Origin of the sequence: Amycolatopsis sp. CA-161197, assembly GCF_050942255.1 — a bacterium.
Taxonomy (GTDB): Bacteria; Actinomycetota; Actinomycetes; order Mycobacteriales; family Pseudonocardiaceae; genus Amycolatopsis.
In genome coordinates this window covers 1,745,954-1,803,624 of the sequence record NZ_CP192059.1, presented here as the reverse complement: position 1 = coordinate 1,803,624, position 57,671 = coordinate 1,745,954, and the positions used below count along the sequence as shown (strand labels likewise).

Sequence of the window (57,671 nt, the reverse complement as noted above, 5' to 3'; positions counted from 1 at the left end):
CGGCCTGCTCCGCGATCCACGCGAGCAGCGCGGGGAAGCCGGAGCGAGTGTTGAGGTCCTGGTCCCCTGCCTTCGCCGCGGCCATGCGCACGGTGGCCGACACAGGCAGCACGGGCGAGTCGATGCCGGCGCCGGCCAGCAGCGCGCGGTCGCGTTCGGCGACGGCGCGCCAGCTCGGGCTGGCGTCGATCTTCGTCAGGGCGAGCACGACGTGGGGGCACCACGTGCGGACGTGGTGGGCGAGCGCGACTTCCGCTTCGCCGAGCGGAGTGGTGGCATCGGAGACGAGCACAACAGCGTCGGCATCGGCCAGCACGTCGAGGGCGGCGGCGGTGCGCGGCGAACGCGGGTCGCCGATCGCGGGGGTGTCGACGAGCACGAGGCCCCCCGAAAGCAGTTCCCGCGGCACGCCGACCTCCACGCGGCGCAGCGAGCCAGGGGGGCGCGCGCCGACTTCACCGGTGAGGCGTTCGACCGGCACGGGCACACGCTCGTCGGCGCGGCCGACGAGCGTGGCGGTGGGCTGGGCGGAGTAGCCGATCTCCACCGGCACGGCGGGAGTCGCGGCGTCGCCAACGCTGCAGACGGGTGCGTTGAGCACGGCGTTGACCAGGTAGCCCTTGCCCTGCTTGGGAAAACCCAGCACGGCGATGCGGGTGACGCCCGGCGGACGGTCGCGGCGCCGGCGCAGGCGCTGCACCAGGTCTTCGCGGCCGTGGGACCGGCAGGCGTCCAAGGTCTCGTCGAGCACTTCGAGCCAAGCGGGAGCGGTCACGTCGAAGGAGTGTCCCCCGTGCACGAGGAGTGAGCGAACCGGGTGGTGGCTCCGCGGTCGCACCCAGACCGCGGAGCCACTCCGTCAAAGCCGGTGAATCACAGGTGCAGGTCGAGCCCGGCGCCGCCGTGGCTGGTCTCCGCACCGGCCTGGAGGTCGAGGCCCAGCGTGTGCTGGCCCAGGTCCGTGACGGTCGAGACGGTGTCGTGCACCGCGCCGAGGCCGGCGTCGGTGCCCGTGTGCGCGTCGGTGCCCGCGTGCGCGTCGGTGCCCGTGTGCGCGTCGGCGCGCTCGCCGCCCAGGTCCGGAACGACCGAGTGCGTGAGCCCCTGAACCTCGTTGGTCACGCCGCCCACGGCGTGGTCCAGGCCGCCGAGGCCGTTGGTGAGGTTGCCCACCTGGTCGGTGACGGAGCCCGCGAGGTCGCTGACGTGACCCTCGACGCCGGTGGCGGACTGGGCGAGGTTGCTCGTGAGGCCACCCACGGGGGCCATGGCGCCACCGGCGACCGGCAGGTCGCTCGCGTGCAGCGGCGCGGAGCCGTCGACCGCACCGGTGACCTGGCCGGCGACGTCCTGGACCTGCGCGACGGCGCCGCTGACAGCGCCGGCGTCGAGGCCGCCCGAGAGGTCGTTGACCAGACCGAAGGCGCTGGTCGGGTCCTGCGCGAGGGCGGTGACGCCCGCGGCGGTGTTCTGCAGGTCGGTCACGCCGGACAGCGCGCCGACGGCGGGCAGCTCGCCCACGACGGGGAGGTCGCCCACGGCGGGCAGCTCGCCGACGGCCGGCAGCGCCGGCAGACCCGGGACGGCGGGCAGCGCCGGGACCGAGAGGCCGTCGACGCCGGGCAGGCCCAGCGACGCGGTCAGCGCCTGCAGCTGCTCGATGGCGCCCTGGGGGCCGTCGGCGAGGACGCCGGTGAGGTCGCCCGCCTGCGGGAGGTTGCCGAGCGAGCCCAGGTCGTCGACCGGGATGTAGTCGAGCACCAGCGGCATGACCTCGTGCACGTCGGCGGCGCTGATGTCGCCGAGACCGGCGGCCTGCAGCGCGGCTTGCGGGTCCTGCGCGAAGGCGGCCAGCGACATCGGGTCGCTGAGCAGGTTGAGCGTGAAGTCGTGCAGGGTCTGCACCGGGTCCATGTGGGGATCTCCAGAGGTGTTGATTACGGGGGATTGGCCCGGCCGTCCCCGGCCAGGTTGCCGATGAAGGTAGAGACGGGACTCCCGGCCCACATCGGGGTTCACTCCCAGTTGTCGCGCGTTGCGCCGTTAGGGGGTCGGCGGCTCCCCGTTAGGGAGCGGGGGTGACCCGTCGACCCGTCAGTGGGGTTAAAACCGACATTCGCCCGGCGATCGTGACCCGAACGCGTGAGGATGTTCGGGGGCTCCGGGGTTCGGTCGGGAACCGCTCCGGAACGCCCCCTCGAAACCGGCTCCACCCCTGTTCACGTCGGCGTTCACTAACAGTCGCAGCTCACTCAGCCGTTAGGGGGTCGATATGAGATCGTTAGGGAGTTACGGGCTCATCCGTTCGGGGGCTCGGTTGGGTAAATCCCACCCGCCCTTGCCCGGATGACCCGAACGGGTGAGGATGGCGTACCCCTAGGGGGCGGATTGCTCTCCTTGGCCCGCCCCGGTGCGACGAAGGGAGGAAGCGGCGTTGCCCTATGTGCTCGGCATCGATGTCGCCCACACCCAGACCCACGCCGCCACCCGCCGCAAGCTTGCCGACGGCTGGGGCGCCCCCGAACCGCTGTGGCTCGGCGAGAGCTCGCCGGCCGCGGCCACGGCGTTATTCCTGGACGATGAGGGTTACCTGCTCACCGGCGACGCCGCGGCGCGCGCCGGAACGAGCGTTCCGTCTCGGTTGCTGACCGGGTTCCACCGCCGCATCGGCGACGACGTTCCCGTGTTCGCCGGGGGCGAGCGGTTCTCGCCGGAGTCACTCACCGCAGTCCTCGTCGAGGGCATCGCGGAGCACGCGGGTGCTCAACTGGGAGGAGCACCGCGCCACCTCGTCGTCACCCACCCCGGTGATTGGGGCGACTACCGGCGTGACCTTCTGCGACGAGCGCTGGGGCAATCCGGCTTCGCCGCCGTGACCTTGGTGCCGAGTTCGATCGGCGCCCTTCATGCCCACCTGCCCGATCCCGGCGCCGGCGACCGGACGGCCGTGGTGTGTGACTTCGGACCCGACGGCGTCACGGTCACGCTGGCCACGGCGTCCGGCGCGGGCGGCTGGGTCGCGCGCACGAGCACCGAGGGCGTGGCGCCCGCGGCGGCCGTGAGCACGGCTTTCGCGCTCGCCCACGGGATTTCGGTGCTGCCCGAGCAGCTGGCGGGCATCGTGTTCTCCGGCGAACCCGGCCCGGGCGTGCTTCCGGGCCGGTTGCCGTGCCCCGTGTTCGTCTCGCCCCAGCCCCCGCTCACGGCCGCGTTCGGAGCCAGTAGCCTCGCCGCTCAACGGATGAGCCCGCCCGCCCGGCGGGAGCAGCCCGTCGCCGAGACGACCCTGATCCCCAAGGTCGACTCGGTACCCGAGCTCACCGAGCGGCCCTCCCCGCCGCCGGTGGACATCACGCCCTTCGAGCTCCCCGAGCCCGAAGGCGCCGCGAAACTGCTCCGCCGGTGGCGTCCCCTCGCCGCCGCGGCAGCGGTGCTCGCGATCGGTTCCTCGGTCCTGATCGCCGCTCTCTCCTCCCACGAAGCCACGGCGGACAAGGGAACCGCCCCGGCCCACCCCGCGTCCCTCACGTCATGCGCCCGCCCGGGCGCGGCCCCCACCGGTGAAGGTCACTGTTGAACGCACTGCTGGCGAAAACCGGCACCGACGCCGTCCACCCCGTTGCCCGGCTGCTCCTCGCGGAGCTGGCGGCTGCCTCCGAGACGCCCGCGCGGCTCGTGGTCGTCGCGCCCGGCGGCTACGGCAAGACCACGTTGCTCGGCGCACTCGAGTCCGGCTGCCGCGAGGCCGGCGTCGACGCGACGCTGGTCGACGACGCCGACCAGCTCGGCGAAGACGACCTGGCGAGACTGACGTCGCTGGCGGGACCGGTCGTGCTGGCGCACCGGCCGAACCCGCGTTCGGAAGCGTTGCGCGTGTTGGCCGAGCCCTTTGCCCGGCAGGTGGCCTTGCCGCCGCTGGACGCCGACGAGGTCGGCGCGCTCGCGCGGCAGCTCACGGGCCGGCTCGTCGACGGGACGGCCGCGGCTGCGTTGCACTCCCGGACCGGCGGCGTGCCGCGGCTGGTGGAGCGGGCGGTGACCGAGCAGCTCGGCGAGTTCCGGGCCGAGCTGGCGGAGCTCGACGACGACGTGCTGAGGTACTTGATCGCGGCGGAGGCCGGGGCCGGGCGCAATCTCGACCTGCTGTGCGCCTTGCTGGAGCTGGCGCCGGACCGGTTGCCGGAGGTCGTCGACGGTGCCCGGGCGACGGGGCTGCTCGACGCGAACGACGAGTTGCTGCCGGTCGCCGCGGAGGCCGTGCGGACGTACGGGCCACCGGCACGCCGGCTGACGGTGTTGCAGCAGCTCGTGGAGATCCAGCTGCGCGGCGGGTTGCCCGTGCTGGAGCTGGCGAAGTCGTTGCTGGACACGGGAAGTTCGGGCGCGAGCGCGGCGGCCGCGTTCGCCGCGGCGGCCGGCGAGGCCCTGCCTGGAGACGCGAAGCTGGCGGCGCGGCTGTTCGCAGCCGCCGCCGACGCCGGCGCGCGCGACACGGCCGTGACCACGGGGTGGGCGCGAGCGGCGGCGTTGTCGGGTGACCTCGACACGGCGCTGCGCCTGGGTGACGGGATGTTGAGCGGCGACGATCCCGAGGCGCGGGCCGCGGGGGCGGAGATCGCCGCGACGGTACTGGCGCACCGGGGTGAGCTGGCGCGGAGTGCGGAGCTCTACCGGTGGGCCGCGGCGGCGGACGCTTGCGCGCCCGGTGACGGTGACGGGCCGGATCTGACGGCGTCGACCTGGGGTGCGCCCCGGACCACGCCCGGACACAACGCGCCCGTGCCTGGTGAGGCTTGGGCGCCTTCGTGGACCAACGCCCGCGGGCCCGAGGTGTACCGGTGGGCCGGGCGCGGGGCCGCGAACGCGTTCGCCGCGATCGCGCTCGCCGGCTCCGGACAGCTGGCCGCGGCGCGCAACCTCGTGGACGCGCCCGTGCCCGGGGTGGCGCCGACGTTGTTCGCGGGGGCCGTGGCGCGGACGGCCGACGGCATCGTCGACTCGGTGAGCGGGCAGGGCGCGGACACGCTCTCGGCGCTCGTCGGCGCGGCCGCGATGCTCGAGCCGGCCGCGACGGGCGCGCCGCTGCCGGACAGCCCGGCCGCGCTGGCCGCGCTCGTCGGACTGCACTCGGGTGAGCTGGGGCTCGCCGAGTCGGTGCTGGACCGCGCGCTGGCCAGCGGCGTCGGCGGCGACCTCCTCACCGCGCGGCACCGGCTGTTGCTCGGCTGGGTCGCGATGACCAGCGGGCACCTCACCGCCGCCGCCGAACACCGCGACGCCGTGGCGGGCACCCGCCTCGAAGCCCGCGACGAGCTCTTCTTCGCGACGCTCGAACTCGGCCTCGCCCGGCGCGCGAGCGACCTGGTGGGGCTGCAGCAGTCGTGGGACCGCGCGTACCAGGCGTCGATGCGGCAGCAGACCGACCTGTTCACCCTGCTGCCGCTGGGCGAGCTGGCCATCGCCGCCGCCCGCACCGGCGCGCACGCGAAGCTCACGCGCCAACTGCGCCACGCCCACGCCATGCTCGGCGAACTCGGCAACCCTCCACTGTGGACGGTTTCCCTGTGCTGGCACGAGCTGCACGCCGCCATCACCGTCGAAGACCTCGACACCGCTTCCCACCAGCTGGCCGCCCTGACGAGCTTCGCCGGCCACGGCCGTTACCCCGCCGCGCTGGCCCGCGCCGCCACCTGCTGGCTCGCCGTTCTCGGCGGCGCCTTCGACCACGACGAGGTCTCCGCGGCCGCCGCCGAGCTCCACGAGCTCGACCTCTGCTGGGATGCCGCGCGGCTCGCCGGCCAGGCCGCCATCCGCACGTCCGACCGCAAAGCCATGGTCCAGCTCCTCGAAGGCGCCCGCCAGTTCCAGGCCGGCACCGGCCGCCGCGAATCCGCCACCCCGGAACCCGGCGCCGCCCCCGGCCTCAGCACCCTGAGCGAACGCGAGCTCGAAGTCGCTCGCCTCGTCGTCGACGGCCTGACGTACAAACAGGCCGGCAGCAAGCTGTTCATCTCGGGCAAAACCGTGGAACACCACATGGCACGCATCCGGGCCAAGCTGGGTGCCGCGGACCGCCGCGAGCTGCTGGCGACGCTGCGGGAGCTGCTCGCCAAACCCGACTTCTCCTGACGCCGGGGCAGGTGCGCGTCAGTCGCGGCTGGGGCCGAAGCGTTCCGTCTTGATCGCGTGCGGCGAGTGGCCCAGCGCCAGCAGCGCGTCGGCCACCGTCTCCACGAAGGAGGTCGGCCCGCAGACGTACGAGGTGGGCCCGAAGTCCGCCGGCCAGCCGGCCGTGTTGAGCGTCGCCACGCTGAGGCGGCGGGGAATGCCGGCGGCGCCCTCGGGGAGTTCGCGGGTGTAGACGTACGTGACGTCCAGGCCGGCGTACGGCTTGCGCAGCTCTTCGGCGTAGAAGAGGTCCGCGGGGGTCCGCACGGAGTACACCAGGCGGAACAACGCGCGGCTCCCGGCAGCGCGGCGGGCGCGGATCATCGCCATCAGCGGCACGACTCCGGAGCCGCCCGCCACCAGGAGGACGGGGGCGGGTTCGGTGGGACGCCAGACGAACCAGCCGCCGATCGGGCCGCGGATCTCGACGGGGTCGCCGACGGCGTAGGGGCCCGTGAGGTGCTCCGAGACCTCGCCGCCGGGGACTCGCTGGATCGTCAGCTCGAGGCGGTCACCGTCGGACGGCGCGGCGAGGGAGTAGCTGCGCTGGGCGGTGTAGCCGTCGGGGGCGGTGAGGCGGACGTCGACGTGCTGGCCCGCGAGGTGGCCGGGCCAGCCGGGGACGTCGAACACGAGGGTGCGGGCCGTCGCCGTCTCCTGGCGGATCTCCGCGAGGTACGCGACGCGCCAAGCTAGTCGCCCTGATACCGCTGTTCGCGCCATGGGTCTCCGTAGTCGTGGTAACCGGACGACTCCCAGAAGCCCGGCTCGTCCTTCGTCGCAAGTTCCAGGCCGCGCACCCACTTCGCCGACTTCCAGAAGTACAGGTGCGGCACCAGCAGCCGCGCCGGGCCGCCGTGTTCGGGGGTGAGCGGCTTGCCGTTGTACTCGTACGCGATCCACGCCTGCCCGTCGAGCAAGTCGGCCAGCGGCAGGTTGGTGGTGTAGCCGCCGTAGGAGTGCGCGAGCACGTAGTCGGCCTCGGTGTCGAGGTCGCCGATCAGCGTCTCCACGGGCACACCACGCCAGCGCGTGTCGAGTTTGGACCACTGCGTGACGCAGTGGATGTCCACGGTGAACTTCTCGCTCGGCAGAGAGATCAGCTCGCGGAACGACCACGAGCGCTTCTCGCCCTTCTCCGTGGTGACCGCGAACTCCCACTTGTCCAGGTGCACGCGCTGTGTCGGCCCCGCCGACAGCACGGGGAAGTCCTCCGTGAGGTACTGGCCGGGCGGCAGCCTCGGGTTGCCCCCACGGGCGCGACCGGTGAACCCCGGTGTGATGACACCCATCGCGGACTCCTTTCGCCGGCCATCGAACGCCCAGCGCAGCCTACCCGCGAACGTGCAGTCCGAGCGACGTCACCAGCACTGCCGCTTGTTCAGGCGACACGATGGCGCCGCCGAGCTCGGCGTGCACCGGGTCGAGCGCCGACAGGTCACTCCCCCGCAGCTCGGCGCCGCCGAACTTCACGTCCAGCAGCTCCGCGCCCGACAGGTCGACGTCGGCGAACGTCGACCCCGTGCAGTCCGCGCGCGTGAGGTCGGCCTCGCGCATCCGCACGCCCTGGAACGTCGCGCCGCGCAGGTCCGCGCCCGCCAGCCCCGCGAACGACCAGTCGCCCCCGAGCACCTTCATCGGCCGCAGCGCGCACTCGGTGAACCGGCTGCCGACGAGCTTGCACCCGCTGAACTCCGCGTCGAACAGGTTGCAGCGCGTGAAGCTGCAACCGGTGAACGCCGTGTCCACGTGCTTCGACGCGTTGAAGCGCACGTTGCCGAACACGCAGTCGACGAACGAGACACCGCGCGTGACGGCCTCGGTGAGGTCGACGTCGTGGAAGTCGCACCGCTCGAACCGGCGCCCGGTCAGCTCCTCGGCGTACCAGTCCTCGCGGCGGAAGGTCAGCTCGGTTTCGGCAGGCTCAAGGGTGTCGGGCACGCGGCCAGGCTAGCCGCCGCGCGCCGGTGATCGGCCAACCGGCGCAATTCGGCCGGCGACGCGTTTCACCGTCACCCGGAAGTGGGAATTAACCAGCATGTCCAGATGGCGAACTTCCACCAGAACCAACACGGCAGCACGGGTGATCACCGGAATCGGCGCGTTGTTCGCGTTCATCGAGGTGCTCTACCTGGTGATGCTGCTCGCCGGCGCGAACGCGGCGAACGGCTTCTTCATCTTCATCCGATCATTGGCCGACCCGCTCGCACTGTTCTTCCCCGGCCTTTTCCCGGTGAGCAACCCCGACCTCGCGGTCATCCTCAACTACGGCCTCGCCGCGGTGTTCTGGCTGGTCGTGAGCGGGATCATCGCGCGGCTCGTCGCCCGCTGACCCGTTTTCCGCCCGGTCAAACGTGTTTTCCGCCAATTCCGGCGAAAGCGCGGTGAACACCACAACTGGAAGCGCCCGGTTATCGCGCGCCCTACGATGTCCGGGTGACCGAAGGCAGATGGTTCGAGGGCTGGCCCGAAATCGCGGGCCTCGCCGCCGCGGCGGGTCGTTCCCTGTTGCCGAACGTGCCCGCCACGCCGGCGGCCCTCGCGCGCACGGTCACCGAACAGCTCGTCGGCCGCCGTCTCACGGCGAAGGCCAACGGCGGCGAAGCCCGCTTCACCCTCACCGGACTCGACTACCCCGCCGATTCCCTGCGCCTGGCCACCGGCCGCCTCGGCGACGTGCGCCTGTCCGCCGCGGACGTCGAGTGGCCGACGTCCGCGACGGGCACCATCCCGATGCGCCGCGTTGTCCTGCTGGCCAAGGACGTCCGCCTGCGCAGCCTGCCGACCCCCGCCGTGGTTCCCGGTGAGGTCGAGCTGGACCTCACCGTGCCCGGCAGTGTCGTGCGGGAACGCGTGGCGCAGGCCCGGCCGGACCTCGTCGCGACCCCGCATGACGGCGGGTTCCAGGTGCGCTGGGCCAAGCACCCCGGCTGGGGCCGGCTCACGCTCACGCCCGCCGTCGCCGCGGACGCCGTGGTGCTGACTCCGACGACCCTCCACATCGGACAGCGGGAGTTCCGCGCCCCGAAACGGATCCGGCCCGTCGTGCTGCCGCTGCCCGAGCTGCCGAAGGGGCTGCGGCTCACCGCCGTGCGGCCGGCCGAAGACGAGCTCGTGCTCCGCACCGTCGCCGACGAGTGGCCCGAGCGCCTCTCCCGCGTCCCGCTGCCCGACCTGCTGGCCTGGCTCACGACGGCCGCGCTCACACTTACCTTGCCCCGGTTCCGCTAAACCTCAGGACCACGCCACCGGCAAGGAATGCACGCCGTACACGAGCATGTCCGTGCGCAGCGGCACTTCGTCGGCGGGAATCGCGAGGCGCAGCTCCGGCAGACGCGCGACCAGCTCCGCCAAGCCCACCCGGAGTTCCGAACGCGCCAGCTGCTGCCCGAGGCACTGGTGCACGCCGTGCCCGAACGCCAGGTGCGGTGTGCGCGGACGCTTGAGGTTGAGTCGCGCCGGCTCCGGCCAGTGCTCGGCCGCGCGGTTGGCCTGCGGCACCGAGATCAGCACGGTGTCGCCGGCGGGGATCGTGACACCGCCGACTTCGAGGTCCTCGGTCGCAACGCGGTTCGGTCCGATGTGGATGATCGACAGGTAACGCAGCAGCTCGTCGACGCCGTTGTCCAGTACGGACGGGTCTTCGCGCACGAGAGCCAGCTGGTCCGGGTGTTCGAGCAACGCGAAAGTGCCCAGCGCCAGCATGTTCGCCGTGGTCTCGTGACCGGCGCCGAGCAGCACGGTCGCGATGTCGACGAGTTCCTGCTCGGTCAGCGCCGGGTCGGCGTCGCCGTGGATCAGGCCGGACACAAGGTCGTCGGCCGGGTGCTCACGCTTGTGCGCCACCAGCTCGCGCATGAACGCGTAGATCGACTCCGAGGCCTTCGCCCGCTCCTCGTCGCTCTTGGTCAGGTTGAGCGCGATCCCGGTGTGCTCCTGGAACTCCGCGCGGTCCGCGTAGTCCACACCGAGCAGCTCGCAGATCACCAGCGAGGGCAACGGCAAGGCGAACGCGGGCACGACGTCGCCCTCGTTCCCGGCCGCGCGCATCGCGTCGAGGTGCTCGATCGAGATCTCGCGGATCCGTTCCTCCAGCAACTGCATGCGCCGCACGGTGAACTGGCCGGTGAGCAGCCGGCGCAGCCGCGTGTGCTCGGGCGGGTCCATGAACAGGAACCGGCCGTCCTCGCGCTGGGCCACGTCCACGGGACAGCGCGCCTCGCCGACCTCTTCGGGGCGCAGGTCCATCGCGCTGCGGTTGCGCACGTTGTCGGAGCTGAACCGGGTGTCGGCCAGCACCGCGCGGGCCTGCTCGTAGCCGGTGACCACCCAGGCGTGCGCGCCGTTGAGCAGCTCGACCCGCGACACCGGCGCCTTTTCCGCGAGCACGGCGGGCGGGTCGAACGGGCACTTGCCGCGCCGCAGCATCTCCGGCGGGACAGGGCGGCGCATCGTGGGCGGTTTCGTGGCGGACATCAACGATCCTTCCGGGTGGTGGGGACACGCGGGGCGGTCAGCAAACCGGTGAGCGCGTCGGTCAGGGCCTCACCGACCAGCGCCCAGTCGGCGGGCACGCCGGTGGTCGCGGCGAGCCGCTCCTGCTCCGCGCACGTGTGGATCACCGCGACGCGCGCGGTTTGACTCCGTAGAGCCGATTCGGCCGCCGGCAACGGCGTCACGTGTGCCCACACCGCGGCCGTGCCCTCGACGAACTCGACGGCCAGCACCGGCTCGACGCCCTCGACGTCGAGCAGCGCCGGATCGGTCACGACCTGCGCCAGGAACCGGGCGCACCAGCTGGGGTTGCCGAGGCTCGCGAGGTGCTCGGTGTAGGGCAGCACGAGGCTGGCGACGTGGTCACGTGGCCGCTTCGACCGCCGGACGGCCGCCACGCGTTCCTGGGCCCGCGCGGCGATGGGCTCGACGTGCGAACGCGTGATGGCCCGGATCAGGTCCTCGCGCGTGCCGACGTGATACGCCAGCGCGGAGTTGTTGGCCTGGCCGGCGGCTTCCACGATCTGGCGGTTGGACACCTGCGCGAGCCCGCGTTCGGCGAAGAGCCGTTCTGCCGTGCGCAGGAGCAGCTCGCGCGTCGCCTCGGCCTGTTCCCGGCGCGAACTCGTCTCCACTGCACGCTCCTCCGTAAGACGATCTTCTTACGAAGCTAGTGCTAAGACACGTGTCTGACAACCACCCGGTCGGAAATTCCCCGGACCGGTGCTAGGAGTCTTCGCCGAGGTAGCGCGTGTGGTCCTCCTGGCGGTTCACGTCGGCCGAGTAGTACTCGCCGGCGAGCTTCTCGGCCTTGCCCCGCAGGAGGTCCAGCTGCTTCGCGAGCTCGTCCTCCGCGCTCGTGCCGTCCGCGTCCCGCCGGGAGGCGAACCAGCGCGGCAGGTTCAGGTACGTCTCCACCGACAGCGGCAGGTCCGTGCGCGCGAGCAGCAGCACGCGGTACTGCAGGTCCGGCGTCGAGGCGAGGCGCAGCGGGTCCTTCAGCAGGTCGGACAGCACCTCGGCGACGTGGCGGACACCGTCCACAGCGGACGGTGGCAGGCGCCCGGCGTGGCCGGACACCGTCTGCACCAGCGCCTCCAGCGACGAGCGCACCTGCGCCGCCTCCACGGTCGGGTCGACGACGAGCCGCACCTTCTCCGGCGGCGCGAGCAGCGCGCCGGCTGTGTAGAGCACGGCCATGACCACGAACATCAGCCACAGCGGGCCGATCACCCCGACCGCGTACAGCACGAGGCCGATCAGGCCGCCGACGCAGCCGGCGATGTTCTTGGTGGAGCCGAACCAACGCCTCATTGGTACCCGCGAATCTCCTGGAAGACACTGGACAGCTGGGTGTTGCGGGCGTCGAAGACCTTGCCGCCGGTCATCGTGGCGACCTGCGTGAGCTCGTCGCCGCTGCCCTCGCCGAAGAGCACCGTGAACACCGGGATCTGCTTCATCGCCGCGGGCAGCGACGCGAAGGCAGACTTGAAGCCGTCGAGGTTCGAGCCGCTCTCGTTCTCGCCGTCGGTCATCAGCACGATCGAGTTGAACCGGTCCGGGTCCTGGGCCACGAGCGGTTCCATCACCTGGTACGCGCGGTCGAGGCTGTCGTAGATCGCGGTGCCGCCGTCGGCCTGCAGACCTTCGGCGAAAGCCTTGATCTTCGCCAGCTCACCCCGCGGGTTCTGCTCGGGCACGGTGAACGTGACCGGGTTGCCCGGCGCGGTGTTGAACGGCAGCATCGTTACCTCCTCGCGGCTGCGGAACTGCCGGTAGCGGCCGACGAGTGAGTTGTCCGCGCCGGTGAGGCCGGCCAGGGCCGTACGCAGGGCCTGGATGCGGTCACCCTGCATCGAGCCCGACGTGTCGAGCACGTAGAGCGTGCGCGACGGGCGGCGGATCTTGCTGAAGTAGGCCGAAAGCAGCGCGTCGACGGCCTGCTGCGTCGCCGGGAACGGCAGCTCGACCAGGTCGTGGGGCACGAACTGCGCGCCGAGCTGCACCCCCGGCACCACCGGGCGCCGCTGCGTGACCTGCATGATCCGCCGCTGCACGTCGGGCGTGCGCAGGTAGTCGGTGAGCCGCTGGTGCGCGTCGCGCGCGTCGTTGCTCGCGCTGGTCAGCAACGTGAGCGGGTAATCGGCGGTGACGACACCGTCGCTGGGGTAGATCAGCTTCATCGGCTGCGGCAGCTTGCCGGAGGAGTTCATCGACAGCAGCACTGACTCGTAGTTGACCAGCCCGTCGACCTTCGCCCCCGGGTCCTGGCCGGTCGCGCGTCGCTGGAACGCGTCGGAGAGCCAGCCCGACGAGCCGGCGGACATCACCTGCGCGCTGAAGAACTGCGTGAGCTGCGGCGTGACGGCGGTGATCTGCTGCGCGTCGATCGCCGTGCCGGAGTGGGCCAGCGCGGACGCGACGCCCACCAGCGCGGAGAAACCGGAGTTCGACGCCGACGGGTCGGTCATCCCGTAGGTGAACTCCTTCTTGCCCGCGGCCGCGGCGATGTCACCCCACGTCGGTGCCTTCTTGTCCCACCCGAGCCGCTGCGCGACCGGCTGCGCCAGACCCAGCACGACCGGCGAGCTCATGATCTTCACCTGGTTGCCCAGGCGCTTGGCCGCTTCGGGAATGCCCGCGGGGTAACGGTTCGACGAGAACCACACGGCGTCGTACTTGCCGTCGAGGCTGCCGTTGGCGAGCGACTCGGCGCCCTCCAGCGTGCCGGTGAACGTGAACTTCACCTTCACGCCCGTGGCCTTGGCGGCCTCGTCGAGCACCGGCTGCATGTCGGCGAGCTCGCTGCCCGCGAGGATGCGCAACGTGCCGGCTTCGGGCGGCCCGGCGTCGTCACCGGAGCTCGGATCCGCCGACGAACATCCCGTGACCAGCAGTGCGGCGGCGAGCGCCAGTACCGCGAGTTTTTTCACAGCTCCCCCTCGTGCGAACGGCGCAGCCGGTCTTCGGCGCGCCGCAGCTCGCCGGACAAAGATTCCACTGTGGACGCCATGTGCAGCACGGCCTCGGCCTTGAACCCGTCGATCGCGTCGAGGGCCGAGTAGATCCGGTCGAACGAGTCGCGCAGCGTGTCGACGGCGACGGCCGGGTCGCTCGACGCCTTGCGGATCTCCGCACTCTGCGACTCCAGCAGCGCCGCGTTGGCGCGCAGCAACCCGTCGGTGGTCGACTGCAGGGCCGCGACCTCGTCGAGCACGTCGCGCTGGTTGGCCAGCGCCGCGCTCACCAGCAGGGCCACGCGCAGCGCGGAGACGGTGGTCGACACCGCCCGTTCGACGCCGCGGATCAGCTCGTCGTTGGTGCGTCGCACCAGGTCCAGCGCGAGGTAGCCCTGCGCGCTCACGGCCAGCTGCGTCAGCACGTCCTGGTGGCGCTGGCGGATCGGGTACAGGATGTCGGCGCGCAACGCGTTGGCGTGCGAGGGATCCGTGAGGTCGAAGACGCCGGCCTGCCGGTCGATCGCCCCGTCCACGGCCTCCGCGAACGCCGCCGCTTCGGCGAGCCGGCCGAGCGTGGCCCAGAGCCGTTCGCGCTCGCCTTTGAGCGCCGCGTTGTCTCGGCGGAGCACGTCCTGGCGGGTGCGCAGCTCGCGGACCAGCGCGTTCACGGGCTCGTTGCCCGCGCGGTAGCGGTCGAGGGCGCGCTTGGCACTCGCGGCGGCCGGGAAGATGCCGAGCAGCTTGCGGCCGGTGATCGGCAGCTTGGCCGGGTCGAGCTCGGCGACCGTGCGGCGCAGCTCGACCAGGCTCGTGGTCACCTGCTGCTGCGGCGAACCGGCGAAGCCGCGCGCGGATTCCAGCGCCTTCGTCGAGCGGTCGAGCATGGTGCCCGCGACCGTGGCCGCCGCGCGCATGTCCGCTTCGCCGACGGCGAGGATCTCGTCGAGCAGCGTGGTGAACTCGGGTGACTTGACGTCGAGTGCTTCCAGGCGCGTGGCGAACTCGCCGGCACGACGGGCGATGTCGGCTCGCGTGTCGTCACCGAGCGCGATCAGCCCGGCGGCGCGCTCCACGGGGACCGCCGCCACCGGCTCCGGCGGGGTGAGGGTGAACTCGTCCATCAGTACTGCTTCTGGATCGCGTCGAGCAGCCGTTCCAGCGTCTCGAACGACGGCGGTTCCACCGTGTCCACGAGATCGGCCGGCACCGGAGCCTTGGCCGCGGCCACGACGTCGCGGAACTGCTGCGGGTTCGTGGTGCGGAACCCGAACGTCGCGGCGAGCTTGCCCAGCTCCGGGTCGGTGGAGAGCAGCTGGCCGACCTTGTCCCCGTTGGGAGAGAAGGGAACCAGCGTGTGCTTCGAGTACACCGTGGGTGCGGTGTAGAGCATCCGCATGTCGGGCTGGATCGAGCCGTCGTGGCGCACCAGGCGATCGACGTACTGCGACTCGTAGATCAGCGCGAGCGGCGTCTTGCCCATGCCGGCCGAGAGGTAGTCCTCGAACGGTCCCTCGGTGCTGTTCTGCGTGTAGCCCTGGTCGAGGAACAGCTTCGACACCTGCGGCAGCACCTTGGCTTCCTGGTCGGGCGTCGAGACGACGTTGTTGCCGTTGGCCACGAACGACACGATCGACAGGTACATCGCCGCGGAGTTCGACTCCCGCGGGTCGGTGGTCGTGACGAGGATGTTCTTGCGCACGGGGTACGCGGTGTTGCCCGGCAGCTGGTCCCAGCGCGTGCCGGCCTGCGTGAGCTGCAGGTACTTCGCGATGTCGAGCACCTGGTAGTCGCCCGCGCCCTTGTGCACGGCACCCGCGGCGGTGAGCAGCTGCACGATGGGTTCGAACGTCGCGATCGCCATCGGCGACTGGAACGGCGTGTACACCGTGGTCACCTTGCGGTCGCGCTGGATCTTCTGCGCCGCCGGCGACGACGAGGGGAACGCGAACTCGTACTTGGCGAGGTCGACCGTGGTCGCGATCTGGCGCGAACCGGCGGTGTCGACCTCCACCTTCAGGCCGTGCTTGGCGAACGCGTCGACCACGCGCTGGTCGGTGAAGAAGGCCTGCTTCTCCGAGCCGATCACCCCGCGCACGACGGTGAGGTCGCCCCCGCCCGACGCTTCGTCGCTCCCGGACCGCCCCCACAGGATCACGGCCACGACGGCGAGCACCAGAACCACAGCCAGCCCGATGGACAACCGGCGTTTCACGAACCCACCTTCCGCACGTCCCGCGACGCGTCACCTCGGATCCTTCAGTCCCCGCAACTCGTTTGACGCGCGGCACGAGGAGTTCGAAGTGAACGATCAGTGAACGAACGGGGTCGATCGGGATCCGGTGCGGACCGGGCTTTTCCTTGTAGCGGAAGGGAAATCACCAACCGCCCGCGTGCCGTCGCCGGTTGATCACGGCGGCGGCACGCGGGCGGATTGGAGGTGGACGGTTCAGAGCGAGGCTTGTTCCTCCACCGGCAGGCAGATCTCGAACCGCGTGTCGCCCGGCACGGACGTCACCTTGATGTCGCCCGAGTGCCGCTCCACCACGATGCGCCACGAGATGTCGAGGCCGAGGCCCGTGCCCTCGCCGACGCCCTTGGTGGTGAAGAACGGCTCGAAGATGCGCTGGCGCACCTCTTCCGGGATGCCGGGGCCGGTGTCGCCGATCTCGACGCGCACCTGCTTGCTCTCCTGCCACGTGCGCAGCGTCAGCGTGCCCTCGCCGCCCATGGCCTGGATGGCGTTGTCGATGATGTTGGTCCACACCTGGTTCAGCTCGGCCGCATAGGCCGGGATGTGGTCGATGCCGCGGTCGTACTCCTTCACGACGTGGATCCCGTCGAGCTTGCCCGACAGCATCACCAGCGTGGAGTCGAGTCCTTCGTGGACGTCGATCCACTGGTGCGGCGCGCGGTCCATCTGCGAGTACTGCTTGGCCGCGCCGACGAGCACCGAGATGCGCGTGGTCGAGTCCTCGATCTCGCCCATGAGGATCTCGGTCTCGAGCGCGTACGCGAGCCAGCGCAGCGCGCCGTCGAGCAGGCCCTCGCCGACGGATTCCAGGACGCCGTCGAGGTTCTCGGTCTTGAGCCCGGCCGCGACGAAGATCGCGGCGAGGTCCCAGCCCTGGTCGATGCCGTGGTCGTCGAACCAGTCGCTGATCTCGTCTTCGCGGTCGGCCTGCTGCATCGCCGAGAGCCGCGGCGCGTCGGCGACCGTCTTGACCAGCTCTTCCTGCACGTCGAGCAGTTGCTCCAGCAGGTCGGGGTCGATGTCCTTCTTCGCCAGCAGCGCGAGCTTGTGGCGCATCCCGGCCACGCGCTCGCGCAGCGACGCCGTGGCCCGCACCGCGGCCGCGGCCGGGTTGTTGAGCTCGTGGGTGAGCCCGGCCGACAGCTCGCCGAGCGCGAGCAGCCGGCGCCGCGACGAGATCACGGTGTCGGAGTTGCGCCAGCCGAGGTACATGCCTTCCAGCAGGTGCGCCGCCATCGGGAACCACTTGCGGAACTCCACCGCGAACTCCGCCGAGGGCAGCGCGAGCAGCGTCAGGTCCCCGATCGCCTGCACGGTGGCGCTGTAGGTGTGCTCGGTGTCCTGGTGCACGAAGAACTGCGTGGCGCCGAAGTAGGAGCCGCGCTGGTCGGAGCGCTTCACCTCGACGTCGGCGCCGCTCACCAGCCGCGACATCCGCAGCGCGCCCGAGAGCAGGATGTAGAAGCAGGTCGCCGGATCGCCCTCGCGGTGCACCGCGGTGTCACCCTCGTAGCGCTCCAGCACGGCGTGCTGCTCGATCCAGTCGAGCTGCTCGTCGGAGAGGTGCTCGAACAGGAAGAGGCCGCGGAGTTCTTCGCGCGGCAGTGCGGGCTCCTTCACTGTTCCTCCAGGTAGCGGTGGACCAGGGTGACGGCCATGGCGCCCTCGCCGACGGCGGAGGCCACGCGTTTCACCGACTGCGACCGGACGTCGCCGGCCACGAACACGCCGGGCACCGACGACTCCAGGTGGTACGGGTCGCGGTCGAGCGGCCAGCCGGCCGGCCGGCGGCCCTCGGCCACCAGGTCGGGCCCCGTCTGGACGAACCCGTGGTGGTCGCGCTGGATGACCCCGCCCAGCCAGTCGGTGCGCGGTGCCGCGCCGATGAAGATGAACAGGTGCCCGGTCTCGACGGTCTCCGTCGCGTCGCCGTGGCACAGGGTCACGGCTTCGAGGTGGTCGGCGCCGTGGGCCTGGACGACGGTGGTGCCCGTGCGGACGGTGATGTTGTCGATGCCCGCGATCTGCTCGATGAGGTAGTGCGACATCGACTTCTCCAGCGAGTCGCCGCGCACCAGCAGCGACACCTCGCTCGCGTGCTGCGCGAAGAACACCGCCGCCTGGCCGGCGGAGTTCGCGCCGCCGACGATGTAGACGTGCTGGCCCTTGCACTCGGGCGCTTCCGTGGCAGCGGAGCCGTAGTAGACACCGCTGCCGGTGAGCTCGCGGATGCCGTCGGCCTCGTGCGCGCGGTAGGTGACGCCGCTGGCGAGGATCACGGTGTGGGCGGCGATCTCGGAGCCGTCGCCGAAGGTGACCACGCGGCTCGACCCGCGCACCTCCAGCCCCACCACGTCGCGCGCGGTGAGCACCTCGGCGCCGAACTTCTGGGCCTGACGCCGGGCACGGTCGGTGAGCTGCGCGCCGGAGACACCGTCGGGGAACCCGAGGTAGTTCTCGATGCGCGAGCTCGTACCCGCCTGCCCACCTGTGGCCTTGCGCTCGACGAGCACCGTGCGCAGGCCTTCCGAAGCGCCGTACACGGCCGCGCCGAGGCCGGCCGGGCCGCCGCCGATCACTACGAGGTCGTAGAACTCCTGCGCAGGCCGCGTGGACAGGCCCACCGCGACGGCGATCTCGCTGCCGGTGGGCTGCTTCAGCACGGTGCCGTCCGGCGTCACGACCACCGGGATGTCGGTCTCCGCGGCGCCGGCGGCCTGCAGGATGCGCCCGCCCTCGTCCTCGTCCACCGAGTACCAGCGGTACGGCACGGCGTTGCGGGCGAGGAAGTCGCGCACCTTGAACGAGGGCGCCGAGTACCGGTGGCCGACCAGCTTGGTCTCCTCGACGGACTTGTCGCCGACCGCGAGCCACGTCTCCACGAGGGAGTCGATGACCGGGTACAGCTTCTCCTCCGGCGGGTCCCACGGCTTGAGCAGGTAGTGGTCGACGTCGACCACGTTGATCGCCTGGATGGCCGCGTCCGTGTCGGCGTAGGCCGTCAGCAGCGCGCGGCGGGCGTTGGGGAACAGGTCCATCGCCTTCTCGAGGAAGGCGATCCCGTCCATGTGGGGCATGCGGTAGTCGGCGAGGATCGCCGCGACGGCGTCGCCGCGCAGCTTGATCTCGCGCAGGGCGTCGAGGGCGTCGGCCCCGGAGTCCGCACGGATCACGCGGTAGTCCTTGCCGTAGCGGCGACGCAGGTCACGCGCGACCGACCGCGAAACAGCGGGGTCGTCGTCGACGGTCATCAGGATCGGCTGGCTCACACCCGACAGCCTACGGCGGTGTCCACCAGCGGAGAACGCTTGCGCGGGCTGGACCTGCTCCAGCCGGGCCCGGACCTGGGGATCGGTCCCGGAAGTGCCCGCGCGAACGGTCCGTTCGCGCCACTCTCGGCTCAGGCCGAGCGGCCGAGCAACGCGAACGCCCGCGCGGCCAGCTCCCGCACCCGAACCCACTCGGGCGCCGTCGCCAGCGCCTCGAACGACCACGGACCCGTCGGGCCGCTCATCTCCTCCAGGAGAGCGTCGAGCTCGGCCAGCACCGCGACGATGTCGGCGGGCAGCGCGTGCTTGAGCGCCGCGAAGTACGCGTCGAACTCCAGCGCGAGCTCGTCGGCGTCGCGCAGCCCCTGCTTCTCCAGCAGCGCGATCTGTGCGGCGGCCGGCTGCGCCAGGTCCCCGACGGCGATGACCAGGCGCCGGAAGAAGGACTCCTCGTTCCCGCGCGAGACCCCGGCGACCGCGTTCCACTGCGCCCGCAGGAAAGCCAGCCGGGCGGGGTCCGCGACCGTGCGCAAGGCGGAGATGCGCCCGCCCCGCGTCTCCACGACCGTGAGCCCGACGACGGTGCCGCCGGAGAGGAAGAGGATGCCCGGGCCGCCGTTGACCTCCGTGAGCACGAAGTCCGACACGTCCGCGAAGCGCGCGAGCGTCGCGGCGGCGTTGCGACGGACGGCGTCGCGGCCGCGGACGTGCACGCGTTCGCCGCCACCGAGGTCCATCCACGTGGCGATGTCGGCCACCAGCAGGTCTTCGAGCCGCTCCAGCCGGCCCGAGCGGACGGCCGTCATGAAGCTCTCGGTGAGCCGCATCGAGCCGCTGTCGGACGTCGGGAACCGGGTCTCGCCGGCGTCGACCCGACGGCGCGCGCGGCTGTAGTGCTGGCGGACGCCGGCTTCCGTGAGGTCCAGCAGGCTCGCGAGCTCCGGGTAGGGGTAGTCGAAAGCCGTCCGCAGCACGAACACCGCGCGTTCCACCGGAGTCAGCGCTCGCATCAGCACGAGCATCGCGAACGACACCGACTCACGTTGTTCCACCGTCTCCAGCGGCCCCAGCGCGCCGCCGCCGGTCAGCACGGGCTCCGGGAGCGCGTCGCCCGCGGCCGACTCGTGCCGGGCGTGGGCGGCCGTCAGGCGGGTGAGGCAGAGGTTCGTCACCGCTTTCGTGAGCCACGCGCGGGGCGCAGTGATGCCGGCGTGGTCGGCACGGCGCCAGCGCAGGTAGGCGTCCTGCACCGCGTCCTCGGCGTCGGCCGCGGAACCCAGCAGCCGGTAGGCCAGGCCGAAGAGCCGGCCGCGTTCGCCGTCGAAGAGTTCGGGCGTGGTTGTCACAAGGCGCTCCCCTGCTCAGTCTCCACTGCGCCCCTGCAGGAGGCGGAAACCGCAACCACCATCACAGTAGAGAGGGGACCCCTGTGGCCACCACCCGCGAAACCGTCGAACGCTTCTACGCCGAGCTGGTCAACGACCAGCGCTTCGAGCTGTTCGACGAGCTGCTCACCCCCGACGCCGTGACCCACGGCGACGTCGACCAGCCGGCCCGGGACGCCTTCGTCGGCGCCGACCGGATCGTGCGCTCGGCGTTCTCCGACGCCGCGCTGCACATCGACGACGTGCTGGTGGACGGCGACAAAGCCGCCGTTCGCTGGACGCTGACCGGCACCCACGACGGCGACTTCCACGGCACGCCGCCCACCGGTACCTCGATCAGCGTGCGCGCCACCGCCGTGCTGCGCCTGCGGGCCGGGCGCATCGCCGAGCTGTGGCAGGTGATCGACGTCCACTCCTTGCTGAGCCAGCTCGCCGCCTGAGCGGAGGCCGCCGCCGGGGACCGGGGCACGGTCTCCGGCGGCGAGCCCGGCGTCAGGTCGCCAGCAGGACCGGCTGCGTCCCGAACGCCACGTCCACTCCCGTACCCGGCAGCAGCTCCGCCGCCGAGACGCTCGGGAGGTCGGCCAGCACCGCCGTGCCGTCGGACAGCAGCGCCGTCACGCGGGTGACCGCGCCGCGGAAGCTGTGGTCGGTCACCACCGCGCGGCCGTCCGAGGCGGCCACGAGCGTCACCGCTTCCGGGCGGACCAGGACCGTCACGGCGTCGCCGTCCGTGCGCCGGCCCGGTTCGGCCAGGACGAGCCGCTCCCCCGCCACGTCGACGGACGCGCCGCCGACCGCCACCACACCCGGGAGGCGGTTCATGGTGCCGACGAACTCCGCGACGAACGCCGTCGCGGGCCGGGCGTAGAGCTCGGCCGGGCTGTCGCACTGCTCGAGGCGCCCGGACCGCATCACGCCCACGCGGTCGGCGATCGAGAGCGCCTCCTCCTGGTCGTGGGTCACGAACAGAGTCGTGATGCCCACGCGCAGCTGCAGCCGGCGGATCTCGTCGCGCAGCTGCGTGCGCACGAGGGCGTCCAGCGCCGACAGGGGTTCGTCGAGCAGCAGCACGCGCGGCTCGATCGCCAGCGCGCGGGCCAGCGCCACGCGCTGCTGCTGGCCACCGGAGAGCTGGTGCGGGTAGCGCTTCTCCTGCGCCGACAGCCCGACGAGCTCCAGCAGCTCCTGCGCCCGCTTCTGCCGCGCCGCCGTGGCGACGCCGCGCAACCGCAGGCCGAAGGCCACGTTGTCGCGCACCGTGAGGTTCGGGAACAGGCTGTAGGCCTGGAACACCATGCCCATGTCGCGCTTGTTGGCCGGCACGCCGACCACGTCGGTGCCGTCCACCAGCACCTCGCCGGCGTCCACCGCCTCCAGGCCCGCGAGCACGCGCAGTGCCGTCGTCTTGCCGCAACCCGAGGGGCCGAGCAGGGCGACGAGCTCGCCCGGCGCGATCGTCAGGTCCAGCCCGTCGAGCGCCCGCACCTCGCCGAACTCGCGGCGCAGGCCGCGGAACTCGACCGACGCACCGGTCTTCGCCTGCGGAGTCTCCAGGACAGTTTTCACGCCACACCTCGCGAAGCCTTGCGGCGACCGGCCACAAGGGACAGGACGAACAGGAGCAGGAACGCGACCAGCAGCGACAGCAGGGAAACGGCGACGGACACGCCCGCCTCCGACTGCCCGGTGCTGACCGTCCACACGGGAAAGGTGTCCATCAGCAGGATGCTCGCCAGCGTGTACTCGCCCAGCACCAGCGCCAGGTTGAGGAAGGCGGCACCGAACACGGCCGAGCGGATGTTGGGCACGATCACCCGCAGCAGCACCGTCGGCCACGAAGCGCCGAGGCTGCGCGCAGCCTCCACCAGCGTCGGCAGCGAAATCGCCGCCAGGCCTGCGTCGAGCGTGCGGTAGGTGAAGGGCAGCGCGAGGATCACGTACTCCAGCACGAGGATCACGGGCGTCCCGTTGATCACCTCCGGCGCGTCGCGGAACACCACGAGCACGCCGTTGACCAGCACGATCGGCGGGATCACCAGCGGCAGCAGGCTCACGCCCTCGATGAGGCGGCGCAGCTTCGGCTTGCGCAGGTGCACCCAGCTCACCGTGGGCACCATCAGCAGCAGCGTGAGCGCCACCGTGCCGGCCGCGACCCACAGCGACGTGCCGAGCGTGGGCAGCAGGTCCGGCTCGTCGAGGATCTTGCCCCAGGAGGCGAAGCTGTGCGTGTTGTTCACGTCGCGGAGGCTGAACTCCACCGACCCGCCCATCGGCACGAGGAAGTACAGGCCGAACAGCGTCAGCACGGTCCAGCGCAGGGCTTTGTTCCTCACGACAGCCACCTCGAAGCGCGCTTCTGCAGGTACGCGTAGATCGCCATCACCAGCGCGACCACCACGACCATGCCGAGCCCCAGCGCCTTGCCGAGGTTCTGCTGGTCGGCCACGACGTTGCCGCTCACCAGCGAGCCGATCTGGATCGGCACGAGCGGCACGACGCCGGTGGTCAGCGCGTACGCCGTGGCGTAGGCGGAAAACGCGTTGGCGAACAGCAGCAGCGTCGAGGCGAGGAACGGCGGCAGCAGCACCGGCACGGCGATCAGCCGGAAGTACTGCGCCCGCGTGGCTCCGAGGTTCGCCGCGGCCTCGCGCCACTGCTCGCGCATGCCCTCCAGCGCCGGGGTGAAGACGATCACCATCAGCGGGATCTGGAAGTACACGTAGACGATCGCGAGACCCGTGAACGTGAACAGGTTGAAGCCGCCGGCGTAGATGTCGAAGCCGAGGCCGGCCAGCGCCTTGGTGACGATGCCGATGCTGCCGAGCGTCGCGATGAACGCGAACGCCAGCGGCACGCCGCCGAAGTTCGCGAGCACGCCGGCTGCGCTCGAGACGACCTTGCGCAGCAGGCCGTCGGGCTTCGAGCCGAGCACCGCGTTGGCCAGGACGGCGCCGAGGATCGCTCCGGCCGCGGCCGTGAGCGCCGAGAGCTCGATGCTGGTGGCGAACGAGCGCCCGAACTGGTCGGCGAACGCCGCGGTGAGGTTCTCCGTGGTGAAGGCGCCGTCGTTGTCCTGGAACGCGCCGATGGCGACCATCACCACCGGCGCGCCGAGGAACACGCCGGTGTAGAGCAGGAACGGCAGCAGGCCGAGGTGGCCCGCCACCCACAAGAGCACGCGCCGCGCGGACCCGGGGCGCACGGGCGCGGCGGCGGGAGCGGCCGGGGCCACTCCCGCCGCTGCGGTGACGGTTTCGGCGGTCACGTCAGCCGAGCGCCTTGGCCCACTCGTCGGCCAGGACCTTCTTGGCGTCGTTGACCTGCGCGTCGGTGGGGAACTTGACGTCGCCCTCCACCTTCGGCAGTGCGGCCAGCGCGGTCTTGTCGGCGGTGCCGGCGGCTTCCATCTTCGGCAGGCGCGCCGGGCGCGAAAGGCCCTTCAGGAACAGGTTCTGGCCCTCGTCGGAGTAGAGGAACTCCTCCCACAGCCGCGCGGCGGCGGGGTGCGGGGCGGTCTTGCTGATGCCCTGGGCGTAGAAGTTCGAGTAGACGCCGTCACTCGGGACCGTGACCTTCCAGTCGACCTTGCCCTTGAGCTTCGCGGCGTAGCCGGCCTGCAGGTAGTCCCAGTCGAGCGTGATCGGGGTCTGGCCGCTCTCGATGGTGGCCGCGCTCGACTGCACCGGGATGAAATTGCCGGACTTCTTGAGGTCGGCGAAGAACTGCACACCCGGCTTGATGTCGGCGAACGAACCGCCGTTGGCCAGGGCCGCGGCGTAGACGCCGGCGAACGCCGCGCCCGCCTTCGTCGGGTCGCCGTTCAGCGCGACCTTGCCCTTGTACTCGGGCTTCTTGAGGTCGGCCAGCGTCTTCGGCGGGTTGGTGACCTTCGAGGCGTCGTAGCCGATGGAGATGAAGCCGCCGTAGTCGAAGAACCAGGAGCCGTCGTCGGCCTTCTGGCCTGCCGGGATGTCGTCGAAGGTGGCGACCTTGTAGGGCGCCAGCAGGCCGTCGGACGCGGCCGAGAGGGCGAACGCGCTCCCGAGGTCGACCACGTCGGGCGCGCGGTCCTGGCCCTTGAGCTGCTTGACGGCGTTGATCTCGTCCTGGCTCGCGCCTTCGGGGTTGGCCTCGTTGACCTTCAGGCCGTACTTCTTCTTGAAGGCGTCGAGGATCTCGCCGTAGTTGGCCCAGTCGTGCGGCAGGGCGATCACGTTGAGCGCGCCCTCCTTCTTGGCCGCGTCGACGAGCTTGTCCATACCACCGAGGTCGGCGGCGGACTTGGCGGTGGCGGCGCCCGAGCTCTGCTCCGAGCCCGACGCGCCACCCCCGCAGGCGGTGAGCAGGAGCGTGCCGGCGACCGCGACGGCGGCCAGGGCGGCGAAACGTCTTTTCACTTGGTCCAGTCCTTTGATACCCGGGGTGGGAATGCCGAGCGAACAGTCCACGAAGGACACAGACGGGCCGTGAACCGGACGTGAATGCCGGGTGCCTTGATCATGCACGCTGGTCGTGCTTCGGCGCAGCGCGACGGTGCCGGTGCGGCCGGTGATCTTTGTGAACGTTGTGGTCACGAAAAAGTCGCCCAGTTTCCGGGATTCCCGGGAACTGGGCGACGATAAACGATCTCTTGCTCGTTCTCATGTGGACTGGGAACCGGTGCGCGCCGAGGCCGCCACCACGGCGCGCACCGGTTGTCTTCGGCGGTGGGCTAGGGGTAGCTCACCAGGTTCACCGGCCGCGTCCCGTCGGGCGTGGTCGCGCCCGTCGTGTTGATGACGTGGGTGATCGTGCCCGCGTGGTTCAGCGACACGGTGACCATGTCGTGGAACCGCACGCCCGGCGTGTTCGGCGCCTCGTACGCGTGGGCGCTGGCGACCGACGGGTTGGTGTTGAAGAAGCAGTAGCTGCCCAGGCCCCAGGCTTCGTGGCTGGTCACGTTCGGGCCGACCTTGTAGGCGGAGTAGCCCTGCGTTGAGCCGTTCATCCAGGCGGCCTGGTTGGGCACGTCGTAGGGCATCTCGTTCTGGAAGAAGTACGTGCGCCCGCCGTTGCCGTTCCAGACGACCTGCGTCTTCTGGTAGTGCTCGACGAACAGGCCGTACATGGTGACGTTGTTGCCGTTGACGGTCAGCCCGTTGTCGGCGGTGTTGGTGTTCCAGCCGACGAAGCTGTTGTTCGCCGCGTGGTCGGCGCGCCAGATCCACATGTGGTCGCCGATCACGTTGTTGCTGTTCACCACCAGGCTGTTGGTCGCCTTGCCAACAGCCGGGCCGCCGATGCGGAAGAACACGTCGTGCAGCGACGTCGGGTCGGCCGAGTGGTCGGCGGTCGAGCCGGGCGCGCCGACCTGCATGAGCGTGGTCGAGTTCGTCGTGCCGGCGTCGACGAGCAGGCCGGCGACCTTCACGCCGTTGACGTCGTCCACGTTCATCGCGGTGATGCCGTTGTCGGGCACCAGGGTCGCAATGCCGAGGCCGAGGACCACGGTGTCGGGGCGGGTCACGTGCAGGGTCTGGTTGAGGTGGTAGACACCCGGCGTGATCAGCAGGTTCTTGCCCGCCGCGAGCGCGGCGTTCATGTCGGCCGCCGAGGCGCCCGGCTTGGCGATGTAGAACTGGTCGATCGGCAGCGACGAGCCCGGCGCGGTGCCGTTGGCCCAGCTGGTGCCGGAGGTGTTGGTGCGCAGGGCCGGCACGAAGACCTGGTACTTGCCGGCGCTGTCGATGTAGAGGAACGGCTTCTCGCGCACCACCGGCGCCTGGCCGACCGTGGTGTACGGCGGGCTCGGGAATGTGTTCTGCGGCGCGCCGTTCACGCCGACGAAGACCATGTTCCAGTTGGAGCCGTTCCAGCTGCCGAACTGCGAGTCGCGCGAGATCCACTGCTGCTGGGAGCCGGAGCGGACCTGGCCGTCGATCTTCGAGTCGGAGATCCAGCCGCCGCTGGCCCAGCCGCCGTCGTCGAGCTGCAGGTCACCGCGCACGTGCATGCGCCGATACGGCGCCGCCTGGCTCACCGCCCACCGGTCCGCCCCGCCGGTCGGGTTCACCGACAGGTTCTCGGCGCCGCGCCAGAAGTTCTGTGTCGCGTTCTGCGGCGGGAACCAGTCGGCCTCCACGTGCACGGCGCCGTTGATCGTCACGGCGTCGGGGCTGAGCCCGAGGCCGAGGACCTGCGTGTAGAAGCCGACGTTCACGTCGTTGGAGTACGTGCCCGGCTTGAACATCACGGCGTAGCGCTGGCTGCCGAACTGGTTCTTCTCCTGCTGGCTGAAGATGCTGTTCAGCCTGCTCTGGATGCTCGCGGCGGACATCGACGGATCGAAGATCACGACGTTCGGGCCGAGGTCCGGCTGGTCGGAGTCCGGAGGAGTTGTAGTGCCACCCACGGGAGTCATTGTGAACGACTGCGCACTGGTGTTATTACAGGTGTACTGCTGAAGCTGAACGCTGTCTGCGATAGAAGCACTCGGCACGTCGAGGCACTTGCCGCTGTTGCGGTTCACGAAGTGGTACGCACCACTCGCCTCCTGGACCGGCTGCCACTGCTGGTTGGCGCCGTTGGAGTACGACCAGAGCTGCACGAGCCCGCCGTCGTCCTTGGAGACGTTCGTGATGTCCCAGGACTGGGCCGGGTTGAGCTGCGTGTTCACGCGGACGTAGCCGTCGGTGGTGGGCTGGAACTGCCAAGCCTGCGATGCGGTCTGGTTGCAGCTGTACTGCTGGACGACGGTGCCGTTGGCGCTGGCGGCGGATTTGGCGTCTACGCACTTGCCGCTGTTGACGGCCTGCACGGTGTACCACTGATCGGGCGAGATGACTTGGGCTTGCGCCTGAGGTTGGGGCTGCGCTTGAGCTTGTACTGGGGCTTGGGCTGCCGGCTCCGCCTGCGACACCCCCGCATACCCACTCACCAGCGCGAACGCGGACAGCACCACCGTGCCCACTCTCCGCAATCCCATCGGAACCTCCTCCACCGCACCGCGGCGTTCGACGAGCAGGAAACGGCAAGGCTCATGCCCAAACATGAAGACGCGGCGTAGCGGGCGGGGACCTCGGCGTCACAACCGGGTGAAAATGTAACGGCGACCACACAGGGAGTCAATACAGAGCTAAAAATAAGTCATGAAGAGGTTCTTGAGCTGGGGTTTCTCGCGGTGGTCTCGCGCCCGGCGATGACCTTCACCGTTGTGGCACCGAGCAGCTGCTTGGCCAGACCACGGGCCCCGGCCCGAGTGGTTCCATCCGGGGAACACAGGCCCGGCGACGCAGAAAACCCCTCCGACCAGCCGGAAAGCTGAAGTCGAAGGGGTTTCTTCGAGAGTGGAGCTAAGGGGACTCGAACCCCTGACCCCCTCACTGCCAGTGAGGTTCGATCAAGCCGCTGACCTGCGGTTATAGAGAATGTGCTGGTCGGGTGACGTGGCTGGTTGCAGTTGAGTGCGGTTTGAGGTGGTTGATCGCCGTTGATCACGTGCTTGTGCTCCAGATTTGCTCCACAACGTCTGGCGTGGAGGCCGCTCCAGAGGGCTGGTGGAGACTTGGCCGGAGTTCGCGATGCCAGGAGGTCGCATCGGCCGTTGGGGCGTGATGCGACCTCCTGGTCGAGTCGGCTCAGTTGATTTGCTGGGCGAGTGCTGTTACCTGGGTGGGTGTGAGGGTGTAGTTCCACGCTTGCAGATGGCTGATGCTGCCGGGGAAGTAGAAGGTGCTGGTCCCGGTGTATTTGCCTCGGCCGATGGTGAACGGTCCGGTGGCGTTCCATCCGGTGACGCCGGTGACGGTTTGGGCGAGTGTTCCGTTGACGTAGAGGGACATGGTGTGGGTGGTGGCGTTGTAGGTGCCCACGAGGTGGGTCCATACGCCCGTGGCGGCTGGGCCGGTGGAGCGGGCTTCGGTGCCGGGAGCGTTGGCGGTGTCGCTGTCGGAAAGGGTGTAGCACCAGGTGCCGGTGGCGGGGTCGTAGCCGAGGAGGAAGGCGGAGTTCTGATCGCCGTCTTGTGCCGCGATGGCTGCGAGTTGGGTGGTGGAGTCGAGTTTTGCCCAGGCGGAGATGGAGTAGCTGCCGTTGGTGGCGAGGACGGGGCCGCTTGTTGCGGCGTATCCGGTGGTGCCGTCGGTGGTGAGGACGGATCCGCGGGTGGCATCTGATGTGTAGCTGGTGCCGGCGGTGAGTGTTGCGGGGTTGGCGCCTGCGGCCGGGTTGGTGATCAGGTAGGGGTTGGTGGCGTTGTCGCCGCTGTCGGCGGCGGTGGTGTCGCCGTCGTCGAGGGTCCAGGTGTCCTGGGGGCCGAGGTAGGCGGTGGCCAGGGCTGCGTAGCCGGCGTTGGAGAGGTTGACGTGGTCGCCGACGTCGGCGTTGCTGTTGAGCTTGGTCTCGCCGGTGGTGGTGTCCGGGACGCCGACGGCTGCGTCGGAGTCGAGGTAGAACAACGAGGGCGTGGTCCACTGGCTCAGCAGGTCGGGGCCGCTGGAGAGCCAGGTGTTGGTGGTCGTGCGTTGCTGGTCGACCGTGGTGGTGCAGGGGTTGTTCGGTGTCGCGCCGTCGCCGGTGTATCCGGCGCATGGTGTGAGGCCGGCGACGATCACGTTGATGTTGTAGGCCTTGAAGTAGTCGATCAGCTGGGTGTAGCCGTTGGATGTCAGGTCGTCGGCGGTGCGTCCGCTGAGGACGTCTTCGAGTCCTTCGTAGACGACGACGGTGTTGATGCCCGGCTGGTCGAGGATGTCGCGGTCGATGCGGGAGAGGGCGGCGGGTCCGCCGACGGCGCCGCTCTTGTAGGTCTGGGGGTTGTCGGTCATGAGCTGGTTGGCTTCGATGCCTTCGGCGATGGTGCCGTAGCCACTGGGGGTGGTGGGTTCGGCGGTGGTGAGGTCGTCGGGGAAGCCAATGGTGCCGTCGGGGTGGGTGTTGGGTTGCCAGGCGTCAATGAGCCCGTCGCCGAGGACGGCCTGGGTGGGGGTGCCGGTGGTGGCGACGTCGACCCCGGTCAGGACGTCGGTGAACCAGCCCTGGTGGGTTCCGGTGCCGGCGAATGCGGCGCCGCTGGTGTCGGTGGTGTGGTCACCGGAGCCGACGCTCGAGACGTATTCGTACGCCGTGTTCGTCCAGGAGTGCTGCACTAGGTAGGGAACCGAATTGACGAGCTGGAACGAGACGAGCAGGTACTGGCTGGGGTCCACAGTGAACGGAAGCGGGTCGCTGTAAAGCATTCCACCTTCGGGGATCGTCAGCGGTGCCGACGACGCAGGGCTGATTCCGCCGAATGTCACGTGGGTGAACGGTCCGGAGGGGGACGCCGAGGGTGTGCTGGTTCCCGGGGTCAGCGCGATCGTGACCGGCCCGATCTTCAACGGGCTGGTGCCGAGCCCGTCGTCGAGCTTGATGCGGACGGTGTTGCCGGCGATGGACGGCTTGACCGCGACGCGGAAGGTCTGGTTGGCGTAGTTGGTGCCGCCTTCGAAGTTGTACTGGCCCTCGGTGGCGTTGGCCCATGCACCGGTCCACGTCTTGCCTTGCGGAGCTCCGGTCACGGTGGTGTTCCGGGTCGCCATCGCAAAGATGTGCAGGCCAGTCGTGGTCGGGAGCAGGTTGTTGCTGACGTCCGGCATCGTCACCGAGGCGATGGCCTTGCCCGAGGCGAGCGGTACCGAGAACGAGTAGAGCTTCACGTTCTTCGCGACCTGACTACCGGCCTGGTTTTCGTGGGGCAAGGTGACGGTGTCGATCGCTTCGGGTCCGGCGGCCCAGTCCGGCACGGTGAGGTAATACGTCTGGCTGGTGCCGTCGCTGTAGGTGATGGTGCCGCTCGGTGCGCAGAAGGCGGCGGGGTTGGTGGAATCGAAGCAGTACGTACCGGCCACGGCGATGCCCGCGGGGACGTAGGGGGCGGTGTTGTCGCCGTTGATGGCGCCGGGGCTGGCGGTCATGGCCGAGGTGGCGGTGGTGAGGAAGGTCAGCGCGCTGTTGCCGGTGCTGGGGGTGTTCTGGTTGTACGCGGTGAGCGCGGGGTCGGTGGCGGCGATGGTCTGGTTTGCGGCGAGCAGGTTGTCGGCTTGGCCTGACCCGGACTGAGGGAGGGTGAAGGTCGCGCCGTTGGCGGTGAGGTGGCCGCCGGAGTTCCAACCCGCGGTGGTCAGGTCGCCGGCGGAGAGGCTGTTGCCGGATCCGTCGAGGTTGCCGACGCCGCGGTTGGTGTCGAGGCTGATGCCGGTGTTGTTGTAGCACGCGGCCAGGGAGATGCACGTCGTGTTGGGGTCGCCGGCGGCGACGAATCGGTAGGACTGGTATCCCGATACGTCCCCTGCGGGATCGGCGGCGTAGCTGTAGAGCGTGTGCGGGCCGGGGGCCAGCGGTGTGATCGCGCCGGTGGACGAGGCGTTCACCTGCTTGACCTCGGACGCGCTCAGGACGCTGGGGTAGATCTGGACATCGGTGACGGAGCCGTTGGTGTAGTTGTTCGCGGCGCCGCCGTAGAAGCCGCGGCCGATCACCAGCGGACCGGTTCCGTTCCACGGTGTGGTGTCTGTGGCGGTGCCTGCGGCGGTTCCGTTGACGTACAAGGTCATCGTGCCACTGGTGGCGTCATAGGTACCGACGAGGTGGGTCCAGGTTCCGGCTGCCGGGGTCACGCTGCCCCAGATCCGCGAGACCGCGCCGGGCGTGTCCGCGTTGAAGCGCACGAACGCCCATTTGTTGACGTCGGACTCGTACTCGAGGTAGAAGCTGCCGACGCTGGAGCCCTGCTGCGTCAGGAAGGTCTGGTAGCCGCCGGACAGTGTAGTGAGGTTGACCCACACCGAGGCGGTGAAGCTATGGGAAGTGTCCACAACGGACTGGGCGGTGGCTGCGTAGCCGTTCGTGCCGTTGAATTTGACCGCCGGTGTGGGCGTCGAAGCCCAGGTGTAGCCGCCGTTCAACGTCGCGGCGTGGGCACCTGAGGTGGTGTCTGCGGCGGTGCCACCGGTGCCGTCGAGCATTCGCCAGCGGCCCGCCGGTTGCACGAGTCCGCCGGTGCGGACGACCTGGTTCAGTTCCTGGCTGCCGAGGGCCGCCTGGTACAGCTGGACGTCGCTGATCGAGCCGTGCAGGTAGTTGTTCGCCGCGGAGTTGTAGAAGCCGTGGCCGATGGTGAGTGGCCCGGTGGCGTTCCACGGGGTGCTGTCGACGGCGGTGCCGGCGGCGACTCCGTTGACGTAGATCGTCATGGTGCCGGTTGCGGCGTCGAACGTACCGGCGAGGTGGGTCCAGGTGTTGAGCACCGGTGTGACGGAGGCGCGGGCCCGGATGCCGGTCGCGGGCGAGTCGGTGGCGAACCGGGCGAAGACCCATTGGTTCACGTCGGATTCGTACTCGAGGTAGAAGCCGCCGACGGCGGAGCCTTCCTGGGTCAAGAAGGTCTGGTAGCCGCTGGTGCTGGTCAGGTCGACCCAGGCGGCCATCGTGAAGCTTCCGTCGCTCTTGACCACGGGGCTGGTGGTGGTGGCGCCACCGGTCGATCCGTCGAAGGTGAGCACGGTGCCGCGGCTGGGATCGGTGGTCCACGATGCGCCGCCGGACAAGGTCATCGCGTTGGTGCCGCCCGTGTCCTTGGCTGTGGTGCCGCTGCCGTCGGTGAGTGTCCAGCGTCCGGCCGGTGCGATCACCCCGCCGCCGGTGAACGGCGGGACATCAGCCGCGGGCGGGTTGGTGGTCGGGGGTGCCTGGTCGAGCGCTCGGACGAGTTTCGAGACGGTGCCGCCGGTGGATGCCTCGGTGAACTGGCCGGGCGAATTCGCCGGCTTGCCGACGGTGAGGTCATCGGGGAAGGCGCCGTCGGCCGAGCTGATCGAGGGTTCGGAGGGGGCGGTGGGTTCGGCGATGAAGTGGCAGATCGGTGACCAAGGGCTCGTGTCCTGCCCGTCGGTGGATTGCGCCTGCCAGTCGACCACCTGGCCGTTGGTGAGGGAGGACGTGAACGACGACGGCAGGGAGTAGTTGGCCGTGGTGCCAGAGGCGATGTTGTCCGCGCTGGTGCCGGTGTGCGTCGTGGTCGTGCCGTCGACCCAGTACTTGAAGGTGGCTTGCAGGTGATCGGCGTTGGGGTCGGTGACCGTGGCCTTCAGCACGGGGGTGTTCTGGGCGATGGTCTTGCCGAGGTAGGGGTAGGGCGCGGCGGTGGCGCAACTGAGGTTGTCCGAGCCGGCCGCGGCGGTGAGCGGGCCGGGTGTGTTCGGGATGAGGTTGTAGAAGATCTGCAGCGACGGGTTGTCGGAGAACCGGCTGAACTCGAGGCTGCCCCGTGTCTCGTTCCCCGTCAGCGACACCGTGAACTGACTGGAGTGGTTGGCTGCCGCGGTGGCGATCTGGCTGCTGACGTTGAAGCCGAAGGGCACGGCCGAGTTGTTCACGCAGTTGTTGCCGGCGGCCGGGCGAAGCGTCGCCGAGCCGATGACCGGCCCTGGGCTGGGCTGGTTGTTCCAGCTGGTGCCCGAACCGATGCCGCCGGTCAGGTGCAGGTAGTCGGTCGAGCTCACGCCGCAGGCCGCAGAGTACAGTTTGGACACGTTGACCGTCGCGGCCGGTTGGCCGCTCGTGTTGCCGATGTGCGCGCCCCAGATGACCGACGGCAGCTGCCACTGGTAGTACGTGCGCTGAATGCCGATGCAGGAATCCCAGTTGTTGTAACCCACACCGAGCAGGCCGTTGTCACCGTCCGGGCCGGTCCGGTTGTAGAAAGACGTGTTGGGACACGGCTGGCCCTGCTTGACCTCATCGAACGCAGGGGTGCCACCGCTCGCGGGATGCCAGTTGAAGCTCGGGTCGATGTAGACCGGGAAGACGGTCGCCGGTGCGGTGAGCAGGTGCGCGTCCGGCACCAGGGACAACGTCGAGGGCGTGACCTTCGTCGCCACCACCGCCTGGCGCGCGGCCAGCCCGGGGTGCGTGGTGTCCGACGGGTCCGCCGCGACCTTCCCACCGCCGGTGGCTGCGGTCACGGCCGTGTTGGAGTCCCACATGAACGGGGTCGGCGCGTCGAGGACCGGGCCTCCGGCCCCGCCCGAGACCGTCAGCCCGCCGAGGTTGCCCGCGTGGACCGAACCACCGGTGGCGGTGCTCGGGAGGGCCAGAGTGGCGAGGCTGGGGTTCTTGGCCGCGGCGGCGGTCTTGACGACGAGGACTTCGGAGAACCCGCCCGTCCGGCCGGCGGACACCGCGAGGTCGACTCCCGGAAGCACCTCGTGATAGGTCGCTGTGGAGCCGGAGACCTGCGGTGCGGGTAGTGAACCGGGCCAGGACATGGTGTAGCGAACGTATTTCGACGACGTAGTAGCGAGCGGCCCGTGTCCGCCACCTGACAACGCGACCGTGCCGTACGCGGTGACGGCGGGGGAATAGGTGCCGTCGTGGTTGCGGTGCAGTGTGGTGTCGATCGGCTTCCAGGTCCCGCCCTGCAGGGTGCGCACGGGCTGCGCGTTGGTGGTGAGGGCGAACCCGCCCGTCGGGCTGGCCTCGACCTGCGTCGTCTCGTCGGTCAACCCGGTGACCACGACGGCCTTCCCGCTGGACTTGGCCTGCGCGCTGGCCGTGGCCATCGCCTTCTGTTGGTCCTGGGTCGCGCCGTAGCCGTCCTCGAGTGTGGGGATGTTCCCTGGCTGCGGCGGAGTCTTGGGCACTGGACCCGGGCCTACCCCCGAGTCTTGACCGGCTGCGGCGGCCACGGGCGCGGAGCTCAAACCCGGAGTCAGCAAGAGTGCGAGAAACAGCAGAACGGCGACCGGCGCAGAAAGACGCTGCAATAATCGGCCGAACGGTCTACCGGAGATAGTCCGGCTGGTGAACGCACGTCGTTTTCTCACGAGAATCGTCCTCAATCGGCCAAGGATTTCCGTCAATTCCGCCGCGCAGCGGCAACCGTTTCGGGAATTTACGTGATCTTCGACAGTGTCGATACGGACGTCACTCGGATAGCTCAACCGCAGGGAATTGCCCGTTTGGGACGCTTGATCGTGTTCATCCCGAAACTTGTCTTGAAATGTCACGACTCGCACTTCCGAGTGTTCGATGCTTGCGCTATAAGCTCCCCGCAGCCGTTGTTTATCACGGTTTCTGAATACGGAGAAAATTCTTCCGTCAGTCTCAATAGAACTGCTACGGTCGCTCTCGTTTGCGTGATCATCGGATAGTGCAAGGGCGGTATCACGGTGTCCGGAATCTGGGGAAATCGACGTTTTGTGGCGGGCGGTCGCGCTTCCGGCGACGGGCTGGGGTGGCGCTCGTCGGCCCACCGAGGTGTCGCGTGGGCGCTGGCCGTCGTGCTGCTTGCCGGGCTGAGTACTGCCGTCGCATCTCCTGCCGCCGCGGCAACAGGGCGCGGCGCGCCTTACGTGGAGCAGACGAAGTCCGTCCCGGTGAACCCGGTGCAGGGGAAGTACCGGAAGCCGCCTGCCATGCCGGCGTGGCACTCGTCGCCGCCCGCGTGGCCCTCCGGCGCCGCGGACATCACCGTGGCACAGGCGAACTCCGCACCGACCCGTGCTGGAGCGTTGCCGGTGTGGCTCGCGCCGAGCGGGCACGCCCCGTCCGCCAAGGCCGGCGCGACGCAGACCCCGACCGGCATCCACCTCGACCTCGCCACCAAAGCAAAGGCCGCTGCAGCCGGTATCACCGGGACGATGATGTCGTTGCGCCACACCACCAGTGGTGCAGGCTCATCGAGCGTTCACGTGACGATGGGTTACGGCCAGTTCCAGGACGCGTTCGGCGGGGACTGGGTGTCCAGGCTTCAGCTGGTGGCGTTGCCCGGCTGCGCCGCGACCACCCCCGACCTGCCGAAATGCCGCACCCAGACACCGGTTCCGTTCACGCGCGACGCCAAGGCCGCGACCCTCGCCGCGGATGTCGTCGTACCAGCCGCTCCGACGGGCAAGTCTGCAAACAGCGCCGCGTCGATGGTGCTCGCTGCCACGTCGGCACCATCGGGCGGCGGTGGTGGCGACTTCGCCGCGACGTCGCTCCACTCGTCAGGGTCGTGGCAAGCCGGCGGGCCCGCCGACTCGTTCAACTGGTCTTACCCGGTCCCGGTGCCCAACGTGCCCGGTGGGCTCACGCCGAACGTCACCCTGTCCTATGACTCGCAAGCGGTCGACGGACTGACGCCGTCGACGAACAACCAGCCCTCGTGGATCGGGGACGGGTGGGACTACTCGCCCGGGTACGTCGAGCGGAGCTACCAGTCCTGTCACGAGAACCCCGCCGGACCGACACGCACCTGGGACAACTGCTGGTCGGCGAACAACACGCTGATCCTCTCGTTGAACGGCCAGACGGTGCCGCTGATCAAGGACGACGCGACCGGGACGTACCACCCGCGGTCCGATGCCAGCGAGCGGGTGCAGTACGTCACCGGCGCGGCCAACGGGGCGCAGAACGGTGAGCACTTCGTCGTCACGACCGCGGACGGGACCCAGTACTACTTCGGCCTCAACCAGCTGCCCGGCTGGACTAGCGGGAATCCGACCACCAACTCGGTGCTGACCGAGCCGGTCTTCGCCTCCGCGGCCGGACAGCCCTGTTACAACGCGACGTTCGCGAACTCCTGGTGCCAGCAGGCCTACCGCTGGAACCTCGACTACGTCGTGGACACCCACTCCGACGTCGTCTCGTACTTCTACAACACGGAAAACAACTTCTACTCCCGCGACCTCGGCAGCACGGCGAACACCCCGTACAACCGCGGCAGCTACCTGTCGAAGATCCAGTATGGGCAGCGCGCAGGCCAGGTCTACTCGACGCAGCCGGCCGCGCAGGTGCTGTTCACGACCACCGGACGGTGCAACCAGGCCACCTGCGATCCGGCCACGCTGTCGTCGGCCACTGCGTCCAACTGGCCCGACGTGCCCTATGACCTTAACTGCGCGAACAACACCAACTGTTCGGTGCAGTCACCGTCGTTCTGGTCCGAGTACGCCCTGCAGTCGATCCAGACCCAGGTCCTCGTCGGCACCACAGAGACCAATGCGGACAGCTGGGCGCTGACCCACGCGTACCCGGCGACCGACGATTCCACCAGCCCTTCGCTGTGGCTCTCGTCGATCGCCCGTACCGGGCAGGACACCTCGGCCGGTGGTTCGACGGCAGCCATCACCCTGCCACCCGTGGTCTTCTCCGGAACCCCGCTGTCCAACCGGGTGGATCTCAGCGACGGCTACTCGCCGATCACCCGGCAGCGGCTGACGACGATCACCACCGAGACCGGGGAAACCATCTCGGTCGGCTACTCGTCCCCTGGCTGCGCGTCCGGCGTCCCGTCGGATCCCTCCCAGAACACCACGCTCTGCTATCCGGCCTACTGGCTGCCGCCCAACCAGACCGAGCCAGTCCTCGACTGGTTCAACAAGTTCATCGTCACCGGGGTCACCGAAGAAGATCCGACCGGCGGCTCGGCCCACGACACGATCGCCACGACCTACACACCCGTGGGGACACCCGCCTGGCACTACACGGAGGACCCGACCGGTCAACCTGACGAGCGGACCTGGGACCAGTGGCGGGGTTTCCAGGGCATGATCGTCACCACCGGCACGGCGCCCGACCCCGTCACCAAGACGCAGTACACCTACTTCCGGGGCATGGACGGGGACACTCTGCCCAACGGAGGAAGCAGACCGGCCGCGGTCTCCGACTCACGCGGAGATCCGCCAGTAACCGACAGCGACCAATTCGCCGGCGGCACCTACGAAACGGTCGTCTACAACGGATCAGCGGTCGTCTCCGACACCATCAGCGATCCCTGGTCGTCGGCTGCCACCGCATCGCAGGCCGTCTCGGGCCTGAAGCCGCTGCAATCGTTCCTGCTCGACACTGCGGACACGAAGGTCTACACGCCACTGAGTTCGGGCGGCACTCGGGAAACCGAGACTGACTACACCCACGACAGTCATGGCCGCGTCACGGCGACCGACGACCACGGCGACGTCTCGACACCGGCCGACGACCTTTGCAGCACAACGAGTTTCGCCGACAACACGACCGCGTGGATCCTGGACAGGCCGGCTGAGCAGAAAACCTTTTCGGCCGACTGCGGCACGACGCCCGTGTACCCCCAGGACGCCGTCTCCGACCAGTTGACCTTCTACGACGGCTCGACCACCTCAGGGGCTGCACCTTCCGTCGGAGACCCCACCGAGACCGAGAGCGCGATCACCTACACGGGATCGGCCGCTACTTCGACGTATGCGGTGACCACTGCCTCCTTCGACGAGTACGGCCGACCGGCGAGCACCACGGACCCGGACAACCGCACGACCCAGACCACCTACACCCCCGCGACCGGGGCGGAACCGACGCAGGTGGTGGTGAAGGACCCGTTGGCGTTCACCACGACGACGGTGAACGATCCCGTGCGCGACCTGCCCACCTCGTCGACGGATGCCGGCGGGTTCGTGACCAAGGAGCAGTTCGACGCGCTCGGGCGGCTCACTTCGGTGTTGAAGCCGGGAATCTCGGCGCCGTCGTTGAAGTACACCTACACCATCTCGAACAGTGCACCGTCCGTTGTGGACACATCCACGCTGAACTTCAACGGCAGCTATCGGCTCTCGGAGACCCTCTACGACGCGTTGCTGAGATCTAGGGAGGTCCAGAACCAGACGCCGGACAACGGCCGGGACATCACCGACACGATCTACAACACCGACGGCTGGGTGTCCGAGACCACCAACCCCTACTTCAACTCCGACGCGGTCTCGCCGACCTACGTCCAGGCTCCGGCAGGTGACGTTCCCTCGTCGACCGGCACCTCCTACGACAGCGCCGGCCGCAAGACCGCGGCGATCGCCTACGCGCTGGGCAACGAGACCTGGCGTACCAGCTACGTCTACGGCGGGAACTTCGTCACCACGATCCCGCCGGCCGGGTCGCCGTCGACCACCACGCTGGCCGACGCCAGGGGAAACACGACCGACCTCTACCGCTACAACGCAGGCGCGCCGGCGGACCCCACCGACCCGCCGGGCGATTACTCCGCCACCCACTACACGTACTACCCGAACGGGAAGCAGCAGAGCGTCAAGGACGCGGCGGGTAACACCTGGTCGTACCAGTACGACCTGCTCGGCAACCAGACCTCGTCCCAGGATCCCGACACTGGCACGACAACGAGCACGTATGACCACACCGGGCAGCTGATCACGGCGACCGACTCGCGGGGGAAGCAGACCACCCACGCCTACGACGCCGACGGCCGCAAGACGTTCGACTACGACACCACTGGAAACGCCGCACCCTCGAGCGGCAACGAGATCGCCGGCTGGACTTACGACACTCTGAAGAAGGGCTACCCCACCTCGCAGACGTCGCACTCCGGCGGCGACGTTTACACCCAGACGATCCGGGCCTACAACGCGCAGGCGCAAGCGCAAGCGGTCACGACGACGCTGACCGGCGAGGGCACCAGCCTCATCCCCGCGGCCGGTTACACGGTGTCGTTCGGTTACAGCCTCACCGGATACTTCACCGGCCACAGCGACCCTGCGCTGGACGGGTTGCCGTCGGAGAGCGTGTCGGTCGGCTATGACGCCTTTGGTGAACCCACCTCGCTCGCGAGCAACGTGACCACCTACGTGCAAGCGGTCGGGTACTCGGAGTTCGGCGAGCCGCTGCAGTACACGATGCCGGCTACCGGCGGCAGCGTCTGGGCCACCAACGCCTACGACCCGCAGACGCACGCGCTGACCGACATCCAGACCACCACCTCGAACACCAGCGTGGTCGTCGACGACACGAGCTACACCTACAGCGGGCCCGGCGTGTCCAAGGGCGCCGGCCTGGTCGTCTCGTCCACTGACCGCCAGAACGGCGGCGCCACGGTCGACACCCAGTGCTACGGCTACGACTTCGCCGACCGCCTTTCCCAGGCCTGGACCGCGACCGACAACTGCGCTTCGACGCCCGCGCCGGGCAACTCGGCGAGCGTCGGTGGCCCCACGCCCTACTGGCAGTCGTGGACCTACGACGCAGCCGGGGACCGGCTGACCCAGACCGACCACAACACCTCCGGCAACACCGCCGGGGACACCACGACCACCTTCAACTACCCGGCGCAGGGTTCGGCGACCGACCAGCCGCACACCCTGACCGGTACGACCGCGACCGGGCCGAACGCCACCGCGAACACCGCCTCCTACACCTACGACACGGCCGGAAACACGACCTCGATCACAGGCGGCTCCACCGGCAACCAAACACTGACCTGGAACAACCAGAACAAGCCGAGTACTGACGTCACTGCCGTCGGCACCACCTCCTACGTCTACGACGAGGGCGGCAACCTGATCGTGCGCCGCGACCCCGATAAGACCACGTTCTTCCTCGGGGACATGCAACTGGTGCTCGACCCCGTCTCCGAAACCACCACGGCCACGCGCTACTACTCCCTCGGCGGGACGACGGTCGCCGTCCGCAGCTCTTCCGGCGCCGTGCAGTACCTGGTACCCGACCGGCAAGGCACCGACCAGCTCACGCTCAACTCCTCCACCCTCGCAACCACGCGCCGCCAGTACCTGCCCTTCGGCCAGGACCGTGGGACTGCGCCGAGCACCTGGCCCGGCGACAAGGGCTACGTCGGCGGCACACCGGACCCGACCACACAACTGGAGAACCTGGGCGCCCGCGAGTACGACCCGGCGAACGGTCGGTTCCTGTCCGCTGACCCGGTGTTCGAGCAGACCGACCCGAACGAGATGGGCGGGTACGACTACGCGGGCAACGACCCCGTCACCGGCAGCGACCCGAGCGGGTTGGCCGTCTGGAGCCCCGCACTATATTTCGATCCGGAAGTGGCGCCTCCACCTCCTTCGCCGCCGGCGCACACCGCATCCGGCCACTCGAGCTCAAACGCGAGGGGCGGCAGGTCTGGGGGCGGAGCGCCGCCGTCACGAGCGCCGGTCGCGGCTCCGGTCGACCACTCGTTCCACCTGCCGCACTGGCTGATCGTGGTCGGCACGGTTGCGGCTGTCGTCGGCGCAGTGGCCTGCGTCGTCGCCACCGACGGGCTCTGCCTCGGCGCGATCGCAGCCGGCGCGACCGAAGGCTCCTTGTTCGGCGGTGCCGGGGCCGCGGCCGGCGCCGCGGCCGCGGCGGTCTCCGAGGGCGCCGGCACCTTGGCCGCGGCCGGTGGTGCCACAGCCGGTGCCGGAGTCGCCGGCGAGATGCTCGGCGACGGTGCCGGTGAAGCAACCGGCGGCGAAGCAGGGGCCGAAGCGTCCGCCGGGGAGTCGGCCGGCGAGGCGGGCGCCGCGCCCACACCCGCGGATCCGCCGCCGCCTCCTGCAGCTGCGAAGAGTGCTCCAGCGGCGGCCGCGCCGGCGGAGGAGGCCCCGGCTGCCAGCCCGGCCAAGGCTTCGTCTGGGTGTAACAGTTTCGCCGGTGCCACCGGTGTCCTGATGGCTGATGGCTCGAGTAAGCCGATCAGTCAGGTCCACGTCGGTGACACGATCACCAACGCCGAGCCCGACAGTCACGACGTCGAACAGCATGTGGTAACGGCGGTGCATGTCACCACCACCGACAAGTCCTTCGACGATCTCACCTTCAGCACGCCGGACGGGTCGGCGACCATCACCACTACCGCGCAGCATCTGTTCTGGGATGTCACCCTCCACACCTGGCGTGAAGCCGACAACCTGCGTGTCGGCGACCAAGTCAACACCCCGGATAACGGTCACATCACCGTCGTGGCCACCCGCCTCTACACCGCCGCGATCATCACCTACAACCTCACCATCGACGACGTCCACACCTACTACGTGGAAGCCGGCAGCACACCCGTCCTCGTCCACAATTGCGGCGGCAAAGTAGACGGGCCCCTTCCGCAGAAGGGCCAGACCTCCCTCTACGCCTTACATCAACCTGAAACAGGAAAAATTCTGAAGTGGGGCATCTCGAGGAACCCGGTATCTCGGTACACGTGTGACTGTTTCAATCAACTGCAAGCGCGTATGCAGATCGTCAAGAACTTCGACAGTCGATCCGACGCGCTTGAGGCTGAGCGACACATGACCGAGCGATGGCCCGGGCCTCTCAACTTCGAGCCTTGGGCTGGGTCGACCCGTTCGGCGGGCACATGGGAAGATTCACTGAAGCACGTCACCGGAGGTGGACTGTGGAGCGAATGACGGGTCGGCTTGGCCAGCCGAGTCAGGATTTAGAACGTGAAGTCGTACTGCGGGCACTTCGAGAGTTTTACTGCCCTCTCGCAAGCAGTGAAATTTCCGCGTTTGCTTCAGTGTTCATGGACGTCTCGGGACTCCAGCTGAATCTTTCTGGCCTGCTCGAAGCAGAGCGTGCATCCTGGCACTCTGCGGAGTCATCTGACGGTCTAATCTGCCCCGCAATCGAATCGGAATCGGGATTCGCGAACGCGCGACTAGTGACCAGTTCTGATTGGCCCTTGAATAACCGTCTGGTTGGGTGGGAGCTCGAAAAGAGTCGTGCGATCTGGAGTCTTCGGGTGTTCTGTGACTTGTATCTAGTGGCTGAAGAGGAGAATCTCTCCCGCCGCGGTATTCTTATTGAGCACATAACGGAAAGAGTTCAACTGCTTTCGGAAGATCTTCGAGGAACGTTCGATTTCGAAGGCGACGTGGGGTTGGAACTTGAAAGGATCGAGGAGGTCAGGGAGGCGGCAGAGGATGCCTTTGATATTGAAAGGGTATCTCTTGGGCGGCATTTGGAAACTATTTTGCCACGACTCTTGAGTTTGCCGAAGGAATTCCAACTTTTCGGTGCCATCGAGAATTAATTGTCCAATGCGATTAGCTACTAAGAACGGGCACCGTCGTAACTGTGCGTGTACGGTTGATCGACAACTAAGTTCGTTCACCTGCAACCTCTATCAGCTGCTTGCGGAGGGGTCGGCGGCACGCCTCCCCAAGTGCTGGCGAACGACGACCTCGACGACTGGCGACAGCTCAACCTCGACGAGATCGACGCCATCGTCGCTTCGCCCGGGCAGGGAAGGCCGGAGCGCGCTGCCGATTTCGGCTTGAGCCGATGGGCCATGTTCCAGGAGGAAGTCCCGCCTGCTCGGGGTCTGCCTCGGATTTCCCCGGAAGGTACGGATGAGGGTAGGCCGTGTTCGTGAAAGGTCGCTGGGTCCGTGGGTGGGCTTGGCCAGCGGAGCGGTGACAACGTCAACGCCGCTGCGCCGCCGCTGGCGACGGCACGGCCTCAATCTGCATCACTTGATCGACCCCGCCACAGGACGCCCGTCATCGACGCCGCTAGCCAGCGCCACCGTGGTCGGTGCGCAAGCGCACTGGGCCGAGGTGGTTGCCAAGGCCGCGGTGATCGCAGGCTTGAACGCGGGCATGAAGTTGGTCGCCGCGCAGCAAGCGGCGGCTCTGCTCGTGACCGCCGACGGCACGGTCCATCGGGCTGGGCCATGGGAAAGGTATGAACGATGGACTCCAGCCTGTGGTGGTACATCGCCCGTGCGGGCGGGCTGACCGCCTGGTGGCTGCTTTCGTCCGCGGTCGTCTGGGGCCTGCTGACATCCACTCGTATCCTCAGTGCCCGGACTCCCCACGCCACGCTGGAGGATCTACACCGGTGGCTCGCCGGGCTCGCGGTGGCGTTCGTCGGTGTGCACTTGGTCGCGCTTCTAGTGGACCGCTGGATCGGGTTCGGCCTGCCGGACCTGGTGGTGCCCTTCGCATCGACCTACCGACCGGGTGCAGTGGCGTGGGGCGTGGTCGCGTTGTACGTGCTGGCCGCGGTCCAGATCACTTCGATCGCACGCCGCCACCTGCCGTCACGATGGTGGCGCCGGGTGCCCTGGGCCACGTTCGCGTTGTTCGTCCTGGTCACCGTCCACGCCTTCACTGCGGGCACGGACGCGGGCAACACTGCCATTCGTGTCACGGGGATCCTGCTCGGCGCCGCGGTTCTCTTCCTGACGACGTATCGGGTTCTCGTCCGCCGGCGCCCACCCGGATCTCGGGCGAGTGGCGCGCGTGCCGCGGAGGTCGCGCCGCGGTTTCACCCCGCCACGGTGACCGACGTTCGTGCGGAGACCGACGACACCGTTTCCGTCGAGCTGGCACCTCCGCCCAGTCTGTCCCGGGAGTTCCGGTTCCGGCCCGGCCAGCACCTGCTCGTGCGGGCCGACATCGAGGGACACCGTGTCCAGCGCGCGTATTCGTTGTGCGGCGACAGCGCGAAGCAGGAGCTGCGCATCGCGGTGAAACATCAGCCCGGCGGTGAGCTGTCCGCGCTGATCAACACCAGGGTCCGGGTCGGTGACACACTCGAGATCAGCACACCGGCGGGCCTGTTCGGCACCACACCCGACCCGCAGCGCAGCCGCCACGTTCTCGCGGTTGCCGCAGGCAGCGGTATCACGCCGATCATCTCGCTGACGACAAGCATCCTGAGCGCGGAACCCGGCTCACGCGTCACCCTGCTCTACGGCAACCGGACCTTCGCGTCCGTGATCTTCCGCGACGAGCTGGTCCGGCTCTCCGAGCACTACACCGGCCGCCTCACCGTGCACCATCTGCTCAGCCGCGAACACCCGAAACCGCCACTGCGCCACGGCCGCCTCACTCCCGACACTCTGCGCGAGCTTGCTGCGGAGGGGGCCCTCGACACCGCCGCCATCGACGAGGCGTTCGTGTGCGGCCCGGGCGCGATGGTGGATGCCGTCCGTGACACGCTCAGGGCATTGGGGCTGCTGTCCACCAGAATCCAGACCGAGCGGTTCCCGCCCCGTCCGGCACCGGTCACGCCGTGGCCGACTCCGACCACGCGCGACGAGGAGTCCTCGGCGCAGGTCACCGTCGTCCTCGGTGGCGTAATCACCGACGTCGCCGCCCGCGGTTCGGACACGATCCTCGACGCGGCTTTACGCGACGGCCTTGACGTTCCGTACTCGTGCCGCACCGGCTATTGCTTCACGTGCCGAGGCCGCCTCGTCGCTGGTGGCACGGTGACTGTGGATGGCGAACCAGCCGAAACGTTGGCCCCGGGAGCGATCCTGGCCTGTCAATCACGCCCGGTCGCCGAGCGCCTGGTCGTCGACTTCGACCACACCGGCTGATCCAGCAGGCCGACGGAGACGCGACTGGCTGTGCGCGCCCATGCCGATCTCGTACTGATCGACTTGGCGCGACGAGGTGGACTACCGAACGTTGCCACTCGAAAGAGTTAATGCTTGGTCGGGGCACTGTTGCGGTGAAGTTGATCAAGGTATTTATGGAGGACTGCTGATCGAGTCGCCTCGAGGGGAGGGCGGCCGCGTGGCTGAGCCTGGCCCGCTGGCTGAAGACACGGTCATCGGCGCGAGAGGAGATCGGTTATGAGTTTTCTTCATGATCGGTCGCGATCTCGATGTGGATCTGACTCCGAAACCTGCGTCCGGTAAACGTCTGACGGTTTTTGATCGCATCGATTTCGTCGTCGGAACACCCTGCTCGGAGACAACGTGCGCTGATGTGGCGCAACTGCGGGGTTCTGCCGGTCGGAACGCGCTGTTGCTTGGGGAGGCAACTGATGAGGGATGAAAGCGTCTTCGCGATGACGGCGCGGCGGCTGTGTCGAGAGAAGGGCCTGACGCTCAAGGAGATCGCGAGCCAGGCGGGTTACAGCGAAAGCTACGTCTCGAAGGTCTTCCACGGCCACCGGGACCGGAGGCAGGCGGTGGTAAACAGGCTGGACGAAGTCCTCGGGGCTCACGGCGAACTGGTGCGGATCGCCTCTGAGCAGCGGCTCGGCGGCGACCATGTTCGCCCGATGCAGCTGCCCCCGCCGGCCTCGGACTTCACCGGCCGCCAGGGATATCTCCGTCAGCTGGATGATGCCGTGGCGGCCCACAACGAGGACGGGACCGCAGTGACCGTGCTCATCGAAGGCGGCTTCTGGGCAGGCAAGACGGAGCTGGCGATTCAGTGGGCGTCTCAGGTCCAGGAGCGATATCCGGGCGGCTGCTTGTTCGTCGACTTGCACGGGCTGGCGGCCGGTAAGCCGGCGGAGCCCGGTGCGGTGCTCGACGGTTTCTTGCGTGCTCTGGGAGCCCCTGGCGCCGAGCTCACGGGGACGGTCGAAGAACGCGCGGCACGATACCGGTCTCGCCTGTCCAGCCGGCCGTCCATCGTGATCCTGGACAACGCGGCCGACTACAAGCAGGTCCGGCCGCTGCTGCCCGGCGCGGGAAGCGTGCTCATCGTGACCAGCCGCGAGCACCAGGGCGCTTTGCTGACTCACACCGGGGCGGTGCAGATCAACCTGCCGCCTCTTCCCGTCGACGACGCGATGACGTTGCTGCGCTGTCGTGTGGGGGAAGCGCGGGTGAATGCCGACCTCCGCGCGGCTGAGAAGATCGTGAGGTGCGCCGGGCGGCTTCCGATGGCGATCCGCATCGCTGCCGAGTACACGAAGCACGGCGGCCACACCCTCGACCATGTCGCCGGCCAGCTCGCCACGATGCCGGAGCGGCTGGCACTGTTCACCTCGTCCGACCCGGCCGTCAACATCCGCGCTGTGCTGGACGTGTCCTACCTGGCGCTCCCGTCACAGGCGGCGCGCGTTTTCCGATTGCTCGGTACCAGCCCAACGGCCGTGATCAGCCCGGAATCCACCGCCGCGCTGGGCGAGATCAACGTTGCAGAAGCCGGTCGGGCGCTCGACGTCCTGCACCGAGCACACCTCGTCGAGCTCGTCGAGAACGGCCGGATGCGGATGAACCACCTCTTGCGCGCGTACGCCCACGAGCGCGCCGGCGCCGACGAACCGCCGCGCGAGCTCGACAAGGCGCGCCACAGGCTGCTGCATTGGTACGCCGCGACAACCCACGCGGCCAGCAACGCTCTGGCGCCAGACTGGGCCGGCGCAGGGTTGGCGCCGGATTCCGTCGAGGACGTCGTGCCGCTTTCATTTGGGCGCAAAGACTATGATGCCGCGTTGACCTGGTTCGAAATCGAGGCCGGCGCCATCCTCTGGGTCGCGCGGAGCGTCGCCGTGGGCGACCTCGGCTGGAAGCTGCCGGCCATGCTGCTCCCGTACTTCTACATAACCAAGAACTGGCGCGCCTGGCTGAATGCGGCCACGGATGGGCGTGCGGCAGCCCTCCGGGTCAACAGCCGCGCCGGACATGCTCGGAGCATGTTGAGCCTGGGCTGGGTCCGGCACGAAGTCGGCCACACCGAGGACGCGATCCTGCTGCTCCAGGCCGGGCTGCGGCAGCAGGGAGAACTCGGAACTGACGACCGTGATGGCCTCCTCGAGGCTTGGACGGCGTTCGCGCTCGCCTCCGCGCACGCGTCTCTTCGGCAAGCGGACGACGCCCGCGAGTTGTATGCGCGCGCTGAACAGCTCTTCTCCGAGGGCGGCCTCGACTTCGGCGTCGCCGTGTCGAAGGCGATGCTTGCCTGTGAGCAGCAGCAGTTTGGCGAGGACGAAAGGGCTGCGGAGACGGCCTACGACGCCCTCGAGCTGGCGGAGCGTTCTGGCATCAACAGCGCGATCAGCTTGGCCCACCACCAGCTCGGGTTGCTGCTGTTACAGCAAGGGTCGTATCGGCCGGCGCTGACTCATTTGGACAAAGCTCTCGAACTGCGGCGGACGAGCCGCGAGCGTTGGGCGGAAGCCGACACTCTGACCGTGCGAGCCGAAGTCCTGAGCAAGCTCGGCCACGACCGCAACGCCCGCGAGGCGTATCGCGAGGCCGCCGAGATCCTCGAGACGTTGCACGACCCGCGTGCGTTCGACATCCAAGCGCAGATCGCGTCGCTCAACGCTGTCCTGAACGCCCCGGACACCCCGGCTGCTTGAGCAGCAGGTGGCCGGGAAGCGGGAAGTCGTCGCCGTTGCCGTGAGCAGGGCGGCGACTTCTCGGCCCCTAAGGTCGGTCATCGCCAGGCTCGAGGCGGCACATGACGAACTGACCGGTCGGCGTGGTGCCCGCGCTGATGCCCACGGCGTGGATGCGCACCGGCCACACCGAGCCGTCCGCCTTCCTGACACGGGCGGCCACCACCGGCAGGCGGCTCGCCGGATGACCCGCGGCGTCGTGGACGAGCTCGAGCACGGCGTGGACGTCCTCTGGTTCGACCAGCTCGGCGAGCTTGCTGGTGTCGGGTATCGGCGACTGTTCGGTCGGGTAGTCCGGACTGGTCATCACGACCGCCTCGAGGATCGAGTCGACGACGATCAGCGGGTCCTCGATGAGGGCCGCACATGCGCTGAGCTGCTGGAGCAGCGGGGGCTCCACGGCCTGTCGTGCTGCGGCCGGGTCGACCCGCATCGAAAAGCCGGCGTAGAGGCGGTCGGAAATCTTCTGTCCCACCGCGCGGATGACCTGCCGTTCGCCGCTTGCGGCGTGCTGCTGCTCCATGTACCTGATCAGAGGCGTGCCGACGGCCGAACTGCGGAAGTCGGAGATGACCGCGGTGGTGGGGATGCGATGGTCCTCGACCAGGATCGAATTCATGAACCTGTACGGATCGCGCCCGCTGCGGCCGCCCTCCCAGCCTGGCGATGGCGGGGCCACCCCGTAGAGCGCGGGCGCGTCAGCGCCCCACCAGTGCTGCAGCGAGCCGTCGGAACCGGCGGCGGGTTCTTCCCACTCCCAGGCCGCGACCAAGGGCGCCGGTGATAGTGCGTCGCCCGGGTAGGCGTAGCGGGCCAGGAAGGCGATAGGCGTGCCGTCTCGCCCGCCCAGCACTGGCTTGACCCCGACCTCGAACGTGCTGCGGGCGTACGAGCGCTCCTGGTGGACGGGCTCGCGGGTGCGCCGAGCCAGGGCAATCAACGGCGGCAGCAGCTTCCGGGCCGCATTGTCGGAGTTGTTGACCGACACCCCGTCGTACAGGCGATCGCCGATCGCATACAAGCGGCTCTGTGCGTCGAAGACCATCCACGCCCCGAGATCGCGAAAGGTACGTCGCCCAGATGCGACCTGTTCTGCGGCGCTCACAAGATCATTCTATCCGCCGCGTCCAGTCGGGACACTGCGAAGCGCATTTCGGGCTCAGAAGGTCGCGCCGCCGTCGAGCTGAAGGATCGTGCCGGTTACGAACGCCGAGTCGCTGGTCGCGAGGTACACCGCTGCGGCGCGGATCTCCTCTGGGTCGCCAATCCGGCGCAGCGCGGCGGTGCGTTCAAGCACGGCAATAGCCTTCTCGTCCCACGCTTCGGCCATTCGTGTCCGAAATGGGCCGCATTGAATGGCGTTCACTCGAACACCCATCGGGCCGAACGTCTGCGCGTGCGCCTGCGTCAGGGTGTTCAGGCCCGCCTTGGCCACCGCGTACGGAACAAAGGGATCTTTCGGTCGAACCGCGCCGGTTGACGTGATGTTGATGATCGATCCGCTGCCGGCGTCGGCCATCCTGGCGCCAAAGCTCTGAGACAGCGAGACCGCGCCGAGGAGGTTCACCTCGAGCACCTTGCGCCACATTCGCTCGTCGAGGTCATCGATCGTCCGGTACGGCAGCGCCATGCCGGCGTTGTTCACCAGCACGTCGGCGCGGCCGAACTTCGCGTAGACCGTTTCGACGAGGCTGTCGCACGCGCTCCAGGACCCGATGTTGCACTCGACGCCGATGGCGTCGACACAGTGGTCCTGCCTGATCTGCTCGGCGGCTTCCTCGCAAGCGTCGACGTGACGACTGGCGATCACCACCGCGGCGCCCTCGCCCGCCATGGCCTCGACGATCTGGCGTCCCAGGCCGCGCGCTCCACCGGTCACCACCGCGACGTGCCCAGACAGCTTGCCCATCCGTCCCCCTCTGCTCGTCAAGTTCGAATTCGACGCTACCGCAGAGTTGATCACGCAGCTATGGGGCCTGCGGATTGCTGTTCGTTGGCAACGGTTTTCTTCTTGCCAAGACTGTCACCACGTCGGCACACAAATAGGACACGGCTGTGTTCGCTCATCGCTTTCTGTGACGTGCGCGAATGACCACAGTGGACTCATGCGAATCGGCACAACCCCCTCCACGTGGCGCTTGCCCCGTCGGGTCTCCGCGACGTCACTCGGTCGATCCGCACGCCGGCCGGGTGGCGACCGCTGTCGTCGGACGCCACCCGGCGTGGCTACTTCACAGGTGTGCTTACCGGCTCTCTGACTGGCGAAATGCCACTCGAACACAGAAGGAGGAACGTGGCGCACTACACGCTGCAATGCGGTCACCGCAGCCCGGTCACTGATACTGACGAGAACACCCTCGACGACCTAGCGGCCAATCCCGGTGCCGCCCCCGGCTTCGCCTGGTGCGAGCGCTGCCAGTCCTGGAAGCAGGTCCGCGAGGCTGCCTCTGCCCGCGGAGTAGCCAATCGGCCTGAGCGGTAGATCGCGCGGGGTTTGACTCGTCGGCGAGTCATCCGAATCGAAAAGTTCGCAATTCATCGAAGGGAACACCCATGTCGAAAACTGCTCTCTGTGTCCTGCCCTCGCTCGGGTTGCTGCTGGCCGGAAGCGTTCTCGTTCAGTCTCCGGCACACGCTGCCGCCGCGCGTTCGTCGGACAGCGCATTCGCGGCCGAAGTCCAGCAGTCCATCGTCGGCTCGGGAAACAGCAGCGGAGTCGTAACCGGCCAGGCCGGCGGCTGGGACCGCTGCCCGCCGGGCTACTACTGCCTCTTCGACGGCTACGACGGCGCCGGAGCGATGGCCTACTTCAAGACCGGCTCGCCCAACCTTGCCAACCAAGGCCTGGACAAAGCCGCGAGCGCGCAGTGGAACCGCTCCCCGTGGAACTTCTGCACATATGAGGGCTACAACTACACCGGTCGACGAAACTGTGATCCGCCGAATTCGAGGTACAACTTCACCTACTACGGCGGCAACAACTTCGACTCGTCCGTGAAGCGTCTCTAGCGAGAAACGACTCCTCTTGCCCACGGCCGGTCGACGGGGTGCCTCCCCACCCCGTCGACTGGCCAGACCACCACCAACCGCCCTGTTAACCGCACTACGACATCCACTCGAGTGTGTCGCGGCTATTCGGTGACGGTCAGGTTCTGCGCAGGAGCACCCGGCGGGTGGCATCGAGGTGGTGGTCCACCACGAAGCGGGCGTTGGCGCCAACAACAGGCGGCGTGCCCGTCCACGCGAGGACAGACCAGACTCCATCGAACGTGGCGACGTACTCACGGTTCGACGGGAACACCTCGGTGATCTTGGCGATCACTTCAGAACCAACGGGGTACCGGTGCTTCACCGACACCCACTCGGGCTCACTCCTCCAGAAGCTGGCCGTGCTCGATCGAAAGGCATCGTCGAGCGGCCAGAGGCGGACCTGTTGGTGGCGATGCTGGAGTACCTCGAAATCGGTAACAGTACCGACGCCTGGCCACTGATCGACGAGTCGGGGGAGGTGAACTACGTCGACGAATCCGGTTGGTGGTTCGCCCAGATCGACGAACAGCCCTATCGTGCCGGGACGCGGGATCAGCGTGACCTTCCCGGTCACGTGATCACCAACCGGGTAGGTTTGGCGAGCGGTGTCAAGTTCTACTTCGACGGGGTCAGGTTCGGTCATCGTTCGACCATCTCAAGACCGGCTTCACTGGTTGTCAACACTCGGTGATCAGAATCCGGTGTCTGCGGTCAGGCCAGCCGCGGGCGAGGTCAGCACGAGCAACCGTTGGGCCGTTGGGGGTGACCTTGATCCTGTCGACCTGGATCTTCATGCCGTTGATGTGCAGCAGTGTCGTCCTCAATCCGCTCACCTCGCCCTTCCATCCCGTCCGTTCAGGAGAGCTGCGTGCCGATCCATTCGACAGTCTGAGGTAGCCGGCCCGTCTGAAGTAGATCGAGCAGGGCGTCAGTGAACTGCTTGATCGAGACGCCCGATCCGGCAGGGAATCCGGTCTCGGACGCGGTGATCTGCGGCGACGCGGGATCTCCGTCGATGAAGGCGGAGAGCATCTCCTCGCCGTTGTAGAGGAGGTAGCCGTAACCGCCTTGCACGTGGGCGTCGACGACGCCGTGTTCGGCTTCGATGGTGGCGGTGAAGACGCCGTCCTGGGCCAGGAGATCGACAAGCTGGCGCACGTCGTCGGCCGTGGCGAGTTCGCGGTTGAAGCCACCTTCCACCCCGTTGATATAGGTGGGGCCGTACGCCGTCAGGGTCACGCTTGGTCCTCCCGTCCTGTGTAGGTGATGGTACTGCCGTCCGGTTGGGCGACGTGCAGTGTGGAGCCAGGGGCGAGGAAGGTCGTCTCGAGCTGTTTGTCGCACGTCAGCGGAGCCGAGTTGTCGAAGTCCCTGGTGCCGCACACAGAACGGTCGATGACGACGGTTTCCTCGGTGAGACCCTGGTTCCTCATCTCGACCGCGACCTTGACCTCCATGTGTGAGGCGAGGCGCGCGACCTTCCGCTGGGCAGGAGGGAGATTCGCGGCGACGAACTCGATTGTCTGCTGGTAGTACTCGTCGCGGGTTCCGCTCTGGAGCTCGACGTTCGAGCCGTCGGAGCGCACCCACTCCCCCTTCGCCGGTGATAATCCGACGGGAGCGCTGCTGATGCGACCGCGGGCCTGTTGTACCCGCTGCTGATTTGTGGGAGCGGGTGGTGGATGCTTCCTAGGCGGCCCGACCGGGCGCGCTCCGGGACCTGTCTACGAACCGCCGGCGATCGCGGCGGCGACTTGCTCAAGCTGTTGGGCGAGGACTTGGAGTTGCGCCGCGACAGACTGTCCGATCTCCTGGCTGACCTGCTGGATCTGGGTGACGACAGCTTCGTGAGGCGTCCCGCCGACGATCGCGGCGGCCTGGGTGGCGACGCTGTCCAGTTCCTGGGTGATTGCCTGGACGGCGGTCATGGGCAGGTTGCTGGCGAGCGCCTGGATTTGGCTGGCAGCTTCCTGGAGTTGGCTGGCCATGCGGCGATTCCTCCGGGCTGTCTCGTGACGATGCGTGGCAGAGATCGAGTATGGCGGCGACATCCGACGAAAACGCGTGATTACCGATATTCGTCTCGCTGTCCCGCGGTTTCGAGCTGTTCAGGCGGTCGCGGGCGTGGCCCGATACTCGAGCCACTGCTTGGCGGACGTGGCGAGGGTCTGTTTCCAGTCCTCGCCGGGTTGGTCTTGGGCGATGGAGTCCCACATGGTGGTGAGGACGTTCACGAAGAGGTCGATTGCGGCGGGGTCGGCATCGTTCCAGGCCGGGCACTGCGCGGCGACGTCTTCAGCGCCGGCTGGGGTGTGGCCCCAGGCTATGAGCCGTGGGACCAGGCAGGCCGGGTCGATCCACGCGGCGCCTCGGGTAGGCCACGCCCAGTCGATCATCTTCAGCTCGCCCGTGGTGGTGACGATGATGTTCGACGGGTTGTAGTCGGTGTGCAGGATCGTGTCGCCGGCGAGTTGCTGGCGGGCGTCGGGGTCGTCGATGAGCTCGGCCCAGCGAAGTTGGGCGGGGCGGAAGTAAGCGGGCGGCAGGTTGGGACACGGTAGTGCGGCCAGGCGGCGCATGGTGTCGATCAACGGTGGAAGGTCGGGCGAGCCGGGGGTGTAGTCGGCCGGGCGGCCGTTGAGGTGTTCGAAGCAGAGCAGGTCCCAGCCGTGGATCTCCAGCCGCCACAGCAGTTCAGGGGAGACGGGCCGGACGTGGGGGTTGATGGATGCTTCTCGCTGCTGGGTGACGACGGCGCGCTGGTCGGTGCGCAAGCCCTTGACGAACACAGTGCGCTGTGTGGTCTCGAGGACTGCGGCGATGGCCGAGTTCTGGCCCGGCCCAACGGTCGTAGCGGCCTGGATGGGTCCGAGCAAGGCTTCGACGGCGCGGTGAACGGGTCGGGGAAGTTCTTCCCAGTGCTGGCGCAGGATGGCCATGGGCGGAGTCGGTCCTCGTCAGGTGGGCGAGCGCTGGTGAGATTGAGAGTAAGGCAGCGCGGGGCGGACTCCGGCGTGAGGCACGTCAACGTCCGCCCCGCGGGCGGTCAGTAGGGGTTGTCGTCGCTGGCGGCGCAGTTACACCTGCCTTGCTCGGACAGGGTCTCCAGATCGGGAATGATCTGAATCTCGTCGAGGTCGGCTGCCACTGCGGACGGCGGTTTGAGCTCGATCAGGACAGCGGTCATGGGTTTCACCTCCCTCCGTGCTGGCAGTAGGAGGCCAGCGGCGCTTTCGCCTGCTGGTACAGCTTGGCGAGCGGGCGGCAGACCCAGCACGTGCCGGAGAGGGCGCATCCGCTGCAGCCGCCGGTGCGGGTGTGCAGTTTCTCGGCGATGCCGGCCAGGTTGGTGAGCCCTCCGATGCCTTCGGATATCAGGTTGACCGAGGGGTCTCGCCCGACCTTGCAGATCGAGGCGACGCCGTGCGGGTCGGCGTGGAAGAACGTCACTCCTGCGCTGCAGCCGCCGAATGGCTTGCGCTGTCGCTGGAATTCCTGAGACTGAGCGGGCAGGCTCTCCGGCCCGCCGTAGATCGTTGGGCTCATGTTGGTGAACATGTGAAACGGAAGGTTGAACCGCTCGGCCATCGCCTGCATCTCGGCGACCTCGTGTTCGTTCTGCCGTGCGACGACGATATTGAGCTTGATCGGCAGCCCGGCCTCGACAGCGGCGGTGAGCCCGTGCTGGAACTTCCGAAACGACCCGCGGCGTTGGGTCAGTCCGTCGTAGCTGGCCTCTGTGGCGCCGTAAACGCTGATCGTGAGCCGGTATGGCCGACGGGTGGTGAGCGCATTAAGGATCTTAGGGTTGTGCAGGCGCGAGCCGTTGGACGAGATTCCGATCATCATCCCGAGGTCCCAAGCCATCTGGTAGACCTCATGGAAGAGGGGGTCGATCAGTGGCTCGCCGCCGGTGAGCTGGAGCCAGAGCACGCCGGCGTCGTGCATGATGCTCAGCAGACGTTCCCGATCAGACCAGCCCAGGCCCTCGAAGCGCTTCACGCCGAGGTAGCAGTGCTCGCAGTCGTAGTTGCAGCCGAGGTTGAGCTCGTAGCTGGCCCGGCCGAACCCATACGCCGATTCGTTCCGCACGAGCACGACGTCACGCAGCGCGCGCCCGCCGACGTTCAGACCCCAGCACTGCGTAGCCGCCTTCTCGAGCCATTCCGGTGCGATTTCGTCGGCGCCCGCGGATCTCAGCTCGTTGTAACGGCCCTGGGGAATCTTGACTCCACGCTCGCTGTCGGGGCGCGTCACAAGGTAGTCGCCAAGGAAGGGGCTGGCGATGAGTTGGTGCACTGATTCCTCCTAGGGACGCGACCGGAATTGGGTCGATCGGGTTGGAATTATGTCGATCACGCGGTTTATGAATCGTCTCGGTCTTCAATGGGCCACCCCGGTGTCATTTCCGGAACGATCCAGTCGTGCAGTGGTCGCGGCCGGGCCGTGGAGTCCCATTCCGGTAAATCGGGAACCCTGGAATCATGAACATGAGATTGATGGGGTCTCCGCTGCGCGGGAGAGTTCGACACGAGAACCTAGACCACTTCGGCCTCTGCGAGAAGCCGCCGACCGGTGTCGGTGTTGGTATGGATGAGCATCTTGACCCCGAAGCCGGAATCTTGATACTCCTTTGAGGTCAGTCCTTTTGCACTCAACCCCATTAAGACTCTATAAGTCAATTTTTCGTTGATCTTCAGTTTGAGCGCAACGTTCAAGCAGGTCAACCCAGGAGGATTTTCGTTCAGCGCGGAGATGATCTTGCGCTCTTCGGCGGTTAGTGTAGACGTGGGGAACATTCGTCTTCCTCGGTTTGTGGTTGACTACTTGTGTCGTGCGGCGCTTGCGGTGATCTCGGAAAGTTGTGACGCTGATCTGCGAATGGGAGATTCAGCAACTCGTTGATGACGGTTGCCACGTCGCCGTCTGTTTGCCACATGGGACTGTCTGCGTTGGCCCAGGGGCCGCCGTCGTTCGAAATCCAGCGCGCCGCAGTGGCTTCGGTCATCGACTCGATCTTGAGGGTATCCACCACGCGGCCGCGGAGCCGTTCGTAGAACAGAACGGGGACGTTCGCCAGCGGGACAGGGGTAAACCCCTGCGCAACCGCACGACGGAGCGCCTCAAGGTGCGGCTCTTCCTCTGGCGATTGCGCCGCGTGATCGCTCACTGTTGGCTGTCCTTCCGCCTGTGCGCCGGGGATGGGCGGCAGCCCGGCGACCGGGACGTCGGGCGCGGACGTGAGGGGAGCCCTCACGCGGAGGGCGGTGTCCGCGCCCCGGCCGGAGCCGAGGTCGACCGGTCGCCGAGCTGCCAGGGGCAACCGTAAGAGCGCTACTAGCGGGTAACCCGAACTGTCAGCTCGGGTGCCTTCACTGCGTCGCGGGTAGCCCCGCGCGCGTCGCAAGTGACGCGGCTTGTCGCGCGACGGATCCGCGCCCCCGGTCGGTCAACGTCCCGAGGACGGCGTGCACCGCCGGGCGGTACTGGATGTCTTCAGGAGCCTCTGCCTCGGCGGCCTGCAACATGAGCAGAGCGCCCGAGTAGTCACGACGCTGCGCGTAGCCCTTGGCCTGATCGACGAGAAACGCGACACGGCGCTCAACTGACGGAGACCTACCGTGGTCGATCGTCTCGGCCAGCCGCAGCCCTTCGACGGCTTCGCCGGACTCGACCTCGATGCTCACGGCGAACATCGCGACGTTGGTCGGGCCGAACGCTGTCCAGCAGGCGTTATGCTCGCCGACCCGCTGGGCGAGGGGCACTGCTTCGCGGAGACGATCTCGGGCTGTCCAGCGGTTGCCGCCGCGGACGGCGGCGATAGCCGAGAGCAGCAACAGCGAGCCAGACAGCGCCAGCGCGTCGACGTTTTCGTCCTCAATGAGGGGCCGGAGACTGGCGCGGGCGTGAACCGCTTCCTCTTCAGCTCCGTCGGCGTTGCCGTTGGCCAGGAGCACCTGGCCCAGGTTCCAGCGTGCGGCTGCCATTCGGATCGGATCGTCGGCAGCCTCGGCTTCTCGCAGCGCACGGTCGGCCGCGAGCAGGGAAAGGTCGCCGCGACCGACCCGTTTGGTCACGGTGCGCACGAGGCCGTAGAGGTCCGCGGCGTACCGGTGCGCGGCTCGCTGGTCGCGGGCATCGCTGAACTTCACTGCTGCCCGCACCTCGGCGATCGTCTCGGGCAGCTCGGCGGTCAGCTCGCTGTAGCGGTGCGGCGCAGTCTGCCAAGTGCGCCAGGCGCGCACGACGTCCTCGCGTAGATCGTCGAGAGCCGGGGCTCCCGCCGCGGTCGTCGGTCGGGTCAAGGCCCGCTGCAACGAGTCGCCCGCGTTGGCGGTGACCCGCTTGCGGCGAGCCGGGGGTATCTCGTTGAGCAGGTCACCCGGCTCGACGTCCAGAACTTGTGCCAGTTGCACGAGGACCGGGATTGTGGGCATCTTGATGCCGCGCTCGATCTGGTACAGGTAGTCCGGCGTGATTCCGGCTAAGCCGGCGGCGACCGTCTTCGCCAACGGCTTTGCCGACCGGAAGAACCGAACGCGGCCACCGACCACGCGCGCCAAATTCTCGTCGGTCACCTGCCCCTGCCCCTCTCGCCAGGTTTGACCTGCGCGAATAGTAACGCGTCCGGTACCTGACGTCACAGCTGGCAGACTTGTGAGCATGACCGTCCCCGACCGCTCGCCCCGCACACTTGTGCTGTGGGATGTCGACCACACGCTGATCGAAACCCGTGGCGTGGGGCGAGCAATCTACGACCGCGCTTTCCCCGCCGCGACGGGCCAACCGCTGCGCAAGCTGGCGAAGATCGCCGGGCGTACCGAGCTGGACATCATGGCCGAGTCCCTGCGGATCAACGACATCGAACCCACGACCGACGCGGTCGCGCGCCTGGCAGATGCCCTCGTGCAGGAATACGAAGACGCCCGCGACGAGCTGCGAACGACCGGGCGCGCACTGCCAGGCGCTGAGGAGACGCTGGCTCGGCTCGCTGGTGACTCGGCCATCTACCAGGCCGTGCTCAGCGGCAACCTGCGTGCAGTGGCACGGATCAAGCTGGAGGTCTTCGGCCTGGACAAGTACCTTGACCTGGAGGCCAGCGCGTTCGGTGACGATCACGCTGACCGGCCGAAGCTTGTGGCGATTGCGCAGCAGCGTGCTGAACGACGCACCGGGACACGCTTCGAGGGCCCGGGCACCGTGATTGTCGGGGACACGCCCAACGACGTGAAGGCTGCACTCACCGCAGGGGTCGACGTGA

The 57,671-nt window shown here is 68.5% G+C and carries 44 protein-coding genes and 1 pseudogene (2 of these 45 running past the window's edge); 12 read left to right on the top strand and 33 right to left on the bottom strand.

Annotation, left to right across the window (positions count from 1 at the left end):
* Positions 1-775 carry the beginning of an isoniazid inducible protein IniA gene (locus tag ACQPXB_RS08790; RefSeq protein WP_366579025.1) on the bottom strand. 998 nt of this gene lie to the left of the window's left edge, so 775 of the gene's 1,773 nt are visible here — the first part of the coding sequence; its start codon is at positions 773-775; its stop codon lies beyond the left edge, outside the window.
* A gap of 98 nt (positions 776-873) precedes the next feature.
* Positions 874-1,914 carry an IniB N-terminal domain-containing protein gene (locus ACQPXB_RS08785; RefSeq protein WP_432850751.1) on the bottom strand — a complete coding sequence of 347 codons (1,041 nt, stop codon included), beginning with the start codon at positions 1,912-1,914 and terminating at the stop codon, positions 874-876.
* A 529-nt stretch (positions 1,915-2,443) separates the two neighbouring features.
* Here ACQPXB_RS08785 and ACQPXB_RS08780 point away from each other — a divergent pair.
* Together ACQPXB_RS08780 and ACQPXB_RS08775 are read left to right on the top strand one after the other, a co-directional pair.
* Positions 2,444-3,577, top strand: a complete 1,134-nt coding sequence (locus ACQPXB_RS08780) for a molecular chaperone DnaK (protein WP_432856497.1) — start codon at positions 2,444-2,446, stop codon at positions 3,575-3,577.
* The gene (locus ACQPXB_RS08775; RefSeq protein ID WP_432850749.1) at positions 3,574-6,129 is read left to right on the top strand and encodes a LuxR C-terminal-related transcriptional regulator; all 2,556 of its coding nucleotides are present in this window, start codon (positions 3,574-3,576) and stop codon (positions 6,127-6,129) included. Before ACQPXB_RS08780 ends, ACQPXB_RS08775 begins: the two co-directional genes overlap by 4 nt.
* A gap of 18 nt (positions 6,130-6,147) precedes the next feature.
* Here ACQPXB_RS08775 and ACQPXB_RS08770 read toward each other — a convergent pair whose 3' ends face one another.
* Genes ACQPXB_RS08770 through ACQPXB_RS08760 form a run of 3 tightly spaced genes read right to left on the bottom strand, consistent with a single transcriptional unit; the run spans position 6,148 to position 8,109 of the window.
* On the bottom strand, positions 6,148-6,891 hold the full coding sequence (locus ACQPXB_RS08770) for a ferredoxin reductase (RefSeq protein ID WP_386948865.1): 744 nt from the start codon (positions 6,889-6,891) through the stop codon (positions 6,148-6,150).
* The gene (locus tag ACQPXB_RS08765) at positions 6,861-7,460 is read right to left on the bottom strand and encodes a sulfite oxidase-like oxidoreductase (protein WP_366579018.1); all 600 of its coding nucleotides are present in this window, start codon (positions 7,458-7,460) and stop codon (positions 6,861-6,863) included. Before ACQPXB_RS08765 ends, ACQPXB_RS08770 begins: the two co-directional genes overlap by 31 nt.
* A gap of 40 nt (positions 7,461-7,500) precedes the next feature.
* Complete coding sequence (locus ACQPXB_RS08760; protein WP_366579016.1) at positions 7,501-8,109, bottom strand: pentapeptide repeat-containing protein; 609 nt, start codon at positions 8,107-8,109, stop codon at positions 7,501-7,503.
* Positions 8,110-8,206: 97 nt separating this feature from the next.
* Here ACQPXB_RS08760 and ACQPXB_RS08755 point away from each other — a divergent pair, with 97 nt between their 5' ends.
* Entirely contained in the window at positions 8,207-8,500 is a 294-nt protein-coding gene (locus tag ACQPXB_RS08755; protein WP_285969862.1) for a hypothetical protein, read from the top strand.
* A 104-nt stretch (positions 8,501-8,604) separates the two neighbouring features.
* Complete coding sequence (locus ACQPXB_RS08750; RefSeq protein ID WP_432850745.1) at positions 8,605-9,399, top strand: LmeA family phospholipid-binding protein; 795 nt, start codon at positions 8,605-8,607, stop codon at positions 9,397-9,399.
* Positions 9,400-9,402: 3 nt separating this feature from the next.
* Here the strand turns inward: ACQPXB_RS08750 and ACQPXB_RS08745 are convergent, their stop codons facing one another.
* From ACQPXB_RS08745 to ACQPXB_RS08705, 9 genes are all read right to left on the bottom strand, one after another.
* On the bottom strand, positions 9,403-10,644 hold the full coding sequence (locus ACQPXB_RS08745) for a cytochrome P450 (protein WP_432850743.1): 1,242 nt from the start codon (positions 10,642-10,644) through the stop codon (positions 9,403-9,405).
* The gene (locus tag ACQPXB_RS08740) at positions 10,644-11,297 is read right to left on the bottom strand and encodes a TetR/AcrR family transcriptional regulator (protein WP_366579010.1); all 654 of its coding nucleotides are present in this window, start codon (positions 11,295-11,297) and stop codon (positions 10,644-10,646) included. The genes ACQPXB_RS08745 and ACQPXB_RS08740 overlap by 1 nt, the downstream gene beginning before the upstream one ends.
* A gap of 91 nt (positions 11,298-11,388) precedes the next feature.
* Positions 11,389-11,976 carry a hypothetical protein gene (locus tag ACQPXB_RS08735; RefSeq protein WP_366579008.1) on the bottom strand — a complete coding sequence of 196 codons (588 nt, stop codon included), beginning with the start codon at positions 11,974-11,976 and terminating at the stop codon, positions 11,389-11,391.
* Positions 11,973-13,595 carry a substrate-binding domain-containing protein gene (locus ACQPXB_RS08730; RefSeq protein WP_432850741.1) on the bottom strand — a complete coding sequence of 541 codons (1,623 nt, stop codon included), beginning with the start codon at positions 13,593-13,595 and terminating at the stop codon, positions 11,973-11,975. The genes ACQPXB_RS08735 and ACQPXB_RS08730 overlap by 4 nt, the downstream gene beginning before the upstream one ends.
* Positions 13,592-14,743, bottom strand: a complete 1,152-nt coding sequence (locus tag ACQPXB_RS08725) for a toxic anion resistance protein (RefSeq protein WP_432850739.1) — start codon at positions 14,741-14,743, stop codon at positions 13,592-13,594. The genes ACQPXB_RS08730 and ACQPXB_RS08725 overlap by 4 nt, the downstream gene beginning before the upstream one ends.
* A complete protein-coding gene (locus ACQPXB_RS08720; protein ID WP_432850737.1) occupies positions 14,743-15,834 on the bottom strand; it encodes a hypothetical protein in 1,092 nt (363 codons plus the stop codon). The genes ACQPXB_RS08725 and ACQPXB_RS08720 overlap by 1 nt, the downstream gene beginning before the upstream one ends.
* Before the next feature lie 234 nt (positions 15,835-16,068).
* Positions 16,069-17,493 carry an ATP-binding protein gene (locus tag ACQPXB_RS08715; RefSeq protein ID WP_432850735.1) on the bottom strand — a complete coding sequence of 475 codons (1,425 nt, stop codon included), beginning with the start codon at positions 17,491-17,493 and terminating at the stop codon, positions 16,069-16,071.
* A complete protein-coding gene (locus tag ACQPXB_RS08710; protein WP_432850733.1) occupies positions 17,490-19,142 on the bottom strand; it encodes an FAD-dependent oxidoreductase in 1,653 nt (550 codons plus the stop codon). The genes ACQPXB_RS08715 and ACQPXB_RS08710 overlap by 4 nt, the downstream gene beginning before the upstream one ends.
* 131 nt (positions 19,143-19,273) lie before the next feature.
* Entirely contained in the window at positions 19,274-20,488 is a 1,215-nt protein-coding gene (locus ACQPXB_RS08705) for a sigma factor-like helix-turn-helix DNA-binding protein (RefSeq protein ID WP_432850731.1), read from the bottom strand.
* Between the two features lie 83 nt (positions 20,489-20,571).
* Between ACQPXB_RS08705 and ACQPXB_RS08700 the strand changes: the two genes are divergently transcribed.
* The gene (locus tag ACQPXB_RS08700; RefSeq protein ID WP_432850729.1) at positions 20,572-20,967 is read left to right on the top strand and encodes an ester cyclase; all 396 of its coding nucleotides are present in this window, start codon (positions 20,572-20,574) and stop codon (positions 20,965-20,967) included.
* Positions 20,968-21,019: 52 nt separating this feature from the next.
* On the opposite strand, the gene ACQPXB_RS08695 is transcribed toward ACQPXB_RS08700, so the two are convergent.
* The 6 genes from ACQPXB_RS08695 to ACQPXB_RS08670 form a co-directional block, all read right to left on the bottom strand.
* Positions 21,020-22,096 carry an ABC transporter ATP-binding protein gene (locus ACQPXB_RS08695; protein ID WP_366578995.1) on the bottom strand — a complete coding sequence of 359 codons (1,077 nt, stop codon included), beginning with the start codon at positions 22,094-22,096 and terminating at the stop codon, positions 21,020-21,022.
* The gene (locus ACQPXB_RS08690) at positions 22,093-22,863 is read right to left on the bottom strand and encodes an ABC transporter permease (RefSeq protein ID WP_432850726.1); all 771 of its coding nucleotides are present in this window, start codon (positions 22,861-22,863) and stop codon (positions 22,093-22,095) included. The genes ACQPXB_RS08695 and ACQPXB_RS08690 overlap by 4 nt, the downstream gene beginning before the upstream one ends.
* Positions 22,860-23,795, bottom strand: a complete 936-nt coding sequence (locus ACQPXB_RS08685; RefSeq protein ID WP_432850724.1) for an ABC transporter permease — start codon at positions 23,793-23,795, stop codon at positions 22,860-22,862. The genes ACQPXB_RS08690 and ACQPXB_RS08685 overlap by 4 nt, the downstream gene beginning before the upstream one ends.
* A gap of 1 nt (position 23,796) precedes the next feature.
* Complete coding sequence (locus ACQPXB_RS08680) at positions 23,797-24,927, bottom strand: ABC transporter substrate-binding protein (protein ID WP_432850722.1); 1,131 nt, start codon at positions 24,925-24,927, stop codon at positions 23,797-23,799.
* Between the two features lie 314 nt (positions 24,928-25,241).
* Positions 25,242-27,494: an RICIN domain-containing protein gene (locus tag ACQPXB_RS08675; protein ID WP_366578987.1), complete on the bottom strand. Its 2,253-nt coding sequence runs from the start codon at positions 27,492-27,494 to the stop codon at positions 25,242-25,244.
* 652 nt (positions 27,495-28,146) lie between these two features.
* Positions 28,147-34,188 (bottom strand): LamG-like jellyroll fold domain-containing protein, encoded by a 6,042-nt coding sequence (locus tag ACQPXB_RS08670; protein WP_432850720.1) that lies wholly within the window; start codon positions 34,186-34,188, stop codon positions 28,147-28,149.
* Positions 34,189-34,716: 528 nt separating this feature from the next.
* Between ACQPXB_RS08670 and ACQPXB_RS08665 the strand changes: the two genes are divergently transcribed.
* From ACQPXB_RS08665 to ACQPXB_RS08645, 5 genes are all read left to right on the top strand, one after another.
* Positions 34,717-41,688 carry an RHS repeat-associated core domain-containing protein gene (locus ACQPXB_RS08665; RefSeq protein ID WP_432850718.1) on the top strand — a complete coding sequence of 2,324 codons (6,972 nt, stop codon included), beginning with the start codon at positions 34,717-34,719 and terminating at the stop codon, positions 41,686-41,688.
* A complete protein-coding gene (locus ACQPXB_RS08660) occupies positions 41,676-42,314 on the top strand; it encodes a hypothetical protein (RefSeq protein WP_432850716.1) in 639 nt (212 codons plus the stop codon). The genes ACQPXB_RS08665 and ACQPXB_RS08660 overlap by 13 nt, the downstream gene beginning before the upstream one ends.
* A 319-nt stretch (positions 42,315-42,633) precedes the next feature.
* Positions 42,634-43,020, top strand: a complete 387-nt coding sequence (locus ACQPXB_RS08655) for an FAD:protein FMN transferase (protein WP_432850714.1) — start codon at positions 42,634-42,636, stop codon at positions 43,018-43,020.
* Positions 42,975-44,612, top strand: a complete 1,638-nt coding sequence (locus tag ACQPXB_RS08650) for an FAD-binding oxidoreductase (RefSeq protein ID WP_432850712.1) — start codon at positions 42,975-42,977, stop codon at positions 44,610-44,612. Before ACQPXB_RS08655 ends, ACQPXB_RS08650 begins: the two co-directional genes overlap by 46 nt.
* Positions 44,613-45,064: 452 nt before the next feature.
* Entirely contained in the window at positions 45,065-47,341 is a 2,277-nt protein-coding gene (locus tag ACQPXB_RS08645) for a tetratricopeptide repeat protein (RefSeq protein ID WP_432850710.1), read from the top strand.
* Positions 47,342-47,408: 67 nt separating this feature from the next.
* Here the strand turns inward: ACQPXB_RS08645 and ACQPXB_RS08640 are convergent, their stop codons facing one another.
* Entirely contained in the window at positions 47,409-48,485 is a 1,077-nt protein-coding gene (locus ACQPXB_RS08640; RefSeq protein WP_432850708.1) for a hypothetical protein, read from the bottom strand.
* A gap of 54 nt (positions 48,486-48,539) precedes the next feature.
* Positions 48,540-49,289 (bottom strand): SDR family NAD(P)-dependent oxidoreductase, encoded by a 750-nt coding sequence (locus ACQPXB_RS08635; RefSeq protein WP_432850706.1) that lies wholly within the window; start codon positions 49,287-49,289, stop codon positions 48,540-48,542.
* Between the two features lie 644 nt (positions 49,290-49,933).
* On the opposite strand from ACQPXB_RS08635, the gene ACQPXB_RS08630 reads away from it, so the two are divergent.
* On the top strand, positions 49,934-50,389 hold the full coding sequence (locus tag ACQPXB_RS08630) for a peptidase inhibitor family I36 protein (RefSeq protein WP_432850704.1): 456 nt from the start codon (positions 49,934-49,936) through the stop codon (positions 50,387-50,389).
* Positions 50,390-50,525: 136 nt separating this feature from the next.
* Here the strand turns inward: ACQPXB_RS08630 and ACQPXB_RS08625 are convergent, their stop codons facing one another.
* The 11 genes and pseudogenes from ACQPXB_RS08625 to ACQPXB_RS08575 form a co-directional block, all read right to left on the bottom strand.
* Positions 50,526-51,053: a hypothetical protein gene (locus ACQPXB_RS08625; RefSeq protein ID WP_432850702.1), complete on the bottom strand. Its 528-nt coding sequence runs from the start codon at positions 51,051-51,053 to the stop codon at positions 50,526-50,528.
* Positions 51,054-51,087: 34 nt separating this feature from the next.
* Positions 51,088-51,234, bottom strand: a complete 147-nt coding sequence (locus ACQPXB_RS08620; protein WP_432850700.1) for a hypothetical protein — start codon at positions 51,232-51,234, stop codon at positions 51,088-51,090.
* 31 nt (positions 51,235-51,265) lie between these two features.
* On the bottom strand, positions 51,266-51,649 hold the full coding sequence (locus tag ACQPXB_RS08615; RefSeq protein ID WP_432850698.1) for an Imm1 family immunity protein: 384 nt from the start codon (positions 51,647-51,649) through the stop codon (positions 51,266-51,268).
* Positions 51,646-52,050: pseudogene (locus tag ACQPXB_RS08610) on the bottom strand (DddA-like double-stranded DNA deaminase toxin); the annotation flags it as partial. The pseudogene ACQPXB_RS08610 and the gene ACQPXB_RS08615, both read right to left, overlap by 4 nt.
* Before the next feature lie 84 nt (positions 52,051-52,134).
* Positions 52,135-52,398 (bottom strand): hypothetical protein, encoded by a 264-nt coding sequence (locus tag ACQPXB_RS08605; protein WP_432850696.1) that lies wholly within the window; start codon positions 52,396-52,398, stop codon positions 52,135-52,137.
* Positions 52,399-52,518: 120 nt separating this feature from the next.
* Positions 52,519-53,349 (bottom strand): hypothetical protein, encoded by an 831-nt coding sequence (locus ACQPXB_RS08600; protein ID WP_432850694.1) that lies wholly within the window; start codon positions 53,347-53,349, stop codon positions 52,519-52,521.
* Between the two features lie 107 nt (positions 53,350-53,456).
* Positions 53,457-53,597: a hypothetical protein gene (locus ACQPXB_RS08595; protein WP_432850692.1), complete on the bottom strand. Its 141-nt coding sequence runs from the start codon at positions 53,595-53,597 to the stop codon at positions 53,457-53,459.
* Between the two features lie 5 nt (positions 53,598-53,602).
* A complete protein-coding gene (locus tag ACQPXB_RS08590; RefSeq protein WP_432850690.1) occupies positions 53,603-54,709 on the bottom strand; it encodes a radical SAM protein in 1,107 nt (368 codons plus the stop codon).
* Between the two features lie 239 nt (positions 54,710-54,948).
* Positions 54,949-55,209 carry a hypothetical protein gene (locus ACQPXB_RS08585; protein WP_432850688.1) on the bottom strand — a complete coding sequence of 87 codons (261 nt, stop codon included), beginning with the start codon at positions 55,207-55,209 and terminating at the stop codon, positions 54,949-54,951.
* Complete coding sequence (locus ACQPXB_RS08580) at positions 55,188-55,580, bottom strand: hypothetical protein (RefSeq protein WP_432850686.1); 393 nt, start codon at positions 55,578-55,580, stop codon at positions 55,188-55,190. Before ACQPXB_RS08580 ends, ACQPXB_RS08585 begins: the two co-directional genes overlap by 22 nt.
* 202 nt (positions 55,581-55,782) lie before the next feature.
* On the bottom strand, positions 55,783-56,988 hold the full coding sequence (locus ACQPXB_RS08575) for a helix-turn-helix domain-containing protein (RefSeq protein ID WP_432850684.1): 1,206 nt from the start codon (positions 56,986-56,988) through the stop codon (positions 55,783-55,785).
* An 85-nt stretch (positions 56,989-57,073) separates the two neighbouring features.
* On the opposite strand from ACQPXB_RS08575, the gene ACQPXB_RS08570 reads away from it, so the two are divergent.
* Positions 57,074-57,671, top strand: the 5' portion of a protein-coding gene (locus ACQPXB_RS08570) for a haloacid dehalogenase-like hydrolase (protein ID WP_432850682.1). 95 nt of this gene lie beyond the right edge of the window; only the first 598 of its 693 coding nucleotides appear in the window; its start codon is at positions 57,074-57,076; its stop codon lies beyond the right edge, outside the window.

Bases quoted from the DNA above. Each gene is read 5' to 3' on its own strand.
- ACQPXB_RS08785 (WP_432850751.1), bottom strand. From the start codon at position 1,914: ATGGACCCGGTGCAGACCCTGCACGACTTCACGCTCAACCTGCTCAGC.
- ACQPXB_RS08770 (WP_386948865.1), bottom strand. From the start codon at position 6,891: ATGGCGCGAACAGCGGTATCAGGGCGACTAGCTTGGCGCGTCGCGTAC.
- ACQPXB_RS08765 (WP_366579018.1), bottom strand. From the start codon at position 7,460: ATGGGTGTCATCACACCGGGGTTCACCGGTCGCGCCCGTGGGGGCAAC.
- ACQPXB_RS08755 (WP_285969862.1), top strand. From the start codon at position 8,207: ATGTCCAGATGGCGAACTTCCACCAGAACCAACACGGCAGCACGGGTG.
- ACQPXB_RS08745 (WP_432850743.1), bottom strand. From the start codon at position 10,644: ATGTCCGCCACGAAACCGCCCACGATGCGCCGCCCTGTCCCGCCGGAG.
- ACQPXB_RS08735 (WP_366579008.1), bottom strand. From the start codon at position 11,976: ATGAGGCGTTGGTTCGGCTCCACCAAGAACATCGCCGGCTGCGTCGGC.
- ACQPXB_RS08725 (WP_432850739.1), bottom strand. From the start codon at position 14,743: ATGGACGAGTTCACCCTCACCCCGCCGGAGCCGGTGGCGGCGGTCCCC.
- ACQPXB_RS08675 (WP_366578987.1), bottom strand. From the start codon at position 27,494: ATGGGATTGCGGAGAGTGGGCACGGTGGTGCTGTCCGCGTTCGCGCTG.
- ACQPXB_RS08655 (WP_432850714.1), top strand. From the start codon at position 42,634: ATGAGGGTAGGCCGTGTTCGTGAAAGGTCGCTGGGTCCGTGGGTGGGC.
- ACQPXB_RS08650 (WP_432850712.1), top strand. From the start codon at position 42,975: ATGGACTCCAGCCTGTGGTGGTACATCGCCCGTGCGGGCGGGCTGACC.
- ACQPXB_RS08645 (WP_432850710.1), top strand. From the start codon at position 45,065: ATGAGGGATGAAAGCGTCTTCGCGATGACGGCGCGGCGGCTGTGTCGA.
- ACQPXB_RS08635 (WP_432850706.1), bottom strand. From the start codon at position 49,289: ATGGGCAAGCTGTCTGGGCACGTCGCGGTGGTGACCGGTGGAGCGCGC.
- ACQPXB_RS08630 (WP_432850704.1), top strand. From the start codon at position 49,934: ATGTCGAAAACTGCTCTCTGTGTCCTGCCCTCGCTCGGGTTGCTGCTG.
- ACQPXB_RS08625 (WP_432850702.1), bottom strand. From the start codon at position 51,053: ATGACCGAACCTGACCCCGTCGAAGTAGAACTTGACACCGCTCGCCAA.
- ACQPXB_RS08605 (WP_432850696.1), bottom strand. From the start codon at position 52,398: ATGGCCAGCCAACTCCAGGAAGCTGCCAGCCAAATCCAGGCGCTCGCC.
- ACQPXB_RS08600 (WP_432850694.1), bottom strand. From the start codon at position 53,349: ATGGCCATCCTGCGCCAGCACTGGGAAGAACTTCCCCGACCCGTTCAC.
- ACQPXB_RS08595 (WP_432850692.1), bottom strand. From the start codon at position 53,597: ATGACCGCTGTCCTGATCGAGCTCAAACCGCCGTCCGCAGTGGCAGCC.
- ACQPXB_RS08585 (WP_432850688.1), bottom strand. From the start codon at position 55,209: ATGTTCCCCACGTCTACACTAACCGCCGAAGAGCGCAAGATCATCTCC.